Genomic DNA, 55405 nt, shown 5'->3' with positions numbered 1-55405 from the left:
GCCCTCAGCGACTCGGAGGGCGTGGCATGAGTACCCCCTCGGAACGCACGTTGCAGGCGCGGATTGCTGCACACGCGTCGTGGGCAAAGACCCCGGACCGCGCTGCTCGGACCAAGAAGGCCCGCGAGGCTCTGCTGACCAAGTTTGACCGGTTGGTGGACCCGGACGGTCTGCTCAGCCCTGAAGAGCGTGCATATCGCGCCAATCAGGCCCGCAAGGCGCACTTCACCCGACTGGCGCTGAATTCCGCGCAGTCTCGCCGTCGGCGTTGCCAGAACCAGCACAAGGGTGGGGCAGCGTAATGCGCGCCCGGACGTTCGGCCTGGCTGTCGGTGCGGTCGCGGTCGGATATCTAGTGCTCACTGCTCCCGAGGTTGTCGGGTTCACGGTGATGGTGCTGGGTGCGGTCGCGTTGTGGCGTGGTTCGCGTCGGCGGGGGTTTCGGCGATGAGCACGAATGAGCCGCCGCATGATCCGGCTGATCTGCTGGATGAGTTGGACGCGATCATCCGTGAGCAGGAGCTGTTGCAGGCGCGGACGACGGCGTTGCAGGCCCGCTACAAGTCGTTGGAGGCCCAGGCCGACCGTTACGACAAGGGCTACGAAGAGTTCGGCAGCGTCAATGTCAAATGGACGGCGAATAACGTCGGCGCCGCGGCCCGCGGGATGACCGCGCCGCTGACGTGGTCTCAAGCCGCGCGGGGGTTGGCGGAGAAGATCCGCGAGTACCCACAGCGCGAGCGCGAGCTGTCCGATCGGTCGCAGGTTGATCGGGGGCGGTCACGGTGAGCCGCGATTGGCGTGACGCCCCGCTGCCGAGCTACCCGGTTCCGCATGTCGACCGCAGCCGGACCAGTTCCACAGCGTTGCATTCGATGTCCGGCCCGGAGTTCACCGGTACCGGTGCGGTCTATTCCCCGCTGGGGCTGCTGCCCCCGGTACTGCGGATGGCTGCGTTCGTGGTGCTGCTCCTGATCGCGATGGGTGGATGCACCGCTGCGTGGATTGATCTTCAGGACTACACGCCGTCGCCGAACATCTGCCGATCCGCGAACTCCGGTGTGCCGCCGGAGAAGTCGGGGTCGTGTGTTCCTGCGTCGCAGGTTCCGGAGGTGCGGCGATGAGTGCACCGGACCGAAGCCAGGAGCGGGCACGTCTGGAGGCCGAGCTTGAACGCTTGGACCTTGCGCATGACGTGCTGTCCGACATCGTGCTCGCCGTTGCTGAGGTGTCGGAGGCGAAGGGGTGGCGCGACAACGAGTTCGAAATGTCGAGGAACCAGCACGTCAAAGACACCAGCGAGGAAGTCCACGCGGAGCGGATGGTGGTGTTCGACCGCCTGCGGGATATCGCCGCCGCCGAGCGGGATCGTGACCTGCGGAGGAGTTCCCGCCAGATCGAGCGATCGCGATGAGCAAATACCTCGATCCAGACGGCGAACGGCACGGCATCCCGACATGGCCGTGGAGGTTGGCGCCGCAGCATCTGCGGACCTGGCGTCAGCTCAGGCGCGAGGGACAGCGGCCTGGGGGCGCGTACGAGGGCCAGGTGCTGCGTGGGAGCGGAACGACACGCAAGGCGTACCTGTACGACGCGGAATCGGCTGTGCCTATACGGGTTTCGACTGACGCGCAGTTGGAGGCGTTGCAGCTGGCGCGGTGGACGCGGTCGGCGCTCGCGGCTGAGCGCCGCGGAATCGATGCCAGCGATATGCGCGAGGTGATCGAGCAGGCCCGCGCCGACATCACCGCCCGCCGCGCCCAGTCGCGCGATCAGGGAAGGGAGCGAAGCCGATGAACCGCAATACGAAGAAGCCGCTGAAGGGCCGCTACGAGGATCTGGAAGTCCAGTATCAAGACCAGATCATCATCGGTCTGCGTGGTAGCGGTGCGACCTATCGGGAGATCGCCCGAACGTTGGGGGTCACCGCGCGGACAGTTGAGAACTGTCTCGGTGAGATCAGCGCCTTGCACGGTGCGGGTCGCAGTCTGGATCAGATCAGTCGGATAGTAGGGCTGCCGCGCAGCACCGCGCACGAGATCATCGGCACCGCGCGCCCGCAGTCGACGGCGACGAAAACCGCTGTCTTGGCGGCGTTGTCGGACATGCACGGGATGCAGGTCGATGTCGTCGGTTGGTTCCTCGGGATGGAACGCAACCATGTCTACAGCCTGCTCCGGGATCTGGTCGACGCCAAGCATGTCTACGAGTTGCAGCAGGTGCAGCCCGGGGAGAAGTGGGCGGTACCGACCCGGGTTACCGCGGCGAAGTATTTGGGGTGGCGGCCGAAGGATTGGCAGCCGAAACCGATGTTCGCCGAGCATTACCGCGCGGTCGCGCAGTCGCGGGTGATGTTGGTCGGGTCTGACTCCGGGTTGTGGGTGTCAGAGCGCACGTTGCGGCACCGGATCGGGAAAACCGCCGGCGCCAAGCGCGGCAGCGAGGTCGAGGTATCGACCGGTCGGGAGCCGATGCCGGGTCGCCCTCACGCACACGACGGCCGGTTCCTCGGCGTGGTGAGGGGCCGCCACGGCTGGTGGGCGCTGGAAGTCGAGTTGTCGGAGAAAAACCCCGACTACATGGACATCGCGTTGAAAGGCGCGATCCGCACCGCCCGCGACAGCACCGACGAACCGATGGTCGGAGTGCTGTATCTGTGCCGCACCGCCGGGGTCGCCGACAACGTCGATGCCGCGTCGAAAAGGTTGCCGGACAAAGAGTTCGGTGACGCGTTGGAGCTGGAGTTGGTGATCCGCGACTTCGACGCCGAATGGGCGAAGTTCCTCACCCGCTACGCCGCGCTGCGTGAAGCCAAGAAGGCCGCGAGCTCGAATCGCCGCCGTCGCACGCTCATTCATCTCTCCCAGGAAGCGTCATGACCAACCAGAACTGCCAACCCATCCTCACCGCCTCCGACTGCGATCCGCTCGGCACCGCCACCATGCCAACATCTCCGGTCGACCCGGCGGCGCCGACAACCGCGCCGGAACCGTCGGGAGCGCTGTTCCCGGAAGCACCGCCGATCAAGCACCTGGACGGCATCGACTTGCCGGACTTGTCGGTCGTCACCCACGGCGTCGGTACCGCGACGGTGATCGGGGTGGTTGTGGTGGCGATGCTGGTCATGATCGTGGCTGTTGCTTACCGGTGGCCGTTGGCGCCGCATCGGTTGCGTAACTTCGCGATCGCGTCGCTGTTGATGCCCGCCACCTCAGCACTGGCCGGTGGTTCATGGTCGGTGCCCGCGGCGCTGCTGTGGAGCGGAGCAGCGCGCGTTGTCGATGGTGATCTGTCCGGGTTGCGCGCGATGCTCGCGCTCGGGGTGCCTTTCGCGGCGTTGACCGCGACGTATCTGTGGGCGAAGTTCGTGCACAAGACCCACACCGTCGGGTTGAAGTCGCTCGGTCGCACCGAACGGGTCAAGGACGCGATGCTGGTCCGCAAGTTCGCTCGCGCCGCGGACGCCGCGAAACATGGTGCGCCCTACAGCGTCGGCGACAGCATCGTGCTCGGTCCGCTCGCCGACCGCACCACAGCCAAACCGGCCGGGTTGTGGCGGGAGCTGACCTCGCATCATCAGCAGTGGGTGGCGATCCCGCACAAGCAAGCCAAACGGCACCTGGCGGTGGTCGGGACCACTGGTTCGGGCAAGACCGAGCTGATCAAACGCTACTTCGTCGGGCTGCTCGACTACGAGTGGCGGGCGTGGCAGCAGTGGAAAGACGTGCCCGCGATGCGCCGCAAGCATCCCCGCCCGCTGACGGTGCTCATCTCCTGCAAGGGCGGCCAAGACGACAAAGACCTCGGCATCGAGGTCCGTGACTACGCCGTCCGGAAGGGGATCGAACCGTCCCGGATCGCGATGGTGATGCCGGGTGTCGATCGGCTGAACCTGTGGGACAGCATGCCCGCCCGCGACCAGCGTGCGGTGGTCGGGGACATGCTCAACGCGGGCGGCGCCGCTACCAGTGAAGGCCAGCATTTCGACGAGATGCGCCGTCGCATCGTGTCTTTGGTGATCGACGCTCCGGTCGGGCCGCCGCGTTCCTCGGCGGAGTTCCTGGCGCGGCTGGATGCGAAGACGTTGCTCGACATCTGGGGCGAGGACCCGCAGGTGAAGCGCATGGTGACCGCGTTGCAGGCGGAGAAGGTCCCGCAGATCGACGACATGTTGATCAAGGCCAGCAACCTGTTCGACCTGTTGCAGGACCACGACGGCCGGTTCGTGTTCGACGGCGGTAAAGACCTCGATGACATCGACGTCCTGTACGTGACGGTGCCCGGGATGGACAAGGACGCCGCCCGCGCCCAGGTCTCAGCCATCTTGCGGATGGTGATGCTGCGCGCCGGACGCACCGCCAAGGACCAGCGCCGCAGCGTCAGCGTGATCATCGACGAGGCATCCGCGACCACCACCCGGCAAGGCGCCATCGACCTGACCGACGTGTGCGAACGCGGCCGGTCCCAAGGTGTCGCCCTGCTGTTCGCCGCCCAATCCCAAGAAGGTCTCGCCGCGGATGCGTGGTCGTTGAATCGGCTGCTCAAGGCGTGCGCGGGTGGGGTGTTGCTCGGCTACAACGAGAACGCCGGAGACCTCTGCAAACACGTCGGGTCGTTGCGCGAAATGCTGCCGTCGCGGCACCTGATCAAAGGCCAGCGCCACGGCGACGAGGGCCAGGTCTCGGTTGGGGAGAAGTGGCTTGTCGACCCGGATGTGTTGCGGCAGCTCGACACCGGTGACTTCGTCTACGCCCGCGGCCGACGCGCCCAATGGGGCCGCGTAGTGCCCGTCGATCCCACCGGCCTGCACCCAATGCCGGGCACACCAGCCGCCGAAGCCGAAAAGGCCGCCGCGAAGACCAAGACCGCCGGCGCCGGCGCCGCCGCGTGACCAACCCCCGATTTCACCGATCCGATTGTGAGGCAACACCTATGCGCATCATCCGCGACAACCACGACCACAACGACGAGAACGAACCCGACGAAGGCCGCGTGCCGACCGAGCCGAAAGCGATCGGCGACATCCTCGGCGACGAGTTCGAGGACTACCTCAAAGACGTCATCGCAGCAGCCGACAACCCGCCGCCCGACCACTGGCCGCCGCCAGCGGAAACCGGACAACCGCAACGGCCCGCGCTGCGCCTGGTCAAGACCGACACCGACGTGACCGATCCCGTCCTCACCGCAACCGACAGCGAGGCCCGCGGCCGGACGATCCGTCGCAGCGCTGGAGCTTCCTCTTTTGTGGTTGCTCTCGCCGTGACCGCGGGGTGGGGTGAGCCGTTTCTTGTCGCTGGCCCGATCGGAGCTTATGGCGCGGGCTGGCTGGCCTACCTGTGGTGGAACGCCGCGCTGCGCCCGAGCATCCCGCAGGTTCTCACGACTGTCACCAGCGGTATCGGGCACGCCGTCGCCGCTATCGCGACCGCGATCGTCGCGGTGTTCCGCGCCCTGCTTACCGGCATCGACACCGCCCGCACCCGGCACGAAACCAACCGCACCGCACAGGCTTCCCCGTCCCTGTAACCACGAAAGGAATCGAATCATCATGAACCGCAAAGACATTCGACACGCCGCTATCGGCATGGCTGCCGGTGTGAGCGTGTTCGCGGCGCTGTACGCACTCGTTGAGTTCGACCCTTTGGACGATATCGCCGAGAGCGGCGCCCGACGCAGGCTCACCTCCGAGGAACGCGCCGAGCTGGACCGTATCGCCGCCGAGCAGGCGGTACTGCGCGAGAAGTGCCACGCGCAGTATGAGCAGCGGCGCCAGGAGCGCGACGCCGAGGCCGCCCGGTACGCCGCTGGGTTCTGTCCGGAGTGGCTGAGCACACCCGGTGCGGTGAGCAGCCCGCAGGAGCTGGCCTTGCCGGACCTGGTGTGCGAGATCGAGCCCGCCGAGAAGTCCTACCGGTGCGGAGGCCCCAATATGCATGGCTGGTATCGGCATCGCGAAGCCCTGTTCATGGACTTCAGGGAGCGTCGCAACAACTGGGAGGCGCGCTACAAGGTCTCGCGGCCGGACCGGATGCGACTCGATATCGCGGCCAAACGCATCGACGAGGCCCGTTCGCGGCCGTTCGCGGTCAATCCGCCGCCGTTGATGGCACCGGATTTCGGCGACTTCCCCCCGTACCCGGACTTCACCAGCTCCGATGCCGCCGACCAGACCGCCAGCGCGACCACCACCGAGGAGTGACTACCCCATGTCCGACAACACGAACGAGCCGATCCTGCCAATCCCATCGGACCTGTACCGGGAGATGGCGGGCGTCTACGACCGGATCAATCAGGTGCGTGACGCGCTGATACGCCTTCGCGAGCCCTACTTCGATCTGGAGGCGACCCCCCAGTCGCTGGCCGTGGACAACCTCGGCGAACCGACAACACCCACCAAAGCGACCGCTGTCGTTCTCGGCGAACTCCTCATCGCGAGCGCCTACCTGGATCGGGTCGAGGCAGCGATCGACCGGGCACGCCAGCCCGCGAACCGGTTGAAGCTCACCGACCAAGCCGACCAACACCGCGAACGACAACTCGCCGAGCAGCGCCCGCGGACCGAACGCACCCGATAACCCCTAACCCTGAAAGGAACACTTGTCATGTCCGAAATGGACGAGATCGGCCGCGACACCGGCCGCACCTTCCGCGAAATCATCAACGTCGCCCGCGGCTGGATCCACCAGCACCGCACCACCCACCGCACCGACGCAGTCCGCAAACTCACCCGCAAAGAGCGCCGTGACCTTGCTGAAGCCGTGCGCGTGCAGGTCGGCGAGGAGCGGATCGCTGCGGCGTGGTTCACCAAGCGCGTCAACGACTACCAGCGTGAAGCCGCCACCAGCCAGGAACGTTTGACCCCTGACAGCAGTGTGGACGAGTGGATGCGAAGCTCCGAGCGACTCAACGGGATTCGCTACTCGATCGAATCCACCCTGCATTCCACAGCGCTGTCGCTGGAGCATCGCGGGCAAGTAGTCCAGGCGCTCGATGCGGTCGAAGCCGACCCAGGCACGCGAGTGGAGAAGGTGTTCCCGCAGTTGGACGCCGAGACCGCGATCGAAGCGCGCGCGACGGCGGTGCACTCCGAACAGTGGGTGGCCCGCGAGCAGGCACGCAACGAACGCATCCTCGCCGAGCAGCGCGCCGCGGCCGAGCGGCGAGCCAACCCGATTCCGCACCTCACCGCCGAGAACGCTGAACTGCGCAGGCGCATCAGCGAACTTGAGCAGCAGAGCAGCTCTCCGCAGCCGACACAGCGCAGGACTGATGGGGGTAAGCAGTTCGTAGTGCTCGTGGGCCCGTCCAGCGTGGTCCCGCTGGAGGGCCATGAATCGGCGGCCGTCCCGCATGCCGACCGGCCGCGGGTACAGGATTTCGCCACTCGTGAGGAGGCGTATGCGTGGACGTTGAACCAGCTCGACACCTACCGCGACACCAGCAGCCGCCGGGCGGAGGACTTCACCGCGAACATCCGCGACCGCAACGTCAGTGACGGCGGTCAGAGAGTGGATGGGCCGATCGGCATGGTTACCGACGAGGTCCGGGAGCTGTATCAGGATCACCGCCACCGGAACCGAAGTGAACAACCACAGCCACAGGAGGACCGTACGCGTCCCGCCGCCGCGCAGGAGGCGCCGGTTGATGCGCGGATCGCCGAGATCGAGAAGCAGCTGCGGGAGATGTCGGAGGACCGTGACCGGTTCGCGAGCCGGGTTGGGGTGTTGCAGCGCGGTCTGGACGCGGTCACCGCCGACCGGGACGGGATGAAGACGAAACTTGAAGCCGCGACCGGGCAGATCGAGGAATTGAAGGTCCGCAATGTTCGTCTCGCCGCCGAGATCGGGCAAGTAGCCGACCGCCCAGGCATGGAAGCGGTTGCCGCGGAACGGGATCGCTACAAGCGCGAACGCGACGAAGCTGTCGCGAAGCTCGCTCAGGCCACCCCTGAACACGAGCGGTATGGCAGCCGCACCCGCAACCCCTCACGTGATGGTCACCGCGGCGGCCCTGATGTCGACGGAGCCCGCGCGGTGCGGGAGGCGCATGAGCGGATCGCTAACACGGCAGCCGCTCAGCGCGGGAAGTCATCCGACCCCATCACCGACCGGTTGGTCGCCAAGAACTTGGCCGACGCCGGGTTCGACGCCGACCCCGAGGTTATTGCGCGCCAGGTGCGTGCCCTCGCCGAGGGCGGGTCACCCGAGAAGGTGCGTGAGGCCGAGCAGTTTGTTGATTGGTGGGGCCGCGGCGGCGCTGATGCGTATCGCGCCGAGATGGATAAGCGGCGCCAGGCTGAGCGGCAGGGCGATACCCAGGCGTGGTCTCGGGAGGACCGCGACGACGCCCGCGGTTACGAGCGCAACGGAAACGGTCAGCCGCGCAACGGGATCGAACGGAGCCGGTGACATGGAGAAAGAGCACGAAGAAGCCATGCGCACCGACTACACCACGTATGTCGAGCTGGGCCGGCAGATGTACCAGCCTTCGACCAGCGACGCTGAGATCCAGCTCATCGACCTGCAACAGCAGATCTTGGCAGACCGGTGGGAGGCCGGTCCACACGCCGAGCACTGGAACTACCTCGACGACGCCCACGAGGACTGGCGGCGGGCGCCGGACACGATGCGCCGGTTCATGGACAACATCGACCACAACGACGGATACGGGGTCAGCGAGGTGGAGCGTCGCAGCCAGCAGCAAGCTCGCACGCTGACCGATCACGACCGGCCGCGACCAGGGATCGAGCGGGGGCGATGACGATGCACATCGAGCACGAAGAAGCGATGCGCGAGGCATACACCGAACTAGACCGCTTGAAGGACATGGTGTTTCGGCCCGAGGCGACGGAGGCCGACATTCACCGCCTCTACACCGACGGCGCCGCGATCGACCAGGGCTGGCACTACGGCCCACACAGTGAGCACTGGAACTTCCTCAAAGAAGCACACGCACGGTGGGCCAGCGAGCCGGAGGTGATGCGCCGGGCGTTGACCGACTCCTACCAGAGCGGCGGACTCGACAGTGTGGCGCGGCGCAGCGTCATTCAGGCGGGTTTGCTGTCGGGTGCTCACCCGTGCCGACCCGCGATCGAGCGGGAGCGTGAGCGGTGATGGAGCCTCAACCACCGCAAGGCCGTTCGTGGGAGATCGTCACCTCGGCGTTGGATCGTGCGATGGGTCCGGGCAAGGGTTCGCCGTCGGGATGGGTGCGGTATCTGTGCCCGGTGCACGAGGGCGACGGGCGCCACCACAACCCGTCGCTGGGGGTGCGATACGACTCGAAGCAGGCCAAAACGATCGTGCGGTGCTTCGCCGCCAACGGTTGCGATGACGAGGAGGTATTGGCGCGGGTCGGGTTACGGGTCCGCGACATGTTCGACCGGCTACCTGAACGCGCCCGCATCACCAATGGTTCTGCTCGCCGGTCCTTCGGGGCCGGCGGGCGGCCCGCCCGCCCCCAGCAGGAGCCGCAGATCGTGTCGCCGGTCGAGAAAGCGATCCTGGCCGCACGGTTCCCGATCCTGAACAAACCCGACCTCGGCGTGGCGATCGGCCGCCCGGAAACCGTGGATTCCTACATCTACCGGTGGCCCAACGGGCGGATCGAGGGCGCGGTGCACCGCGTGCACACCCCGCACGAACACGGGCACGCCAAATCGTTCTGGCAGGCCCATTGGACCGGGAACCGGTGGGAGCGTACGGGTTTCGCGCCGATCCCGTGGAAGCTCGCCGACATCCGGGAAGCCCTCGACACCGGCCGGGAAATCCTGGTGTGCGAGGGCGAGAAGGACGTGCAACGCGCGAACCAGGCCGGGTTGATCGCGACCTGCAACGCGATGGGCGCCGGGTCCTGGACATCCGAACATGCGCGTTGGCTGGCCGGAGCGGCCCGGGTGATCGTGGTCGCCGACCGCGACCGGCCCGGCTACCGGCATGCGGCGAAGGTCGCCGAAACCCTCGCAGGGCGGGTCGGTGAGGTCCGAGTCTTGCAGGCCCGCAACGGCAAGGACCTGTCCGACCACTTCGACGCCGGATACCAGCTCGAAGACCTCGCACCGGTCCACTACCTCGATCGACCACAACCACAGCAACAGCAACAGCAACAGCGGTTTCGACCGTCAGTGAGCCGAACCCGAAGCCGCTGAACAGACCACAACGAAGGGACACACCCCGTGAACACCCCGACCCCCGACCCTCGCGCAATCCGCGACCGCGCCCAGCAACTCAAGCGTGAGGTGTTCAACGCCACCGCCGCGGCGAACAACCCTGACATGGCCTACCCCGACTGGCCCGACGACGTGCCCTTGCCCGACCTCGCTCACCGCGAGGACACCAGCGAGGCCGCCTACTACCAGTACCTCGCCGAGCATCGCGAGTACCTAGAACGCGACACCGAATTCCGAAACGGCTACGAGCTCCTGGACTGGCTCACCGCGGAGGGCGCCGACCTGCGCGACTACCAGACCTGGAGCTGCGACCCGGAAGAGCCGCTGCGCCGCAGCGACCGCCACCGCAGCCGCTGAGTCGTCCCTCCACCGATCGCACTCCGAAAGGAACACCCAAATCATGGTCGAGAACGTGATCGGTGCGCAGCCGGTGCACAGCAATGACGCTGCGCACCGCAGCGCACCAGACGATGCACCGACCGGTGCGCGGACACCCGAAGAGGTATCGGCGATCCGGTTCTTCTGGGGCGAATTGTTGTTGGTCGCAGCGATGTCGATCGGCGGGAACATCGTGCACGCCTGGATGAACGCACCGGAGGACAAGAAGCTGGTAGCGGCATTCGTGGCCAGCTTCCCGCCGATCGCGTTGCTCGCAGCAACCCACGGCGTCGGCTTGCTCGTGCGAGCTCAACGCAAGGCACGGATCGCCTACTGGGCTGTTGTCGCACTTACAGCGGCGATCGCAGGGATCGCGTTCCGGCTTTCATTCGACGCGCTGAAAGAGTTGTCCATCCAGGTCGGGATGAGCGAAGAACTGGCATGGCTGTTCCCGCTGATCGTCGACGGCGCGATCGGACAGGCCACCGTCGCCCTACTGGTCCTGGCACGCACCGACCGCACCGCACCCGAACCGGTGGTGCGCACCGAACCGCAACCGGTGCACGCGCCCGAACCGGTACGCACCGTCTCGGTGCGCGAGGTCCACACCGAGACCCTGTCGACCACCAGCGAACTCACCGCCCACCGCAGCCAGGCGGAGCTGGAAGGCGGTCCGCCGATCCAGATCAACGCCGCTGCGCACCAGCTACGCACCGACTCGGTGCACACCATCGACCAGTGGACCGCGGTCGCCGAGCAGGTGTGCAGCACTGACCCGGCGGGGCGCCGCGATCCCGACACCGTTGCTGCGATCTTGCGGTTGCGACATGAGGAAGGCTGGTCGCACGCGCAGATCGCCGATCGGTTTGAGGTCAGCAAGTCGTCGGTGACTCGAACGCTGGCGGCAGCTCAAGAACATGCCAATTCGATTGGGACGGGGGAGCGGTGTTGAGGAAGGAGTCACACGACGAAACGTGTGGGGCTACGAATACGAACGGTGTCGACGTAGTGTCAACAAGATTCGGGAGGAGGTGTCATGTCGGACAAGTCAGCCATCGAATGGACTGAGGCGACGTGGAACCCGGTCACGGGCTGCGACCGAGTATCGGCTGGCTGCGACCATTGCTACGCGATGGTCCTGGCGAAACGCTTGAAATCCATGGGGGCGGAGAAGTATCAGCGTGATGGTGACCCTCGCACCTCTGGTCCAGGGTTCGGGGTGACGATTCACCCGCAGGCGTTGGATGTGCCGCGGAAATGGCGGGCGCCGCGGGTGGTGTTCGTCAACTCGATGTCGGACCTGTTTCATGCCAAGGTCCCGGTTGGTTTCGTCCGTGATGTGTTCGACGTTATGCGCGAGACGCCCCAGCACACCTATCAGGTGTTGACGAAGCGTTCACTGCGGTTGAAGAGGCTCGCCGGTTCGCTGGAGTGGCCGGCCAACGTGTGGATGGGGGTGTCGGTGGAAAGTACCGAGTACCTCGACCGCGTCGACCATTTGCGGGAAGTGCCTGCCGCGGTGCGGTTTCTATCGTGTGAGCCGTTGCTCGGTCCACTGGACGGGCTGAAGCTCGACCGGATCGGATGGGTCATCGCTGGCGGAGAATCTGGTGTCGGTCACCGGCCGATGGACCCGGAATGGGTTCGCGATATTCGAGATACCTGTCAGGGCTCTAACGTGCCGTTCTTCTTCAAACAATGGGGCGGCCGGACACCCAAGACCCTGGGGCGAGAGCTGGATGGCCGGTTGTGGGATGAGATGCCACACCCCCCGGATCGGTTGCCGATTCCGGTCTAACTCATTGCAGGGCCCGGACGTTGCTGGTGAAACCCAGCCGTTCGGGCCCGATCGTTTCGATAGCGCCCCGCTCGATCAGCGCGTTCAGAGCCGGGACGACCTGGCTTTCCTTGAAAACCGTGCGGTACAGCGCAAACCTGCGCAGCTGCATCACAGAGGCGCCCTCGGCGCCCTTCTTCCGAAGCTCGTCCAAGAGCAGCCGCTTGAGTGGCTCAGTGTTCGGTTCGAAGACGAACTCCAGCGTCTGCTGGTCGGGGTCGCGAGGATCGCGGTATCCGATACCGGCGACATCATCCACTTCCCACATCGCCTCCTTCATCTTCTGTAGCCCTCGCTGATGGTCGGTTCCGAACACTAAGTACAGGGCTTGTCCGCGGTTGTCGATGAGTTCGAAGTCCAAGACGTAGCCGAAGCCGGTTTCGCGGATGACATCCCGATAGTGTTCGATCACCCACCGAGCCTTCTGGCTGGACGATAGCTCGCTCACTTTGCGCCATGTGGTGCCGCCGAACACCTCATCGCCATGTTCTATCGAGTTGACCTCGGCGAACCGTGCGAAGTACTGCGGTTGGATCGTGATCAGCACTTCGCTGTGCGGGTTCGTAGCGATCCGGCGGACAAGGTCAAGTGGCACTCCGCCGCCCCATGTGTCGAGCACGACCAGCATCGGCCGACCCCACGCGTTGTACTCGGTCAGCAACTGTTCGAGCGTTGGAACGCATGAACCTTTGCGGATGTCGAGGTCGATGCCGTACCTGGCCAGGTTTGTGAGCTGGACCGGCTGTGACGCGAGTTCCAGTTGTTTCGGCAGGAGGGTGACACAGCGTTCGTCATGGTCAACGAACAGCAAGCGCATCTTGTTGTAGCGCGTCCGATTTTGCTCGTCGGCGATGAGTGTTTCAAGCGCTATCACTGGTGAGCCTGGTTCGCCGTTGGTGTAGACACCGGGACCAGAGAATCCTTCGGCATAAGTGACGTTGCCACCCCAACCTTTGGCCATGATCGGAAACCACTTGCTGAAGTACTGCCGGTAGAGAGCGTGTTTGGTGATCGTGTGGGGCTCAATCGGCCATGGAACCGGATTCGTACTCATCGAGCCTCCCCTTCAACCACCTCGCCATGGTGCGAGGCAGCCGTCCTGTCAAACCCCTGCTGCCCCAATAGTTTACTGGGCACGACCCACGAAGCTGGGTGGTTTGGATCCCACGCGCGATCTGAGCGCCCGTCCCGCCCATCCAGTGTTGGCCGGTCCACGACTGTGTCGCGAGGGATGCTTGTCCGGGAAAGATCCGGGATCTATCCGGGCCATGTCCGGGGAATGTCCGGGACTTACTGAGTCCCGGACATTCCCCGGACGGCTCGTCCGAAAAACCCTCTGAACAGCGGTGTTTCGCGCCGTCTCCTGTCTGCCCCGGTCCCTACTCTCTATGGCTTCGCTGTTCATAGAGAGTAGGGACCGGGGCAGACAGGAGACAACACAAAACACAAAGAACAAAGACAAGAGAGGAAGAGAAAAAGAAACCACAAGTAGAAGGGAGACCACAAAAGGGGGTTGGGAGCGGGGTTGCGTCAGGTGGGGAAGTCACGTCTAGAGCAGCACCACCTTCGGTGGCGTGTGAGCGCGTCAGGACGCGCTCAGTGCGGGGAAGCAAGTCAGGTGCGCGGGCGGAGGTTTCAGGCCGCGAGGAGCGCATAGGGGACCGCGGTGGAACGCGAGCGGCGGTCGGTGCCAGGGGCGGTAGGGACCACAACAGAGGAGTCTGCCGGGCGGTTGATAGACGGTCATCGATATAACGAAACATGGTTCTTCGACTGCAAGCATGACAAGCGGGGGTGTCCTCCGGACGCACTTCACGGCTCATTTACGTGAGAGATCGTCGCCGTCTCGGAATGGCCTGTCCAGGACTATGGCCAGGACATGGGCACGAACTTCTGGTCGACCCACGACGAATTTGATCTGCGAGCAAACAGTGGGCGTGTCGTGCTGATGCCTGCATCTCAACCCTGTTGATATGTACGCGTCGATGAGCGGTGATCCACAATCACGTGATGCCCTCTGAATTTGAGCATCTCTGCATAGCAAGTATGAAAGGATCTAACGATGGCCGAAGACAAGACGGGCAGCTCGCTCGGCGAGGAGGTCGAGGATGATCTCGCCCTCGTCGATGGTGCCCCAGACTCACGACCGACCATACAACATCTATCTGTTGTGAAACTGTTCGGTCGGTATACTTATGATCTAACTGTTCCGAAAGTTGATGGCGATATCAGTCGGCTAGTCCTGCTGCATGGAGATAACGGCTCGGGTAAGACCACTGTGCTCAATATGCTCTGGCACACACTAAGCACCGCCGAGGACCGCGGCCATAAGTCTGAATTAGCGAAGACGCCATTTAGAAGGTTTATAGTTGACTTTTCTGATGGTAGCCATGTATCTGTCGAGAAACGTGATGGACTAGTTGGCGATTACGATCTGACGGTTTTTGGGCCAGGAATGTCCGAGCCGGTCATTGCTGAATTCAGAGTAGACGCCGAGATGGATGTGGGTCACACAGAAGGCTATGGATCTTCGGTAGTTCACAACCTCGTCAAATTTGGCTTTGATCGCGACGGTGGGTTCGCTGGAGATCGTCCAGAGTCGCCTGTTCGCGCAGCGATGAAATTTCTGAAGAATCTGAATCGAAAGTCACCTGTGCTTCTTGGTGACGATCGTGGTCTGCACTCGGATAATCGGCCCACTGCGCGCATGCGGCGGCGTCGTCAGAGTATTGAAAATATGCCGTCCCCCGGAGAGCAAATTGCGATAGAACTCGATGATGCACTTGCCCGCCTGAATGATCGAATGCTTTCGCTCACAGCGAAGGCGCAACGCTCGGGTTTGAACGAAGAAGCAACAATTTATATGGACGTATTGCGGCGGCTTGGAGAGTACGAGAAGCATGAGCCGGACTTCACCGCACAAGGTGAGAGAATGTCTCAGTTGCTCACGAAGCTCGGTAAAGAAGTTCCGAGATTTTCAGAGTATGGTCTGATCTCCGGTTTTGAAGCGGGCGAAATTCAACGCCTAATCGATCGGGTTCCGGGTTTAAATCGCCAAGCTGCATATAGCATTGTTTTTCCATACTTGGATAGCGTGCAAGCGCGTCTCGCCGCATTGAATGAGGCTGAAAGCTTGATTCGGCGATTTGTGACTCACGCGAACTCTTATCTTACTGACAAGTATCTCACGTTCGGTCTCGGGTCGGGATTTCGGGTTCTGGCCGATGTGGAGCCGTATCGCAATCTGCGTGCGACCAGCTTGTCGTCGGGTGAAAAGCAGATGTTGCTACTACTTTGTAGCGCGGTGCTCTCCAGGTGGGATAGCCGTCTTTTTTTGATTGACGAGCCAGAATTGAGCTTGGGCGTTCTGTGGCAGCGTCAGATACTGAAAAGCTTGTTGGAGATAACCGAGGATACAAGTATTCAATTCATTGTCGCGACACACAGCATCGAGATGGTGAATGCCAATGCCCCGGCGCTCGTGAGATTGGTTAATTCAGTTGAATCAGGTTCCTGACTCCAGTATTCATCGCACGCCAGATGAATTGCGGACGATCTATCTGTTATATCCCCAGGTGCGAGATGTCGTTACTGAAGGGCGTGGTGATCTGCGCTTCGTTCAGAACTTCTTGTCGAACTATCCAGACATCAGTTCGAAGAATGTCAACGTATATGCCGTGTGCGACCGAATCAATCTCCCTGACAGTGATGTGATCGATGCAGGCTTTGAGTCGGGCCAGCGGGGAAGGGTGCTGACGCTTGCCATGCATGCGTCTGCATGGTCCGATCAGGAGAGGGCGGGTCTCACGTGCATAGCAGACGCTGACCGGGCGCACTTGGCGCGCGACTTCCAAGAGTCGGACGTCCTGCTGGTAACTGACTACGCAAGTATTGAGGGGTACGCGTTTTCAGAGCGTGTCATTTCGAAGTTCCTTCTTATCGTTCTGTCCGTTGACGCGCCTACCGGCTCGGAATTGATGAGTAAAGCGTATCCGATACTGAGCAGTCTATTTGTAGCACGCGCAGCGCTACATTGGTCGGGGACCGGCGAGAGTGTTCCCGATAAGTTCATCAAAAGAAGCTCGATGAATCATGCAGGTTTGGCTAATCGGTTGTTTGAGCAAATATTTCCCGGCAACGCAAACTTGTCATTGCGTGAGAAGCTGCTGGCTAGGGTTGATGAATTGAATTCCCTTATCTCCCCGAATGACCGAAGGTTCGTTCGAGGTCATGATATCGCCGAAGTGATGATCGTTGTCCTCGATCCTGGAAGGAAGTGGTCTGATCCGGAGGTTGTCGAAGGAGCACTTATGGGGTGTATTGAATGCGCAGATATTGAGTCTGAGCCGCTGTTTACTGAGCTTTTGCGTAGGCTTCGGTCATAGGGGAGCGCTCGGCTAATCAAGGCAGGTCAGCCAGTAGTGTTGCTGAATCCGGTATCGACCTTGCCGATATGCACCACCGCATCTGGGTTGGTTCTTGAAGGGTTTTGTCGCTGTCGCGAGTTCGTCGAGCCGCACTTGGATGTCGCGACGGACCGCAGTGACCGCCGTTCAGGGAACCGCGCGGCGAAGTATCCGATGGATGTGAAGGTCAATGGCGACGCGGACATCTATGACAAGCCCGGCAAGTGCGTCGATTCGGGGATCGCCTGTGCGCCGGTCGTTCATGGTTGCTTCTCCATCTCGGAGTCACTGAGGTAGCGGTAGAGGGTGGAGCGGCTGACACCAAACGCGGCCGCGACAGCGTCGGGTTTCTGCTCGGCGGCGATCGCGGCGCGGGCGGCGGCGAGCTGGTCGGCGGTGAGCTTGCGCGGCCGCCCTGCCCGCACACCACGCACCGCGGCGACCTCACGGGCGTGAGCGGCTCGCTCAAGCATGAACACCCGCTCCATGTGCGCGAACAACGCCAGCAGGGCGACAGCGATTTCGGCCATGGGCGAGGCATCGCCGGTGTCGATCGGGATCGGGTCCTTGAGAGTCTTGATCCCTACGCCCTGCTCGCGCAGTTCGTGGACGATGTTGAGGCACTCGCGCAGGTTGCGACCGTACCGGTCGAGGTTGGTCGCCACGATCCGATCGCCCTCACGCAGCATCTCCCGCAGGCGACCCCATCCGGGGCGGTCCATGGTGGCACCGGTTTTACGGTCGGTGTAGATCCGCTCCTCGGGGATGCCGTACTCACGCAGCGCGACGAGCTGGCGTTCGAGGTCTTGGTGGTTGGTCGATACTCGCGCGTAGCCGAACTCCATCACCGCACCTCTGCCAGCACATGCGCCGGTGCCCGGTACAGACCGAGCCGTCCGGAGCCGGGTATCGGTGTGGGCAGGGCCTGCGGATTGGTGAGCACCCAGTGGTAAGTGCCGTCATCCTGAAAACCCCACGGGCCGCAGCAGCCCGCGGCGGGATGCACGTCGACCAGGCGGACCACGCCGACGTAGCCGCCTGCGCACAGGCCCGGATCTCCGAACCCGTCGATCCCTTGCACAGCAGCAAGTGCGGCTCCGGCTGGAACCCACGCGCGCCCAGCGTGGATCAGCATCCGTCCGCGATGACTTGATGTCCACGAACGGTTCTCGATGGATTTGTGCCCGGCGACGATGAGATTCGCCCACGGACGGCGCACGCTCAACGCTCGGCACTCATCCGATGGTGCCGTCATCGTCTCGATCCCGGCCAGTTCCGCCGTCATGGGCATTACCTTCTCTCCCGTCAGTGTCCCATAATTTTACCTCGTAGCGTAATTTTGCGACGTAATTTCGAGACAAGGTTTCGAGACTTTGCGAGCTGGGAGTCCGTCGGAGACAAGACCGCAGCCTGCCTGTGTCTCGAAACCAAGGTTTCAAGACAGGAATGTTCGGTGTCGGGGATGGCACGGATGATGGGACGGTGAGTGAATCTCAAGCTCTCGCCGAGGAACTGTTCGAATCGCTTCGTCGGCATGTGTTGATGGCACGGCTGTCTCCGGCCGGAGGCGCGCTGTTCGCGTTGACGAAGATCCGGCAGTCGTATTCAGTGAGCCGCTACCGACCGCCAGGGTTTTGCCAGGTCAGGACATCGCCCGGAGTGTTTGATCTCATAATCCATTGGCGGCTCAGCGTATTGCCAAGACTCGCCACCTGATTCGCCCCAGTTGATGCGAACGCTCTCCGCTTGACGTTCGCATCATCGATCACCCCATAGATCTCCACGGCGTCGTGCTCGACTACGCGGCAGTGACTCGAAAACTGTTGTAGGACAGGCATGCTCATTGCGCTACGTGTGAGCCGAGCGCGCCCTGTACCGTATCTCCGTGGCGAACAAGGGGATATCGGCTGATGATTCAGGTAAGGCGGGACGCTTCGCCAGTCTTCATAGACCTGGTCGACCTCCTGGACCTAGCCGGTTCCCGTGGTTCGGTGCAGGCACCGTTGTTGGCGGACTGGTGGGGTTCGGCGGCGCCGTATTGCTAGAACATTCTGCTCAGCTCACCCAGCCTATAGCGACTGTCTTGGCCAGCATGGGAGTGCTCGCCGCCGGAGTCCTGGCCTACGTAACCGGGCAACGGGGTCGAAACCTGGCTGAAGCTCACCACCAGGCCGATATGGACAGGGAGCGTGAGCGTTACAGAGAAGACACACGCCGTGAGCAGGAGTCCGATCTACGTGACCGCTATACGGCTATCGCGGCGCAGATAGGGCACACTTCCGCAGCAGTCCGGCAAGCGGGTATCCATGCGTTGACCACGCTTGCTGATAACTGGTTTGCGTTCGGCGAGATCGAGGAGCGTCAGGTTTGCATCAGCCTCTTGCAATGGTATCTGCGAGTCCCGTTTCCCCAGCCCAGCGATTCGGTCGAGCCGGACCTACCTGAACGCGAAATACGCCAAACCATCGTTGCGATCATCGCTGAGCGCCGACAACGTAAGCAAGATGATCCGAAGTCCTGGGCTTCCAACGTCACTGAGCTGAAACAAGTTTCGCTGCCGAACTGCCACCTTAGCGAGATCAACCTCTCCGGAATTGACCTGTACAAGTCGAACCTGCGCGGCGCGAACTTGTTCGCCGCAGAACTCGGCAATGCGGCACTGATGCGCGCGGACCTGCGCAGCACAGACATGACTGCCGCGCAGATGAAGGAAGCGGTCCTGTCCAAAGCAGAGCTGACGGACGCGGACCTGACCGGAGCGGATCTGCGGCGCGCGAACCTTAGCTATGCAAATCTGAACCGCGCGCACTTGCCCCGTGCCCTCCTGCTTCACGCGCACCTGGGCAACGCGGACCTGCGTAGCGCGAACCTACGGGATGCGCATCTGTATGGTGCGATCGTGACCTACGCAGACCTGCGCGACGCGGATTTGACCGCTGCGGATCTGAGTGACGCAGACCTGCTCAGTGCGCTGTTAATCGGTGCGGATCTGAGCCTCTCCAAGCTGGTGAACGCGAACCTGACCGGTGCGGATTTGACCGGCGCGAAGCTAGTCCGCGCCGACATACGCGGCGCGAACCTGACTCGCGCAAACCTGATCGACGCGGACTTGACCGGCGCGCGCACCGATGAATCGACCAAGTGGCCAGCGGGATTCGCTCCGGAGCAACTGGCGCTGGAGACCACCTCCATGGAACCAAGGTCCTGAGACAGAACATCTAGTGTGGGCTCACGATATGTGCGGCGATGATGCGTGACGGCGTCGAGGAGCCGGATTCGTACACCAATAGATTATGGCGAAATGCTCTCTGACATGCAGGTTCTTCGCAGGCACGCACACCGCTGACAGTGATTGATCTCATAATCCATTGGTCGTGGGTTCGAGCCCCACCCGCCCCACAAAACCCCTGTTGAGCAGGGTAGATGGGTGCTGGAGACCTGGCCTGGAACGGCCAGGTCTCCACTTACTCTCCGTTTTCTTCTGGGAGCCGAAACGCGTCGAAGGGCGACGCCGGATTGGCCACCGTCCTCGTCCTCCGACAACTGTGCTCCCACGGTTTTGCGTGCAGCGTGGGGGGTGTCGGTGGCACCGATGCGGTTCAGTGTGCGAAGCAGCTGCTTGCGCACGTTGCGCGGCAAGTGCGTGTTGCGGCACAGTGACAGTAATGGGCGGCGATCTGGACGCAGTGTGGCGGTCTGTGCGCGATGTGCTCGGCACGGCAGCCAAGGACTACAGCGCCGCGGTCGCAGCGGGGCCCACGCAAGCCGCCCGCGGCGTCACCGAGGCCGTTGCCAGGACCGTGGAGGGCGATGCGGCAATGTACCGGCTCCGGCGGCCGTATTCTCCGACCTTTCCGGCGGGATCGCCACCACCGCAACGTCTTCCACCTACGTACGCGGTCGCGATCTGATCGACGAGGTGGACTACAGCGCACTGCGGCGGGCAGGGGGAACCAGGTCCTTGGGGACCTCCCCGACGTTCGAAAAGATCCAACGACTGCAAGGATTCGACGGCTCTGTCACCATCGCCACACCGCACGAGGTCGACGCGGCGGTCGCGGCGGGCGGGCAAGAGCTGTTTCGTGGGTTCGAGGAGGATCGCTACGTCGACGCCTTCCTCGCCGGCCCGGTGCGACCTGGCGGCGGTACCACCGGATCCGGGACGTATGCCTCGCCGCTGGAGCATGTCGCACTTCACTACACCGATCCCGCCCGCACACAGGACCTCGCCACCCGGCAGGCCCGGGTGGTGCGGATGGCGCTACGCCTCGATGCCAAGAAAATCACTCTCCGCGCACTCGAGTCCGAACGTCACCGCACCCGGATGCAAGTCGACCGTGAACTACGGGCCGTGCGCAATATAGCGAACCCTACGGCCGAGGACACGGCTCGCTACGCCGCGCTACTGGACAAGGAGCTGACGATAGCCGACATCGGCCAATACGGTGCCTTGCGCGGCTGGGACGCCATCGACGGATCCGACACCTGGTCGAATAGGGAGTGGGCCGTACTCAACCCGACCGCCCTGTTGATCCAACGCTGAGCACCCACCGCCGGGCGCGCCCCGTGTGCTCAGCCAGCGCGCTCAGGACCTCCGGCAGTTTCCGGGGTTCCGGTAGTAATCGCCGAAAATCCGATGAAGTTCGGTGTTGGTCCTGGTAGTGGGTGAGGTGTCGGTTTGGGCTGCGGGCCTGAGTCTTTGGTGGCAGGCTTGTCTGCCGGTGAGGTTTGTCGGCGTGCTGGAGGTTGGGGTTCGTGGCGACGCAGGTGTTCGCGGACGAGGAGTTGGCGCGTCTGCGGGAGTTCCCGGAGATCAGTCGCGAGGAGTTGTCCCTGGTCGCGCGAACCGCCGCTGTATCGCACGATTCGCAGGTCTGAGCCCATTTCGGAGCCCGCGCACCTATCGTGAAGGCATCCGGAAAGGGGTTGCCATGACCGCAGCGGAGAAGGTCCTCATCGTCGGTGGGGTGCTGACGCTCGGATACGGGACACTGCTGGGCTTTCCGATGACCGCGCTACGCATGCGCGAGGGACACCCGCCCACGCCCAGGTATCTCACGGTGGTGCATGTCGGCGCGGTTATGCAGGGTGTGATCCTGCTCGGTCTGGTGTGGGCGGTGCGCATGTCGGAGCTGTCGGACGGCTGGGAAACCGTCGCTGCTTGGCTGCTGGTCGTGTCCGGGGTGTGCATCGCCGCCAAGGACACCATCAACTGGCTCACGGGCGTGAACGACGAGTTCGCCGACAAGGCCCGCACCGGGCCACTGGGGCTCCTCGGCGCGCTGACCATCGTTCTCGGCCTCGGCATCCTCACCGTGGGAGTGCTAGCCGCGCTGTAGGTTTCGCGCCCACCATGATCCAGTGGTGCTGGGGCAGAGCGGGCATCGAGTTGCCTCGATGCCCGCCGTTCTGTCAGCGTTCGCCGCCGCCGGAGTGGAAGAACCCGGCGAGCCCATTACGCAGTCGGCCGTGGAAGCTGCTGACCATCTTGTTGGGCACGATGCACATGAGGATGCCCGAGACGAGCACGATCGTCAGAGCGATGGCCAGCCGTGGATCGACCCCTTGAACGATCATCATCAGTGCGGCGAATCCAAAGCTCATCGCGACAAGTCCCAGAGCCAGGCGCGCGGCCTGGGGCGTCCAGGGTGAGTGGATGGAGGTTTCATCGAGTGGTCCCGCAAGTTGCGTACGGGTCCCAACCTCCGGATTCGCCTGTGTCGCATCCTGACTGGCCGATGGTTCATTGGATGGTCGGACAGGATCCCTGTGCTCACTCGCCATGTGGGTCCTCCGGACCAGTGACAGTACGGAGGCTTCGGGGCGTGCATTCACGTGCGACTGAGCTCGCAAGTGCTCGATTCAACGCCCATGTTCGATTGAATGAACTGGTAGCAACCGATAAGGTAGTCAATGACAGCTCCATGTATTGGCGGTTTTCGGACACGTTGTGGCGGCTGTCGGGACCCGCGTTCCGCCCTCGCTGGCACGGGGGCGGAGCGCGCATCGCTTGCGGATCTTTTGTAGAAGTGGCCCCTCCGAGGCCGCTGCAACGCTTAATCCAAACTCTAGCCGGGCGTCTCATATCGATCACAGGGCCGATCGCGCCGCGCCGATCGCGCAACATTTGCTACAGAATTACCCATGCACTTCCTATGCGCAGGTTGAAGCCTTGAGGTCAGGTTCTGTCGGGTGTATAACCAAGATCATTTCTTGCTCGAAAATGTGAGGAATGACACATTTTGCCTCGCTTGATGATCGCTGGATCTGGCGGCCAGTGCGTCACATCAGGGCGACACGCTGGTGGTATACGTAGAGTTCAAGTAAAGATCTCCTTGACAGAGTTTGCTGTGCCAGGCAATCCTTGACGTGTGGAGAATCGGCGGTCCAGGGATGTGGACGAGCTCGTGCGGATGCCCAATGACCAGGAAGTTGCCCTGGCGGCGGAGGAACTTGGTTTGGCCATGGTCGACAAATGCGATGAACTGGCAAAGAAACTGTTTGGTCAGTTTACAAATGATGCTGATTCGGCATCGCAGGAAATTGCAAAAAATGCCGACCGGTCTCGTCGTGAATTGCATCTCGAGCTGACCAAACTTCGTATCAGGCGCGCAGCGAACATGGATCTGGGCGGTGCAGTAATTGCGGCGCGTACAGCGGGAGCAACATGGGAGCAAGTGGGCGCTGCATGTAGATCGTCGAGGCAGGCCGCCTACGAGCGATGGCACAAGGTTGTTCGGAAGTTCGAGGACGCACGACGGAAGGCTGAACAGCTTCCAATGAGTGTTCGCGACCAAGGCGACCCCGGAAGCAAGCCGCCAATCGACGCGCTGTACGAACTTCGCCACGCTGATCCTGGAGACGGTGGTTGAGGTGGTGCGGACGCGCGTTGGATGCATGCCGGAACGGTCTGGGGCTGTTCCTGCCACCTGCTGGAGATTCGGTTGGTGGGGCGAGCGTTTCGCGGGCCGATATAGGCGCTGGGGTGGGTACTGTCCGAACGATGGCGACTATCGCGAACATCCTGGTCGGCTTGGTGGCCGTGTTGCACGCGTACTTCTTGGTGCTCGAGATGTTTTTGTGGGAGGGCAAGCCGGGGCGGGGGTTGTCCGGGTTCGATGCCGAGATGGCGAGGGCGACTGCGCCGTTGGCTGCTAATCAGGGGCTGTACAACGGGTTTCTGGCGGCCGGGTTGGTGTGGGGGTTGATTGCGGCGGACCCGACGGGGTTCCGGGTCCAAGTCTTCTTTTTGGCGTGCGTGGTGATCGCTGGGGTGTATGGCGCGGTGACGGCGAATCGTCGCATTTTGTTCGCCCAGGCGGTGCCAGGTGCGCTTGCGCTCAGCGCGGTTCTGATCGCGGGATGACAACTTCACGGGTCATGGCCGCGGTTGCGGCATTGTTCGTCGCGTCCGGTCTGGTCGGGGGAGTGGGGCCGGCGCAGGCTGCGCCAACCGCGTGCGCGGTGGGAAATCCCTTGCGGCCCACCGCGGAATTGTTCGCCACCGACAACACCGCAACGATCACCGATCCGGATGATCAACGGCTACGGACGCGGCTGGAGGGTTTCGAACTCGCGGTGGGCGGGATTGCCCTCCAGAGCATCGGCCTTCCGGTGGGGTCCACGCTGGTCAGCGGGGTCTTCTGGTCCGAAGAGCAACAGCAGGCGACTTACGAGCGGTCCCGCGAGTTCCACCTGGCCTGCGTCGACGCATCCGATCTGCGCCACATCGCCGACCAGGTGCGCACCCGTTTCCAGCAGGAATCGGTGCTGACCTTCGAACACTTGGCGCCGAACGCACCGGGAATCGACGCGTTCACCGTCGAAGTCCCCGGTATCGACGTGCGCAAATTCCGCGACGCCCTGGTCGCCGATCCGACCGCTCGCGACCACCTGGTCGGTGGCTCCGTCACCGAGGCAGGCGCCCTGATCCTGGTAGCCGACCGCACCGACCTTGCGTTGACCCAGCAGTTCGTCACCAGCATCGGCGGCGCGTGGAACGCCGACGCCATCCAATACGGAGACCGCGAATTCGTCGGCTGACACAGCATCATCCGTCGAACGGGACATGGCTGAGGCTGACGTCAGGAAGCCCACACAGTCATGCCCGTTCGCGGCCCCGCGGCCCTTGCTGTTGACATCCGGGGTGAGAGCTGTTGGCATGTGGGCGAAGGGACTTGGTCGGGGAGTCGGAGTTCGGTTGGTTCGAGCTTGTCGTTGGGTGACGTGGGGCGGTTCGGTTGGCGTCGTTCGTCGCGATGAGGCGTTGTCGAAAGGCTTTGCAGCACATGGTTTTCAGGCGTCATGAATGGGTTGGTCCGGTGCGGGCGGGGATTGTGGGGGTTGCACTGGCCGGCGCGTTGACGATGGCGGCGGCACCGGTGGGCGCGGCTCCCGGCAGTGGCTCGGCCGCGCCGGCCGTGCCAGCCGGGACCGTGATCGAACCGGCGATCGACTGCCTGCCGAGTAGCGCCCGACCGAATCCGGTGATCGTGCTGCCGGGGGCGGACGGCGGCACAGCGGATACCGCGGCGCAATGGGGTCCGATGGTTTCGGCGTTGCGTCAGGCGGGTGCCTGCACCCTGCTGTTCCAGGGCGGAGTCGTCGACGGAAAGCGTTGGGCGGGTGACATGCCGAGCGCGGCTCGACAGCTGGCGCAGTTCGTCGCGAAGGTCAAGACGACCACCGGAGCCGCCAAGGTCGATATCGTCGCGCATTCGGCGGGCACGTTCGTCGCGAACTATTTCGTCAAAGTGCTCGGCGGCGCCGCGGATGTGCCGAACATGGTGCTGCTGACGCCGGAGGCGCGCGGTTGTGACGGCGTCGGTTTCCTTGCCCAGTACGGGCTGAAGGACTTGCCGATTACGCCGGTCCAACTGGTGCAGGCGCTGCCGTTCCTGGTGCCGGTGCTGTCGACGCTGATGCCGAGTATGGCCAACGCGCTGCAACTGACTCCGGCATCCGATGTCTACCAGGCCGTCATGGACGGACCGCTGGTGCAGCCCGGCGTCCGCTATTCGGTGATGGCGACGAAGAACGATGCGATCGCGACACCGGCGGGAGTGTGCTCGTTCATCACCGAGCCGGGTGTCACCAACGTCTTCTACGAGGACCTGTTCCCAGGTAGTCCCGCGGTCGATCATTCGACCCTCCGTTCGAGCGCGGACACCACGAAATGGGTTGTCGAGCAGCTGTACTCGTAGCTGTACGCGGCTGATTGTTCCGATGGGTGGTGATCAGTCTGTTGTCCGGCGTTTGCTGACGTAGGCTGACGCGCGTCGGGGGCGGTCATTACGGCAGGAGTCTCGGTGGGCACGGCACTCGTCAAGGGACAGAACGGGCCGCTCGCGGCGGCGACGGCGGTGGTGTCGGTTCGGGTTGATGCGGCGGCCGATGTCTCCGCGCTGCTGGTGACCGAGTCCGGCAAGGTGCGGTCCGACGCCGACTTCGTGTTTTTCAATCAGCCGAGTGCGCCGGGTATCGAGTTGCGGCCCGGAACGCCTGCGTCGCTCGCGGTTTCCCTCGCGGATGTGCCCGTGGCGATCAGGCAGATTCGGGCGGTGATCACGCTGGACGATCCGGCTGCCACCTTCGGTCAATGCGCGCCACCGGTCGCTGTTGTCGGCGACGGTGCAGGAAACGTGTTGTACGAGTATGTGATCGACGGTCTGGGCACCGAGTCTGTCGTCATCGCGCTCGAGCTCTACCGCCGCAATACCGAATGGAAGGTGCGGGCGGTGGGGCAGGGCTACGCAGGCGGATTCGCGGCGTTGGTCATCGACCACGGAGTAAGCGTGGACGACGAACCGCCCGGTGCGCCTACAGCGGCCACCGAACCGGGTGGGCTCGCAGTGCGGACCGTGCCCGGCGAGGCGAAGCTGTCGTTCGAGAAGCGCGGACAGTTGGACCTTCGCAAACGGGAAGTCGCGAAGGTGCTGATCAACAAGGAGGCCTTCGGGGTTCGTGCGCGGGTGGTGCTGGTCATCGACAAGACCGGCAGCATGATTCGGCAGTATCGCCAGCAGGTTGTGCATCGGGTAGTGCAGCGGATGATTCCGGTGGCGACCCAGCTCGACGATGACGGCACGCTGGAGGCGTATCTCTATGCGCTGTCTTTTGCGAAGCTGCCGGATATTACGGTCGAGCACGGCGAGCAGTGGGCGCAGAAGTTCCTGCATCTGTCCGGCACGCATGCCGGTATCAACTACGACACGATGGGCGGCCGCAACGACGAGCTGCCGATCATGCGCGACATCATCTCCTCGCTGCGACCGGGGGATCGGCCGACACTGGTGCTGTTCTTCACCGACGGCGGATTCGCCAAGAAGCGCGAGATCGCCGAGCTCATGCGGGAAGCCTCACGCCTGCCTGCCTTTTGGCAGTTCGTCGGCCTCGGCAAAGCCAACTACGGTCTGCTGCGCTCGCTCGATGAGATGGCGGACCGGCTTGTCGACAATGCCGGTTTCTTCGCACTGGACGATATCGACAAGGTCGACGACGCCCAGCTGTACGGTCGTCTGCTCGGCGAGTTCCCGGACTGGATTCGCGCGGCTCGGCTCGCTGGCATCCTGCACTGACTCGTCGGGCGCAGCGCCGATCCGATTGCGGCGCGGCCGCGTGTCAGCCGATGACCGCGTTCATGATCGTGCCCGCACTGGTAGCGACGACACCGCCGATCATGGCTCCGGCCACCATCTTCGGTGATTCCAGGCCGCCGCCGGACCACTTCTCCCAGGCGAAACGACCGCCCGCGTAGATGATGGCGCAGACACCGGCCAACAGTACGAACCAGGTCATGTACCGGACGAGCTGAAGAATTTTGTCCGAGATGGGCGGGGCTTCTGGGGTCGGATTGCCGATCTGTGCCCAGGTGTCGTAAACGGCGGCCAGGATCATCAGGTGCTCATTCTGGGTGTGGGACAGGGATTCGCTCCCACGGATGGTATCGGTTAATCCGGAGTGGCGCAGGCACGCCGAAGCAACAGTGCGGCGAGCGACACCCTTGCGGGAGCCGATGACGGTGGGATGATGGGAAGAGCGTGTGGTCGAGCAGCGGCCGCCGCGAGCCGGTGATCCCGTCGAAGGGCGTGGTGCTGCCACTTGGGGGCTGGTCTATAGGCGAGACGAATTCGCCGGTGTCCGAACAACTGTCGACCGGAAGAGTAGACGGTGAGCACCATCCTGATGTCGGTTGCAGACACCTTCACCACGCTGGCGCAGATCGGCGACCCGACCCCTGAAGCGCCGCCCCTCTCGGACAAAATTCTGCAGCTGGTGCGGTATCTGACCTGGTTCGCGATGCTGTCCGGGATCATCAGCATCATCTATGCCGGTGGCCACTTCGCCTGGGAGAAGTGGACCGGTGGGGGATTGCAGTCGCCGAAGATGGTGGCGGGCGCCATGATCGGCGGTGTCGTCGCGACCAGCGCGGGCACCATCATGAACGCCGTCATCGGCGCCTGAGGTAGGCATCCGATCAGCAACCGGAGTTGGTTCGGCTGAACGCTCCGGTCAGCCGGTGCCCCTCAGTGTTGTCGGTGATGAGCGTGGTGGAGTCGAATCGCGGCTATGGCGGCCGGTCGGTGTCGCAGCGGCGCGTACAGCGCCGCGCGCGGTTCGCGGACGCGGCGTTGTCGGTCTTCGCCGAAAATTGGGGCCAGTGGCTGGCCGACCTGGCCCGCGCCGCCGCGGTGGCGCAGGTGCCGCTGGGTGGATGGCGGAGGGCGACGACGGTCTTCATCGGCGCGGTCGATGCCACTGTTCATCAATGGAGCCTGGACGATCCACGTCCGTCGATTGCCGATCCGGTCGACGTTCTGACGACCATCCTGCGTGCGCTGATGGCGCGCACACCAGGTGCATCCCGATAAAACCGCAGGTCTGGCAAATATGTGGCTATACTTCCGCCTGGATCTCTCGAAGGTGTCCGGCTCGATCGGAGAGTAGGGAGAAAGACCATGGGCGTCGAGCGTTCACTCGCACAGCTCTCGCGCCGGACGATGTTCGGGGTGGCGGCTGCGACCATGGCGGGTACGACCGTGGTGGCGTGCGGTACGTCGGACAAGAGCTCCTCGACCAGCGTGACCCTCACGCCGGAGGACCCGAAGGCGATTGCCACGGACGCCTATGTCTTCGGCTATCCGCTGGTCCTGATGGATGCGACTCGGGTCGCGGCGGAAAAGATCACGCCCGCCAACACCTTCCAGCACGCTGCCGCGCTGCCGACGCCCGGCCAGCGTGACATCGTTCGAATCAATCTGGACACCCTGTACTCCGCCGCCTGGCTCGATGTGTCCACCGAACCCATCGTGCTGCAGGTGCCCGCTGTCGAGCCGGGCCGATATTGGCTGATGCAGCTGATGGATGCCTGGACCAATACCGTGCACAACCCGAGTAGCGTTCGACCGCAGGTGAAGCCGGATGCGCCCGCGCCGCCTTACACCTATGTCGTCACCGGACCGCAGTGGACCGGGAGCCTGCCCGATGGCGTGACGCAACTGTCCATGCCGACGCCCACGGTGTGGCTGCTCGGCCGGATTCAGGTCAACGGCACCGATGACATCCCCGCCGTGCAGGCCATCCAGCGGCAACTGAAGCTTGTCCCGCTCAAAGCGTGGGTCGAGGGCAAAGGCGCGCCCGCGTCCGCTACGACGCCGGCAGCGGGCTCAGGCACGTCCCCGTCGAAACAGGTCGTCGAGATGGACGCGGCCACCTTCTTCGAACGGCTGTGCGCGGTGATGAAGGTGAATCCGCCGCGCGCCGAGGATCTGCCCGCGATGAATCGTTTCGCTGCCATCGGGATTCGGCCCGGCGGCAGCGTCACCGGCATCTCCGCCGACGATCTGACCGCGGCGGCGGACAAGGCGAAGAAGCAGATCCCCGTGTATGCCGACCCGAACGCGGTGAACGAGAACGGGTGGGCATTCGACCCCAACATCGGCGCCTACGGGACCGACTACTGGTTGCGTGCCAGCACCGCCTGGCAGGGCGTGGGCGCCAACCTGCCGGAGGACGCGATATACCCGACCCTCTTCGGCAGTGCCGACCTCAACGGCGTGCCCACGAATTTCCGGCTGCATTTCCCACCGGGCCAGCTGCCGCCGGTCGATGCGTTCTGGTCGCTGACCGCCTACGGCGCGGACAACTTCCTGATACCCAACCCGGCGAACATCTTTGCGATCGGCCATCAGGTTCCCGTGGTCCTCAACGCCGACGGCTCACTGGATCTCGCGATCCAGCACACCGACCCCGGCGCGCGTGTGCCCACCGGCAATTGGCTGCCGATCCCGGAGTTGGGAAGGTTCTCGCTCACCATGCGCCTGTATGCGCCGAGAGCTGTTGCGCTCGATGGACAGTGGAAGCCGCCCGTGCTGAACGTCGCGCCGTAGGGATCGGCGATGGACTGCCGGGTTGTCGTGTTCTCGGTCCTCACCGCGGGGGCGCTGCTTGTGCTCGCCGCACCCGACGCCGCAGCCGATGTCCCCGGTGCGGAGTCGCGCAGCGCCGCCAGTGATTCGTCCGGCGCTCCGGCGAGTGCGGCCGTTGCCGAATCAGGTGGCCCCGCAGCTGATTTGCCGAGAATCGCGCTGGAGTACGCCGCCCCGGGCGCGGTCCCGCCGCGCACCGCGATCTCGTTCCGGTCGGCAATTCCCGGTATCCAGTGGGGTACGGCCAACGAGCACGAGACGCGTACCGGGCTGTCGATGGTGAAGCTCTATATGGTCGATTACGCGCTGCGGCACGGTGACGGATCGCCGTCGGATCGGACGCTCGCCGAGCGCATGATCCGTGATTCGGACGACGGCGCCGCCGAGCTGATGGGGGCCAAGTATCCGCAGGCGATCGACGCCATCGCCGCGGAATACCGGCTCACCGCGACCACAGCGGGCGCCAGCTGGGGCATGTCCTACACGAGCACCGCGGACGTGGCCACCTTCCTGGAAACCAAGCAGCGCAGCGACCCCGAGTCGCCGATCTTCGACTGGATGGCGGCGGCCGATGCCATGGCATCCGATGGCACTCTTCAGGATTGGGGCACGGCCAGGTTGCCCGGCGTCTTGGGCACCAAGTGGGGATGGTCGGATTTCGGGCAGCAGGAGGTGGCCTCGGCCTCGTTCGGGCACGGCTTCGCGGTGGCCGCCCATACGCGTGGCACCCCGGATGAGCAGACCGCCGATGTCACCGACGCGCTGGCTCAGATGATGGTCGATCTGATTGCCCGGCGCATCGCGCCGGGCTAGCAGGTCAGTCGTCGCCGTCCCATGTCCACCGCGGTACCTCGCGGATCGGGTGTAGCTCCTCGTCTGTCTTTGCGTGTGAGTTCTGTTGTGCTACTTCCGAACCGAACTCGGCGTGGGAGCGAACGGCGGCACGGAAGGCGTCGTTGTCCATCAGTCCCGCCTCTTCGAAGGCTTCGACGTACAGCTCCACGAACCGTCGGCGCTGCTCATCGGTGATCGCCAGATTGCGATGCACCGCGATGATGTGGTCGAAACCCAATTGCTTGGTGAAACGATCTGGGCCACCGAAGGATTCGGCGGTGAACCAGGTGAGATGGTCGACGTGATCCGGGAGCCGTTCGGCGAACTGGGTTTTCAGCACTGGATCGGCGAGGACCTTATCGTAGAACGCCTCTTCGACGCGGTGCAGCACCTCTTCGCCACCGGCGTGCTCATACAGACTGGTCATGGTGGGAGCCTCCGAAAGGAGAATCGAGCGAGAATCTGTCACCCCCATTACAAGCCCGGTCACGGTCATCGCGCATCTTTTCGCGGGAACTGTCAGGGTTTCCTGAGAGCGAACAAAGAAAAGTAAACAGGTTTTACTAAACACTGTTCACGTGATGGGGTTCTGTGGTTCTATCTTCTCTGGAACGTGTTCCACACAATGTTGTGAGGTCTGCAGCCCAGACCGGTAGGAGATAGCCGTGACCACGCCCTCGATTCCCGCAGGATTCGACTTCACCGACCCCGACCTGCTCGCCAGCCGTCTGCCCATCCAAGAATTCGCCGAGCTGCGCCGCACCGCGCCGGTGTGGTGGTGCGCCCAGACCGATCGGGCAAGCGGCTTCGACGACGGCGGCTACTGGGTCGTCTCCAAGCTCGACCACATCAAGGAGATCTCGAAGCGATCGGATGTGTTCTCCTCGCACGAGAACACCGCCATCATCCGGTTCAACGAAGAGACCACCCGCGAGCAGATCGACATGCTCGGCAACATGCTGATGCTGAATCTCGATCCGCCGCAGCACACCAAGACCCGCCGCATCATCTCCAAGGGTTTCACTCCACGCGCGGTCGAAAGCCTGCGCGCCGCACTCACCGAGCGGGCGGCCAAGATCGTGCACGAGGCCAAGAAGTCCGGGCGTGGTGACTTCGTCGAGCAGATTGCGTGCGAGCTGCCGCTGCAGGCCATCGCCGAGCTCATCGGCGTCCCGCAGGACGACCGCAAGAAGCTCTTCGACTGGACCAACCAGATGATCTCCTACGACGATCCGGAGTTCGACGGCAACCATCACACCGCCACTGCCGAGGTCATGGGCTACGCCTGGAACATGGCCGAAGAGCGGCGCAAGTGCCCGGCCGACGATATTGTCACCCAGCTGATCAGTGCCGATATCAACGGCGAGAACCTGGGCTCCGACGAGTTCGCGTTCTTCGTCATCCTGCTTTCGGTGGCGGGTAACGAGACCACTCGCAACTCGATCACCCACGGCATGAAGGCCTTTGTCGACAATCCCGACCAGTGGGAGCTCTACAAGCAGCAGCGGCCGCGGACCGCACCCGACGAGATCGTGCGCTGGGCCACCCCGGTGACGGCATTCCAACGCACCGCGACGCAGGACACCGAGATCGGCGGCCAGGAGATCAAGAAGGGGCAGCGGGTCGGATTGTTCTACAGCTCGGCCAATTTCGACGAGGAGGGTTTCGAGGATCCGTTCACCTTCGACGTGCTGCGCAACCCGAACCCGCATGTCGGCTTCGGCGGCACCGGCACCCACTACTGTGTCGGCGCCAACCTGGCCCGGCTCCAGATCGACCTGATGTTCAACGCCATCGCCGATGTGATGCCGAACCTGCGCCAGGTCTCCGACCCGGTGCGGCTGCGCTCGGGCTGGCTCAACGGCATCAAGCGCTGGGAAGTCGAATACGCTTGAATCTCGGTATGAGTAAACCGCGCGGCCGCGCGCCGGTGGTCACCGACGGCGACATCCGACGGGTGGCCCGCGCACTGCTGGTCGAGCAGGGGCCAGAGGCGGTCACGTTGCGGGCGATCGCACGGGAACTCGGGATCACCGCGCCCGCGCTCTACCGGTATTACCGGTCGCTGGACGACCTACTGGAGAGCCTGCGCTTGGAGTTCTGCGCGGATCTCGCGGCCGAGCTGTCCGCCGAGATCGAGACCCTGCCCGACGATGGTGTGGTGCAGTTTTTCGCCATCTGCAAGGGTTTCCGGCGCTGGGCGCTGGCGCACACCAGGGAGTTCACCCTGGTGTTCGCCTCGCCCGGGGTGGGCCGCTCCGGAGTGATGCGGCGCTTCGACGAACCGTTCGGCCGCATCTTCCTTGCCGCCGCGGGCCGCCTGCTCGCGACCTACGACATCGTCACGCTGCCGACCGATGTGATTCCGGCGGGCCTGCGCGAGGATCTCATCGGGTTCCAAACCGAGCTGCTCGCCGCGGTTTCGGAGGCGGGCCAGAAGTTCCCCGCCGAGAAACTGGACCTCGGCGTGACCTATCTGATGATCCAGATCTGGGCCCGTCTCTACGGCCACGTCACCCTCGAAGTCTTCGGCAACTACCCGATCCCGCTGTCGAACCCGGAGATCCTGTTCGACACGATGCTGGCGGAGCTGGGTCGGACCGCCGGATTGATCAGCGACTAGCGAATCGCCGGGCGGACGCAGCCCACGCGATGCCGGTCAGATACGGGCGCCCTTGGTGCGGTTGCAAGCGCGGCAGAGGATTTGCAGGTTCGACGCGCTGGTCGCACCACCGCGGCTGAGCGGGATGATGTGGTCGAATTCGAGGTAGTGGCCGTCGCCGCATTCGACGCATTTGCCGCCGTCGCGTTGCCACACTTCGGCTTTGACCTCCTGTGGGATGCTGCGGGTGTCGCGCTGCCCGGGGGTGAGGATCAGTCGTTTGGCCACCCGTAGCGCGCCTTCCAGGGCCGCTGCGACGTAATCGGGGTCGGTGACCTCGAAGGTCGCGCCGCCGCGCGCCGAGGTCGCGGCGAGTACGACCGTGTTCTGTTCGCGGTGCACGGAAACGACTCGCGACCACGGCAGTTCGATACCGGTGTCGGCGCCGACGAAGCGCAGCTTCTTGTTGCTGCCGATCAGTCTGCCATCGGTGAGCTTCGGGCCCTTGGCCAACTGTCGGACGTGGATCGCGGGCAGATCGAGGTGCACCTTTTCCTCGGGATCCAGGTGTAGTCCGGGAGTTCGGATCATCGGCAGATCGCCTCCGCGCAGCCGAGACAGCGTGCGGCCGCGGTGCATTCGCCTGCGAAGATCTTCGATCAGTGGGCCGCTCAGCGCCAGCTCGGCGATGGCGTACTCGAACGCCTCGAACTCGGCGAGCTCCACCTCACCGTCGGCGAAGGCGAAGGTGACCAGCCGCTCCACATAGCTGAGTGCGGCGTCGCGCAGAGCCTCCCGGCCTGCGCTCTCGTCGATTCGCTGGTACCGCAGCGACGCCCACAATGCGGCCCAGTCGTCGCCGCGCGGTCCGGACGCGGTGAGCACCCGCCAGGCTTGGGTGTGCCAGTGGGTGAGGAATTCTTCGATCTCGATCTCGCAGCCCTGGCACGGCGCGAGGCCGCCGAACAGCTTGCGGCGCCGCGGGTTTGCGCAGCGCGCGCAGTCCCGAGGACCGGGTTGCCTGCGCGGGTAGGTAGCGCCTGTCCATTCGCTACCGTCCCACCAGCGCATCCGCGACGGGTCCTCCGAGTCCGAATGCCATTCGGCGCGTTCTGGGTTCGGGGGCGGGGGTGGTGCTTGTTCGACCGAGTTACGGTGGCGTTCGAGGTCGACCGGCCGTGCTGTTCGGCTTGGGGAGCGCTCCGGAGTCCGGGAGATGTTCGCCGTCGATACCGTGCGTCGATCGGTAGCCTCGGAATTGGTCGCCGCGGGTGATCGCGGCTGATCGAACGGTTCGGTCGACTGCGACGCGGTCGCCGCTGATGTCTGTTGCCGATCGACCGGTACGGCCGGCGGGTACGCGGTCGCCGCTGTTACTCGATTGCCGTCGAACGGGTCGCCCGAGGTGGCCGCGCTCGCGGCCGGCCCGGGATCGTCGAACGAGTCGGCGCGCGCGGGCATTCGGGTGCCGGTGGATCGGGACCCACGCTCCGCAGTGCGAGTTCTGTCGAAAGAATCCATGGATCGGGGAACGGTCGTCGCCGACCGGTTCCCGTCGGAGGCACCCACGGTCCGGGGTGTCGTTGGAGGGTGCGTCCTGCCGAACGGGTTCGCGGCTCGGGAGGCAGGGACGCGCGTGGGCGTTCGCTCGGCCGGACCATCGACGCTGACGCCGAACTCGGTGACGAGCCCGGCCAACCCGCTCGACCAACCCTGACCGATCGCGCGGAATCGCCACTGCCCGTCCCTGCGGTAGAACTCGCCGAACATCATCGCCGCCACCGAGTCCGTGTCGGTGATGTCGAACTGCGTCACCGGCCCGTCGGCGGCGTGCACGGTGAGCGTCAACCCGGTGATATCGCTGAGCGTGCCGTCTTCGATCGAGCCCGCGATGACGATCCGCTGCACGTCCGCCTCGGTGCGTGGCAGCGAGACGCTCAGCCGTGCCGTTCGCGGTGCGGGTTCTTGGTCGAGAGTCACTGCTTGCGACATGTGCCGGGGTGCGTTGTAGAACACGAGGTCGCGATCGGTCCGAACTATGCCCGAGTCATTCAGCAACAGCGCATGCGCATCCACGGCATGATCCGACTGCCATGAAACAACCACGGCTAGAAGGGATGTCGGTACCGGTGCGTTGGCGCCTTTGCTGAGTTTCATCGTCCTCGAACTATGCCACGCGGGTCCGACACGCCGAATTCCACGAGGTCGATGCTCGGCGATGCGTGTGACTCGGCACAGACTGACCGGTACGGCTTCCTTACGATCGACTGTCCGGTACGGCAGAGTGGTGTCATGACCAACCCGAAGGGGCCAGGCCGGAAAGCGACGCCTTCGAAAGCGCCGGGCCCGCGTGTACCGAGTGCGGGCGACATCCTGGCCGCCGCGCAGTCCGCGGCCGCGGCGGCGCAGTCGGCGGCGGGCGCGGCGTTGGACGCGGCGCAGCTGACGGCAGGGCAGGCATTCGACGCCGCGGTGCGGCTCCCGCCGGCGTCGGCCCAGTTGGCCGCTCAATTGCCTGATCTGATCGAGAACCTCTCGACCGCCATCGATCGCCTCAACTCCACGATCGACCGCCTCGATCGCACGCTGGCCCTCGCCGACCCGGCGTTCGCGGCCTACGATCGGCTGCTGCCGCGGCTGGAGGCGATGATCGCGCTGGGTGAAGACGTCCTCGGCCGCTTGTCGAAGCTGCCCGGAGTCTCGCTGCTCGGCAAGCTGACCGGGATGGGCGCGCAGGAGCGACCCGCCGAGGAACCGCCTGCCAAACCCTCGAAGCGCCGTCGGTAGCTTTCGGTCAGAACTGCCTCCGTGAGCAATTAGGAAGCGGCCTGTCCTAATCGACCCGTAGCGTATTTATTGTGCAGAATCTGATGAAACTCACTACACCACAAACACTTTCGCCGGCGACCGTGGCTGATTACCGCAATCGGGGTTTCGTGCATGTGCCGGGGGTGCTCAGTGACGATGAGGTGCGGGAATTCCTGGCCGACGCCCGAGGTCAGCTCGAACAGCACACGAAGGTCTCCTGGGACGAGGAAGGTCGCGGCAATGTGATGGATTGGGTCGTCGAGCCGGAGGCCAAGAGCGCGGTCATGCGGCGCCTCGCTCTGCACCCCGGCATCACCGGTATCGCGGAACGGCTGGCCGGGCAGCCGCTGCGAATGTTCAAGAGCGAGTTGCTACGCAAGGGAACCACCGGCAGTACCCGCACACCACTGCACATCGACGATCCGGCGTTTCCGATCGCCGGTACTCCCGTGACACTGACCGCATGGGTCGCGCTGGTCGACGTACCGGTGGAGCGCGGATGTATGACCTTCATCCCGGGCTCGCACGAGTGGCCCGACGACACCGAGCCACAATTCGCCGAACCGTTCGATGCCCGCCCGGAACTGGTCTGGTGGCCGCGAACCTCGGTGCCGCTGCGCGCCGGGGACTGTACGTTCCATCATTCCCAGGTCGTGCATATGGCCGGGGCCAACGAGACCGACGTAGCTCGAATCTCCTTGGCCACTGTCTATATGGACGCCGACGCTACGTATCAGCCCGGGCTCGAAGTTGCCTATCAGGACGAAGTGATCGGTGTCGAGCCCGGGCACCCGCTCGACACGGTCCGGTATCCGCGGGTCGGTTCGTTAGGAATAATCCTGTCCTAAGTTCGCCATAATGTCGTGGTCATGACAAAGACATCGCGAGACATTCGCTCCGGGCGCGCGCGGCGAACGGGTCCGGACGTGCTGAGCTTGCGGGTGCTCAACCGGACGCTGCTCGAGCGGCAGTTGCTGCTGCGCCGGTCGGAACTGTCTGTGGTCACGGCTGTGGAACGGGTGCTCGGATTGAACGCGCAGGATGCGAACCTGCCCTACCTCGCGCTGTGGAGCAGGCTCGAAAAGTTCGCGATCGAGGATCTGACCGCGGCGATCGAAGACCGGACATTGGTGCGCTCGACGATGATGCGTGCCACCCAGCACCTGATGTCGGTGCCGGACTTTCGGCTCGTCCGGCCGGTGCTCGCGCCTTTGCTGCGTCGGGTGCAGCGCAACGCATTCGGGCGCCGGACATCGGGTGTCGACCTCGAGGCGTTGCTGGTCGACGCCCGGGAACTGCTGGCCGATGGGCGCGTACTGACCAGGCCCGAGCTGGGTCGGCTGCTGGCGCGGCAACGGCCGGGCGCGGACTCGACCGCGCTCGGATGGACGGTGCAGTACCTGGCGCCGTTCGTGCACCCGGCGCCGAGCGGCACCTGGAACACCCGCGGTGCGACTCCGTTCGCCGATGCCGATTGGATCGGCATGCGACCAGAGGCGACCGCCGAGGACTGCGGGCAGGTGGTCCGGCGGTATCTGGCGGCATTCGGGCCCGCCACTGTGTCCGATGCCCGAGCGTGGTCGGGTGTGGGCGGATTGCGTGAGGTGTTCGAGCAGTTACGTCCCGAACTGCGGGTGTATGCCGATGAACTCGGCCGAGAACTGTTCGATATCGCGGACGCACCGATACCGTCGGCGGACGTGCCCGCACCGGTGCGGTTCCTGCCGGACTTCGACGCCACGCTGCTCGCGCACGCCGACCGGACGCGGATCATGACCAAGGAGGTTCGCGCCGAAGTCTGCGTCGGTGCCGCCGTCGCGGCAACCGTTCTCGTCGATGGCGCTGTCACCGCGACGTGGACGCAATCGCGGGTCGACGACGGGACAGTGTTGACGGTGCGTCCGCTGCGCCCGGTGTCCACCGCGGAGCGTGGTGCGATCGAAGCCGAGGCCGTTCGATTGCTCGGCTTCAGCACGCCGGCGGACGCGCGGTGGGATGTCCGGGTGTTGTGACGAACCGGTCCGAGTCGGTGGGTACCCCGCAGGATGGCATGGGGTCAGCGGCGAGCCGCGCGGTAGGTGGCGGCGCCCTTCAGGACTGTTTCGTGGTACTCGTCCTCGGGGTCCGAGTCGAGGACGATGGCGCCGCCCGCCCCGATGCGCCAGTGGCCATTGTGGCGCACCGCGGTGCGGATGACGATGTTGAGGTCGGCGGTGCCGGCAAGGCCGAGGAAGCCGATGGTGCCCGAGTAGATGCCGCGCGCTTCGGTTTCCAGTTCGTCGATGATCTCCATGGTGCGCTTCTTGGGGGCGCCGGTCATCGAGCCGCCGGGGAAGCAGGCGTGTAGGCAGTCGATGGCGTCGACGTTCGGGCGCAGGGTGCCGCGGACGGTCGAAACCAATTGGTGCATGGTCGAATACGTCTCGGTGGCCATCAGCTTCGGAACGTGCACGCTGCCGATCTGGCACACCCGGCCGAGGTCGTTGCGCAGCAAGTCGACGATCATCAGGTTCTCGGCGCGGGTTTTCGGGCTGTCGGCCAGTTCGCGGCGCAGCCGCTCGTCCTCGGCGGGCGTGCTCCCGCGGGGTGCGGTGCCCTTGATCGGCTTGCTCTCCACGGTGCGGGCGCGATCGACCTTGAGGAAGCGTTCCGGTGAGGAGCAGGCGATTTCGAGGTCGTCGAAGCGCAGATAGGCCGCGTACGGCGCGGGATTGCAGCGGCGCAGTCGGCGGTAGAAGTCGAGGCCGTCGTCCTCGGCGGCGGGGAAGGTCGCGTTGTCGGTAATGCAGATTTCGTAGGACTCGCCCGCGTGCAGCTTCTCCTGGCAGACGGCGATGTCGGCCAGGTAGCGATCGCGGCCCCTGGTGAACAGCGGCGCGACGGCGGCAGTATCGGAGAACGCCTCCAGCGTCGGCGGATTCGCCCATGTCGGCAGGGACTCCAGTATCTCGCGGGTGTCGCGCAACCAGTCCGCGCCCGCCCGCAGCGCATCCGGTGCGGGATCGGTGAGCGCCAGCAGATGGGTGTGCCCACCCACATGGTCGACCACGACGATTCGATCGGCGAATATCCACTGTGCGTCCGGCGTCGGCGCGCGATGCGCCGCGTCGGCGCCGCAATCGGCCTTCACCTCGTAGCCGAGGTATCCGACATAGCCGCCGGCGAAATCGAAAGGCAGGTCGGGAAGTTCGACATACCGCCGACGCAACTCCGCGGTCAGATACTCCAGGATGGTGCCGGGGACGCTGCACCGACCACCATCGGAGGATTCGACGGTGACCGCGCCCTCGCCGACCCGATAGCGAACCACCTCAGCCAGCGGCCCGCCCGCGTCGCCGAGGAAGGAAAACCGGTCGAGGCCGGGTTCGACGTGCTCGCTGTCGAGCCAGAATGCGGTGGAGGAGTCGGCATACAGCCGAACGAAGGCGGCCTCGGAATCGATGGCGCGTTCGATGACGCTGTGCTGGATCTGCCGAGGGCGCGGGGCTTCGCCGTAGCCGAGCCGGGCTCCCCGGTCGTCGATCGCGGGCGCGAACCGCTCGGCGGCTCGGATGAATCCTTTTGTACCGGAAGCCAATTGCTCGCGGGCCCTGGTGATGGATCCGGACTGTCCGACGATCGATGGCCGACCGGCCCCGGATCTGCCCGCGGGGAACCGGTGCACATGTGGCGCAACCGGGTGGGCCGCGGTCAGTTTCGCGAAGTTCCGCAGTAGCGCCGCACCGTATTCACTGGCTATGGATTCGGGATGAAACTGCACGCCCCACTGCGGTCTGCCGCGGTGGCGCACGCCCATGATCACCCCGTCGGCGGCGACCGCCGTGATTTCGAGGCTGTCGGGCAGCGGGCGCTGTGCGCACAGCGAGTGATATCGCACGGCGGTGAAGCTCTGCGGGAGTCCGGCGAACAGGTCGCTGCCGTCGTGCTCGACATGGTCGAGGTAGCCGTGCCGAGCCGCGGGCGCGGTCCCGACTACGCCGCCCGCCGCGACGACGATCCCCTGGTGCCCAAGGCACACGCCGAGCAACGGCAGGTCGGATTCGCGGATCACGGCGGCGGAAATGCCGACATCGCGGGCGATGTCGGGGCGCCCCGGTCCGGGGGAGATGACGATGTTGTCGAAGCGGCCGAGATCCAGCTGGGCAAGATCGTCGACCTCGTCATTGCGCACCACCGTCGGCTCGACGCCGTTCACCTCGCTGATCAGCTGATACAGGTTGTAGGTGAAGGAGTCGTAATTGTCGATCAACAACGTGTGCATGGTGCCTGAAACCCTACGCCCAGGGCGGAATGGCTAACTGTTGTCGACTGCCTTCAGTTAGCTGGTATCGATGAGGCACAATGTCGAGCATGTCTGTTGCGCAGCCGGTCGACGTGGATCGTGACGTTGTCGACTTCACCGTGGTCGGGAAGTGGATGGATGAGCAGGGTCTCCCTGGTGGCGAGTTCGAGGGGGTGACTCCGCTCGGCGGTGGGACGCAGAACATCATGTTGCGCTTCAGCAGGGGTGGCCGCGACTATGTGCTGCGGCGCGGCCCGAAGCACCTGCGCGCCAAGAGCAATGACGTCATCCGGCGCGAGGCGCGGCTACTCGGCGCGCTCGACGGCGCAGGGGTGCGGGCGCCACGGGTGATCGCGGCATGCCCGGACGAGACGGTCCTCGGCGCTGTCTTCTATTTGATGGAGCCGATCACCGGGTTCAACCCCCAGAACGAACTGCCCGAACTGCACGCTTCCGACCCGGAGATCCGGCGCCAGATGGGCCTGTCCGCGGTGGAGGCGATCGCGCGGCTCGGCGCGCTCGACTACCAGGCGCTCGGCCTCGCGGATTACGGCAAGCCGGAGGGCTTCCTGGAACGCCAGGTGCCGCGCTGGCTCGGTGAGCTCGAGTCCTACTCGGCGAACAAGGGGTACCCGGGTCCGGAGATCCCGGGTGTTCAGCAGGTCGGAGAGTGGCTGGACCGTAACCGGCCCGCGCAGTGGACCCCGGGCATCCTGCACGGCGATTGCCACCTGGCGAACATGATGTTCGCCTTCGACGGCCCCGAGGTGGCGGCGATGGTGGACTGGGAGATGTCCACCATCGGCGATCCGTTGCTCGACCTCGGCTGGCAGATCGCGACCCGCCCGGAGCCGGGTACCACCGGCGCCGCGCTGGTCGGCAAGCTCGGCGCGGTCGGCGGCCTGCCGACGCCGGAAGAGATGATCGCCCATTACGGCAAGTTCTCCGACCGCGATCTCAGCGTGGTCCCCTGGTACACGGTGCTGGCCTGCTTCAAGCTCGGCATCGTGCTGGAGGGCACGCACGCTCGCGCCTTCGCGGGCAAGGCGCCCAAGCCGGTCGGCGACTTCCTGCATGCCATCACCTTGGAGCTCTTCGAGAAGGCGCATCGTCTGATGGAGTAGTCACGGTCGAGCTGGCCGCCGCTTGTGTGGTCGGCGGCCGCCGGTCGGTTCGGGGGAGTGCATGTCCCGCAAAGCGTGTCGGGATCTTGCGGACAGATGGCTGAATTTGGGTGGCTTATAATATTCGGCCAATCGTAGGGTGGGCGCATGACAATCGTGCCTGACGTGAAGAACTGGACCTGGGTCCTCGAGCGGTCCTGTCCGGAATGCGGATTCGACGCCGCGGCGACGCCATACGAGGCGGTGCCCGGGTTGGCCCGCGAATACGCGGGTCGGTTGTCGGCGGCGCTGAAGCGCGACGACGCGGTCACGCGCCCGGACGACCAAACGTGGTCGCCGCTCGAGTACGCCGCCCACGTGCGCGACGTGTGCCGAATCTTCGCCTACCGCACGGCTGTTGCGGCGCGTGCCGAGGCGGTCGCTCCTGCGGTCCCCGGCTTCGATGCCAAGGGGCTCGACGTCGGCGAGACCGAGGACGGTCTGCCGATGTTCTCGAACTGGGATCAAGACGAAACGGCGATCGCCGACCGATATGGCGAGCAGGATCCGGCAACGGTGGCTACCGAACTGACCGCGGCCGCCGAAGTGGTCGCGCGCGCGATCGAATCGGTGCCCGCCGTCGACCGTGACCTCCAGGTGCGGCGTAGCGATGGCTCGATCTTCACCGTGGAAACCCTGGCGGGATATTTCGTGCATGACGTGATTCATCATGTTCACGACGTGCGCGGCTGAAGTCGGGCAGGATCTGAAACGAGCCGGGTCGCCGCCGGAGGGGTTGGAACCCGTTCGGGGGTCCGGTCGATCCTTACCGACGAATTTTCGACCCGGTACTAGAACGCGTTTCAGTTTTCTCGTAGTGTGGGTGCAGTCACATAGAAGCCCGTGCATGCGAGAGGTCTACACGAATGAAGACGAAAGGCGCGATCCTGTGGGGGATCGACCAGCCATGGTCGGTGGAGGAGATCGAGGTCGGCGACCCGGTCGCCGGTGAGGTACAGATCCGGATGGAAACCGCCGGAATGTGCCACTCGGACCACCACATCGTGACCGGTGCGACACCGATGCCCGGCTACCCCGTGATGGGCGGCCACGAGGGCGCGGGCGTGATCACCAAGCTCGGGCCGAACTGCCCCGCCGACCTGGAGGTCGGTGACCATGTGATCCTGTCGTTCATCCCGGCATGTGGTCGCTGTCCGGCTTGCGTCAGCGGCAATATGGCGCTGTGCGACCTGGGTGCCGGTCTCCTGATGGGTCAGGCGATCAGCGACGGCACCTACCGGATCCAGGCGCGCGGCGAGAACGTCATCCCGATGTGCCTGCTCGGCACCTTCGCGCCGTACATGACGGTGCACCACACCTCGGTGGTGAAGATCGACCCGTCCATCCCGTTCGAGGTGGCCTGCCTCGTCGGCTGTGGTGTGCCGACCGGCTTCGGGTCATCTACCCACGTCGCCGAGGTCAAGCCGGGCGAGACCGTGGTGATCGCGGGCATCGGCGGTGTCGGCATGAGCGCGCTGCAGGGCGCGGTGCTCTCCGGCGCGTCCAAAGTTGTTGCGATCGACCCGAATCCGTGGAAGCGGGAGCAGGCGCAGAAGTTCGGCGCCACCCACACCTACGAGAGCATGGCCGCCGCGATCATGCCGCTCATCGAGGCCACCGAGGGGCGGATGGCCCAGAAGGTCATCCTCACCATGGGCGAAATGCACGGCGATTATGTCGAAGAGGGCCTGATCCTCACCGCCAAGGCGGGCACCCTGGTGATCACCTCGATGGGCCGAATGGACGCGGGCGACGTCAAGATGAACACCTTCCTGCTGTCCATGCTGCAGAAGACGGTGAAGGGCTGCATCTTCGGCGGCGGCAACGCCCGCCAGGACGCGCCGCACCTGCTGTCGCTGTACAAGTCGGGTCAGCTCAACCTGGACGACATGGTGACCCGCAGCTACTCCCTCGAGGAGATCAACCAGGGCTACCAGGACATGCTGGACGGCAAGAACATTCGCGGCATCATCAAGTACACCGAGGCCGACTGGTAGTAGTCGCCGAGGTTACCGCTCGGCGAGCATGGCGGCGATGTGTGCGACGAGGTCGCACGGAATCGGCTTGCCGAGCGGGAATTCCAACGTTCCCTCCCCCGCCCGATGCGGCTCGATCTCGCGCTCGAACGCGCGTCGCCGCTGATCGCCTCGGCCGCGTCGGGCAGCGCGCCTGTGATGGTGCGCTGGACGCGGCGAGCCGTCAGACGCTGCAGCGCAGCAGAGCCTCGCGCAGATTGCGGCTGCGCACATCGTCGAGCACCGCGAGACCGAGGCGGTTCATCGCGTAGCCGAAGCCGAGACCTGTTGCGGGGTCGGCGAATCCGAAGGAGCCGCCGAGTCCCGTTGTGCCGTAGGCGCGCTTGTCCGAGCCGAAGCGGAACGTGCCGCAGGACTTGCGGAAGCCCAGGTGATAGCGACTCTTGGTGTGCAGCACCAGATCATCGGCGGGCACGTCGTCGGCGGTATCCGCGACGGCGAGCCGGTCGAGCACGTCGTTGTCGATCGGGAGGGCTCCGGTGCGGCCCGCGGCGGCGCCGTAGGCCATGGCCAGCGACCTGGCGTTGCCGACACCGTTGGAGCCGGGCATCTCGACCTCGAGAAACTCGCGCCTGGCCGCCCTTGCCGGTGCGCCCACGCGCGGATTGTTCAGCGCCGCATAGGAAAACCCACGTTTGGCGAACAATTCGGCGCCGATCCGCATCGGGATATCGCGTTCGTAGCGCAGGATGTCCAGGCCCTCGGTGGCGGCGAGGGTCGCGATGCGATCCATGCTCTGCTCGGCGGGCAGGCCGATGAAGAAGTCGAGTCCGAGCGGTTTCGCGATCTCCTCGGCAAAGAAGCGGCCGAGCGAGCGGTGCGCGGGATCAACGCGGCGCACCAATTCGCCTTGGTAGAGGCCGAGGGTGATGGCGTGATAGCCGTGCCGGGTGCCGGGACGCCACGCGGGTTTCTGCGCGGCGAGAATGGTGGCCAGCCCGTCCAGATCGGCTACCTGTGGGAGTCGCACCACCGTGTCGAGGCCGGACAGACCGGCCTGATGGTCGATCAACTGGCGCACCGTGACCCCGCCCTTGTCTTCTGCGGCGAACTCCGGCCAGTACTTCGCGACCGGCTCCTCGTAGTCGAGCAGACCCCTCGAGACTGCCGTCGCGATCACGAATCCGGCCATGCCCTTCGTGGAGGAGAACACCGGGACGATCGTGTCCCGCTCCCACGGCAGCGTCCGGCGCCGGTCGCGATGACCCGCCCACAGATCCACGACCGGGCGATCGCCCGCGTACACGGCCACCGCGGCGCCGATCTCGCCGTGCTGGGCGAAGTTACGGCGGAATGCGTCGGCGACGGGTCCGAAACCGGACGCCACTTCGCCGTGGATGGTGGGCTGTGCGCTCATGGTGAGTTGATGGTACCGGCGGTACCAGAGTCTGTTCGGGGGTGTCCGGTCGGCCGGATAACTTCGGGCGTCCGGTCGCGGTTTCCGTCGCTGAATCGGTGAATGTGTCCGCCTACGCCGACCTGTGGGTGGTCTCGTACGCTCGCCTGGTGCGTTCACTCGAGCAGATCAGGGACTGGCCGGTTCGGCATGCGGCGGTAGGTGTTGTCACCAGGGACGGCGCGACGACCGCAGGCGATGTCGAGCGAGTGTTTCCGCTCGCGTCGGTGACCAAGCCGCTGGTTGCCTATGCGGTGCTGGTGGCGGTGGAGGAGGGCGCGGTCGAGCTCGACCAGCCCGCAGGCCCGCCCGGATCGACCGTGCGACATCTGCTGGCGCACACCTCCGGCTTCGCCTTCGACACGAACGAGGTGTTGGCCGTGCCGGGGGCTCGGCGGATCTACTCCAGTGCGGGCTTCGAGGTGTTGGCCGCGTTTGTCGCCGAGCAGTCCGGGATCGGGTTCCCCGAGTATCTGCACGACGCGGTCTTCGAACCGCTCGGCATGACCGCCTCGGTGCTGGCAGGGCCCGCCGGGCACGCGGGCCGCTCCACCCTCACCGACCTCGCGCGCTTCGCCGCGGAATTGCTGAATCCGCAGTTGATCTCCCAGCAGACCCACGCCGAGGCGACTTCGGTCCAGTTTCCTGGGCTCAACGGTGTGTTGCCCGGTTACGGTTCGCAGCGGCCGAACGACTGGGGGCTAGGGTTCGAGATTCGTGACGGCAAATCGCCGCACTGGACCGGCGGAGGTAATTCGCCTGGTACCTATGGCCATTTCGGGCAGTCGGGCACATTCCTGTGGGTCGATCCAAAAATAGGGGTGGCGAGTATCGCTCTGACCGACGAGAATTTCGGCGACTGGGCGCGGGAGGCTTGGCCCGTCTTCTCCGATGCGGTGATCGCGGAGTCGACGCTCGCACGAAATGGGGGACCGAAGTAACACCACAGAACATGCATCCGAAGTAACACGTGTAACTCCGGGCACTCCAGTACACTCAGGCAACGCCAGATTCGACGGGTCGTTGGGGAAGACGTTCCTCGTCGAAGCTGGAGGTTTTAGTGGTGCGCGCATCGAGTCAGTTCGCGGACGCGACGGCGGGTGTGGTCTACATCCACTCGTCGCCTGCCGCGTTGTGCCCACACATCGAATGGGCACTTACCTCTGCCCTGGCCGCTCCCGCGAAACTGCGCTGGACGGCGCAGCCCGCCGACGGCCAATTGCGCGCAACCAGCGATTGGTTCGGTCCGGTCGGCACCGCCGCCCGGATAGCCCAGGCCTTGCGGTCCTGGCCGGTACTTCGCTTCGAGGTCACCGAGGACCCGAGCGACGGCGTCGACGGTGAGCGCTACAGCTTCGTACCGAACCTCGGCCTGTGGCACGGTTCCACCAGCGCCAACGGCGACGTCGCGATCGGCGAAATGCGCCTGCGCGCTCTCCTCCAAGCCTCCCGCGAACTCGGTAAGTACAACGGTTACGACCTCGCCGCCGAAATCGACCGAGCTCTCGGCACGGCATGGGACGAGGACTTGGAGATGTACCGCTACGGTGTCGAATCCGGCGCCGAAGTCACCTGGCTTCGCCGCGATGTGGGGTAGTTCTTCGTACAGTCGGCGCGATGCGCCAGAAGAATCTGTTTTCGGGCATCACCAGTGGCCGCGCTGACGGTGACGGCGTCGGTGTTTCTCGCCGGAAGCCCCGCTTCGGCAGCGGCGACAACTCCCTTTCAGCTCAGCCCGCGCTATATCGGTGACATGCGAGAGGGGCGCAATTCGCGGCCACGGCCGGGGAACAACAGGGGACGCGGTTTCGACCGCGCTGCGACCGGTCAACAACGTGAATCCGCATGCGGCGACCATTAATTGGTTCAGCGTCGGCGAGTCGGGGGTCGTGGAGTTCGGGATCACCCAGCCGGGGTCACGAGGCGCGGATCGAACCGTCGCTCAGGTTTCGGATTCCGGCAGGTTCTCCGGGAAGACGGTGACGTGACGGATGGTGCCGGAAAGGCCGGGGAGTTCGCGGGGCGCGGTCCAGGTGCGGAAGCCGTCGTGGCTGTCGCTGTAGAAGTACTTGCCTTCGGTGTAGGCGTCGAAGTAGATACGCCAGCCACGATCGGGCAGTCGGACGAGCGACTGCCCTTCCCGCGGGGTGCCCCAGCCTGCCCATCGCTATCGACATTGCGGAAGATACTCGGATCACGCATTACTCCAGCCGGTGGCCGATAGGCACAACCGCGCAGCAAACGAAATGTCGTCGCATCGGTGGATTCGGACATACAAATCGGTTTCGCTGCTGTTGGTGAACGCGGTCATCGTGTATCGCACCGTCGACTCGCTTGCGGCCGCCCGCCCAACCGGCAGCGCAGACAGCGGCAAACCCGCCGCCAACGCCAGTACCGACCTGCGACAGAACTTCTCAGACGCCATCGCTCGAATTATTCAGGTCCGGTCGACCTCAGCCGCAGACACGCCGCCTCAATTCACTTGTGCGCGCAGACGGGATCGGACCGCTGCCCGGACGCGGTTGAAGGCGGGACAACCTGTCAGCCGCGAATACTCGAATCTACGGGCGGAGAACCGGCCCCATTGTGTTCAGGTATTACCCAGAGCACACTGAATATTGGTCGGCAGAACAGGAGTCCCACGGTGAATATGAATAGATATCTGCTCGTCGGTGCGATGTTGGCCGCTTTTGTCGCCGGATGTTCCTCTGACGACGAGACGACCTCGGCCCCGCAAGCCACCACAAACGCGCAAGCCGCCGGTCCCGAGCACCACAAGGTCTTTCAGCCCAGCGCAATCGAGTGGCAACAAGCGCCACCCGGGTTACCTCCAGGGGCGCAGGTCGCAGTACTGCAAGGTAATCCCAACGAAAGCGGATACTTCGTGATGCGAATAAAGGTTCCGGATGGCTATCGTGTCCCGCCGCATTTCCATCCCAACGCTGAAGGATTGACAGTCATATCCGGCGGATTCTTCGTCGGAACAGGAGAGGAATCGAACTGGGAATCCATGCAACCTGTTGAGGTGGGCAGCTACATCGCCGTTCCCGCAGCCAGTACCCACTACGTCCGTGCGCAGGGCGAAACGATCATCCAGAACGCGTCGATGGGGCCGTTCGGCATCACATATGTCAACCCCGACGACGACCCCCGGCCTAAGTGACCGGCTCGTCGCGTGGAGCGGGGCCCAGCCGCAGACCGGACGGAGCGGCCGTGCATCGTGATCAGTCCTGTCGGGGCGAGGATTCGGTGGCCCGGATCCAGGGCCAGGTCATCAAAGCCCAGACGGCTAGCAAGATGAGCATCACGGTGCCCAGATACCAAGGCCAGGGCCCCAGCACATCGAGCAGCGACGGAGTGTCGGGTTTCGCGTTGACGAACCCGTAGTTGGTGTCGGCGAGAGAGTTGAACGCGAAGGTTACCGCTGCCCATGCCGCGGTAACCACTACGGCAATCCGATAGCTGCGCCAGTCCGGGCGCATGCCGATTCCCCAGGTCAGGTAGATCGCAGCCCAGACAACGGCCAGGTGAATCGCCCAGAAGGCCAGGAACTCATAGTGCGGGAAATCCGGGCTCGCCAAGGCTGGTGACGCGAGTGCTTGTGTGCTCAAGGTGAGACACCAGTAGTAGGTCAGCGCGTATGCCCAGTGCTGGTTGGACCACAGTGCATACGCGGCGACAAGGCTCGCGAGATCGGTCAGACGTAACGGAACCGAGTGACCGACGCTCAGCGGGATCATCGCGTAGAGGTAGATCACCAAGTACAGCGCTAGGATCGCCGCGCCGAAGGCTTGGCCGAAATGGCGTGCGGCAGAAGCGCTCCGGTGTCGGCGTCCGATCCGGACGACGAGCACCGAGCCCACTGCGAAGACGGCGAGGACTATCCAGTGCGACAGCCCGTATGCGGAGAATTCCCGCAGCGCCGAAGGCGCGTCCACAGCTACCTACTGTAGATGTCGCACGGGGGTCTCGGCCCAGAACTCTGCGTACGCTGTCGAGCTAACGGCCCTGCAAGTGTTGATCTACCTACTACGTGGCATCAGCCGGTAGTTGTTGTCGATGACATATTCGGGCAGATCGCGACTCCCAGCGACCCTGAACGGCTTGCCGTGGTCATCGACAGTGGTCGTCCCACCCCGGCCATCGGCCACCCAGTCGAGCTCTATCCTGAATCTGCAGTGACGATCCCGATAATCCACGTTCTGAGCCCACCCAGTCTGCGACGGGCACGTCTTGGTGCGGGTGCATCAGGGAGCGCCTGGCCTTTGTCGCCGGATCGCTTTTCGTGCTGCATCGCGCACCCCGTTCCAAAGATCCTCTCGGACTTGATGGGCAAGCGTCCTAGAAAAAGATTGCGAGTCTCGAATTGTGGCTCCGAGCAGATCGATGACGAAGGTTTCCAGAATCGGGGTCACCTGGTGGATTACCTCAACAGAGGTGAACGCGAAGATTCACGTTGGCGGAAAACGGCTGGTCTCGGCGCAGCGAAATTTACGCCGAGAAGTGCAGCTGGAGAGTATTAGAAGTGGGGACGGGGATCCACGATGTGATCGAGGGCCTCCAGATCCCGTTGCAGAGCGTAGAAGGTGGCCAGGGCGACAGCGAAGGCGAGAAACCCACCGACACACAAGGCTACGATCGAGCCGATCACCGTATGCTGCTGGTGCGGAGTAAGGAACATCAGCCCTACCGGCACGCCGATCAGCGGAACCGAGGCCGCCACACCGAGGTACAGGCGGCTGCGCCGGATCAGCCGGCGTAGCCGGGTCGAGTCGTCGGGGTAGGTGTGCCCGGCGGCGACCAAACCCGGGTAGTACCAGCGCAAGACGAAGAATGTGGCTGGAAAGTACGTGTACACGACCGCCGCCGCGGCCGCGATGAGGCTCGAGGCGATGAGATTCGCCAGCAATCCGGCCGGCAGCGGGCCGAGCGTCAGCAGCTTCACCAGGAAGATGCCCATGGCCAGGATCCATCCGATGAATGCGACGGCAGCGATCCGATCACCGCAGGCGAGGGTGTCGGCGCGCGCCCGGGCGAGGGTGGCCTCGTCGAAGCGTTTGCCTCGGCGCAGGCCGTCGGGCACCAGGAAGACGTTGCGGCACCAGTACAGCAGCCCGGCGGTCGCGACCGGGAAGGAGATCGCGATCACCACATACCCCAGGTGGGTCAGCCGCCCGGCGGCCTCGGATCCAAGCTCGAGTTGGATCAGCCGGACGTTGTGCGCCGACAGGTACAGTCCGGCCACGACCTGGCCGAACATGCCCGCCGGAATCACCACCGGTACGGGCCGCATGTGCAGCCGTGCCCGCAGGCTGTGTGCCGGCGGGACGACCAGGTCGCGTGCGGCCCGATCCTGGCTCAATTCCAGCCGCCGGGCCAGTTCGGCGCCGCTGGAATAACGGTCGGCGGGGTCGGACGCAAGGCAGGTGAGCAGTGCATCGCGCAATACCGCAGGGCATTCGGGGGGCAGCTCGGCCTCCAGGTGCTCGTCCACGGGCCGGCGGCGTCGATCGATCATCGCCTGCAGCGATTGCTCCGATTCACCGGCCCCGGGTCCGTCGTCGAACGGTCGCCGTCCGGTGAGTAGCTCCCACAGGACCACCGCCAGCGCGTAGAGGTCGCTGCGGGTATCCAGATCCGCGGCAGTGGTGGCCAGGCTGGGGTGGCAGGCTTCGAGCTGTTCGGGCGACATGTAGGACAGCGAGCCACCGAAGTAGGCAACCGGATTCGCGCCGGGCAGATGCCGGCTGAAGCTGATGTTGAAGTCGGCCAGTTTGGGCTGACCGTCGGCGGTGAGCAGCACATTGGCGGGTTTGACGTCGCGGTGCAGCACACCGTGGCGGTTGGCGTAGTCCAGGGCGGTCGCGAGGCGGCTGCCGAGCCAGGCGACGGTCTCCGGCCAGGTGAGCCGTTCGAGTTCCGCACGCGCGGCGGAGGGCTGCGGCTCGACCACGCCGCCGCTGCTGGTGGCGGCGTCGATAGCCGCCAGCAGCAGCGTGCCGCTGCGTTCGGCCGGTGGGGTGCGGTGCAGCAGTCGCAGCACGCCCAGCAGGGTGCCGCCGGGAACGTACTGCATGTACATGAGTTTCAGATGCTGTTCAGTGATCTGACGCTGATCGAAGACCCGGACGATGTGGTCGTGGTCGAGCTGGGCCAGGGTCTGTGGTTCGGCGCCGCGGTCGTGGGAGATCTTCACCGCGACCAGCCGGCCCATCGATCGCTGCCGAGCCAGGAATACGCGCGCGAAGGCGCCGCGGCCCAGCGACAGCAGCAGGTCGAAGTCGTCGACGGTGGCGCCCGGAGCAATGGTATCGATGGCATCGAGCGCGGTGGGGTCGGCCAGCAGCGTGGTGCGCGGGCCGCTGAGGTCGAAACTCTCGGTGATGCACGCCATCTGGGTCGGGTAGTCGTGCTGGTACTCGGTCAGGTCGACGTCGTTGCGGCGGCTGCGGGCGCTGATCTCCTCGTAGATGAGATCCGGCGGCAGCGGAGCAGTGCCCAGTTCCGGGAACTGTTCGCGATAGTCGGCAAGGCGCAGCGCGTCGTCGCTGCGCTGCCAGCGTTCGTTCATATCCACCTTGATCAGCTCGATCAGCACGGTTCGCCGCAGCGCGGGCTCGACCGGCAGGTGAACCGACAGATTGGGTGGTTCGCTCGATGAGTGCCAGCGTTCGGCGAACTGGGCAACCAGGGTCGTCAACGCGGTCTGCGTTGCCGTCGCGCGGACGCCACCGAGGTTGGAGGTGCTCGCGCCGAGATTCTCACCCATCGTCGCTCGCTTCGAAGTTGATCCCGGCTCGCGCACCGTCGTGGATCGCTCAGACCGGGTAGTCGGCACTTCATCAACAGCTTTACGCCGATGCCGCCCGCTTGTCCATCCCCATCATGGGCCCGGTCATCAGAGACCAGCTGCCCACGTATGCCCCATGCCACTAATCAGATGAGCGTTCGTTGCCACACGGAAAGTGGGGTCCATCCGGTCCGAAAATGACCATCGGTTCTCGGGAGGCACGATCACCTGCGAACGACGTCGAAGACGAATCCCTCGATCGTGATTCCTGGCGCGAACGAGAACGCGACGCCCGTCGAGACCGGCTTGTTCGCCCCCGTCCGACCGGCGATCCGTTCGAGCACGAAGATCAGTGAGACGCTCGACATATTTCCGTACTCAGCAAGAACATCCCAGCTCGTCGACGCGGCTTCCGGCGGGAGGCCGAGCGATCGAGCGGATTCGAGCAAGATCTTCGGCCCGCCCGGGTGGATTGCCCACACATCGATGTCTGGCTGCCACAATTCATTGCGGCGCAGGACGTCTCCGACGACGGGAGCAACGCCGTTGTAGATGTACTGGGGTACGTTCTCGGACAGCTCGCACGTGATGCCGTCGTGGTTGACGCCGACCGCGATGCCGTCTCGGGTGCCCTCGAACAAGTGGGTGAAGTTGTCCCGGATGACGATCGTCCCGGCTTCGGCCTGCTTCGCCCCTCGGTTTGTCCCGATGACGACCGCGCCGCAGCCGTCTCCGAACAGGCTGTAGCTCACCGCGTCGTTGACGTCTTCGACGGGGACGACATGCACTGAGTTGAGCTCGATGCACAGGACCATCGCCTTCTTGTCCGGGTTGGCCCGGACGAAGTCCGAGGCGGTGCGAATTCCGTTCATCGCTGCCGCGCAGCCCATGAAGTTGACCACCAGGCGAGCGGCCGACCGGGGCAGTCCGAGGTCTTCGACGACCGCAACGTCAACGCCGGGCGCGATGACGCCGGTGCTCGTGGCGAACACGAGCAGTCCGACGTCGGCCGGGTCGACACCTTCGAGCGCGCGCCGCGCCACATCGACCGCCAGTGGAACGGCGTGGCGGTAGAACAGGTGCATGCGATCCCGGATCGTCGCTGGTTTGCCACCGGGCGTATGAGGTCGAGGATTCAGCGGGTCGACCGCGAATCGCCGGGTGTCGATCATGGTCTTGCGGAAGATACGTCTGATCCGGGTTTGCTGCTCCGGATCGGTGAATTGCCCAGCCATCCAGTCCGCTGCGACGGATTGGTCGAGGACCTGGCTAGGCGCACCGGTCGCGATTGCTTCGATGACAGCGACGGTCGGCGGCGGCGGCGTTGTGTGGTCGCGCGCTTGCGCAGCCGTGCGAGTGGGAAGTGCTTGGTCGAGAGCAATGGACATGGAGTTCGTTCTTCCTCGCTCGAGCGATTGGGGATGTGTTCTCCTATCGTCGAACAGCTAACGCTCCGCAAATACCCACCCAAGGTGTGTGGATCCCCCACCCCTGGCGTCGGTTGTTGCTCGGAGTGCGATGCCGATGCCCGCCGTCAGGCGCTCGCGGTCAAGCCCCGCCGATGCTGCGCGTTGCGGCAATGGTGAAAATGCCCGCACGCGTCGGAGGCCTTGTCGGCCAAGGTGATTCCGCGTCTGTCGGGGTCAGCTCGGCTGCCGCTCGGCCGAAGCCACGTGCAGACGGTCCAGGACATCCATAGCGAGGGTTTGCCCGATGCTGACCAGTCGAGCTACCGGTTCCTGTTGTGACTCCGCAGTGCTCTCCTCCATGTTTGCTCCACGGAAGCAGCGTGGAGCAATGGAGGCTTGGGGCAATCGCTTCCTACCTGAATGTCCGGGTCGACGAGGCGCAGCGCCGATGCCAGCCAATCAATCCTGCGGATTCGCCCGGCCATCGAACACACATCGGCCCCGGAACCAAGCCCTTATCCGGATCCGGGGGCCGTCCACGTTAAGGGTCCCGCCGGTCAGGAAGGCACCGCGCCGACCCGCTGCGCCAGCCGTCCGAGGTCACCGGTAGTCAGGTCGCGGCGCGCGGTGCGCATCATGTGACCGACGAGTTCGCGCACGGGCGACATGGTGCGGACGTGCTGGGGCGCGGCGTGTTCGGCGCGCAGGAGCGCGTACAGCGATTCGCGGTAGTTCTTCTGCATGGCGTGCGCCTTGCCGATCTCCACGAAGTACTGAGCGCGCCGCCCCTCGTTGGGTAGATCGTCTGGACGCAAACAGCTGCCAACGGAAGTAGTTGTGGCCCTGGATGATTGGGTTGCAACGGTCAGGGCTGGCTTCATCGCCTGCCCCTTACGGCCTGCTCTTCACGCGCGCAGAAGCTCACGGGTCGCAGTACCGCCGAGCCGGGCTTGGGGTACGCCGCTGATAGCGGTGCGTGTATCAGCCACGAAACCGCGTTCTACAGCGGAGTTTTACCACCTGACCGCGGTCGGGCAGGTTTGTCGGTGGGTGCGGTGATGATTCAGGTATGGAGCCTCGCCCATATGACCAGGGCGGCCCGTTGATCGCGCACCTGGTCACACTCGATGACGAATGGAACCCCGACTGCGGACACCACCTCACCGCGTGGTGTGACGGGTGCTCGACATGCACCGACTGCGCCGGAAACTGCCGCTGCGCCGCGGCGGAGGATGAGCCGCTGTTGTTCCCACGCGCCAGCTGACGGCGGAGATGCCGGTCGCACGCCGGCGTGTTTTTGTGCGGTCAGGTGGAGCAAGTGCTCGGGTGCTCACATTTGGCGGTGACCGGTGGCGTGTGAATGATGTATTCGCATTGGCGGCAGATGCGGAGTCGGTGCTCGCCGCCCGCGGGAAGGCATGCCAGCCATCCGCCCAGTGCGCGGTTCGGGCCTAGGCGGTGGTGGCGCGGACAGGCTATCGGTGCCGGTTCCTCCCAGATGCCGCTGGCCGCATCCGCGGAGCCGATATACCAACGGAAATTTCGATTCAAATACATATCCCCGGGGATAAAAGCTGACTACAATTCGAAATTCGGTATCCGAGTACCCCAGCGACATCGATCAATTCGACGGCGGATGATTATACCCATCCTGGGACCGTTCGTCGGGAATGTGAAGAGAATCGGCAGAGGTAGGAGGGTAAATGTTCATCAAAAAATTGATAGCAACCGCATTCATGGCCATCGCGGCGACGAGCATAGCCACCGCGACAGCACATGGAGAGGCGACGCTGGCGAATGTCGACGTCACCGGCGTGGACGGCCCGGTCGCCTACACGGCGAGTCTCGCGGGCGATCACTCGAGTGCCC

At 64.4% G+C, this 55405-nt stretch carries 60 protein-coding genes and 1 pseudogene (2 of these 61 running past the window's edge); 46 read left to right on the top strand and 15 right to left on the bottom strand.

What is annotated here, in order from left to right; all coding sequences use genetic code 11:
* The 18 genes from ACFQZZ_RS14965 to ACFQZZ_RS14880 form a co-directional block, all read left to right on the top strand.
* A protein-coding gene (locus ACFQZZ_RS14965) for a helix-turn-helix domain-containing protein (protein WP_378679858.1) crosses the window boundary here: on the top strand, window positions 1-30 show its final stretch. It extends 195 nt beyond the left edge of the window; only the last 30 of its 225 coding nucleotides appear in the window; the start codon falls outside the window, past its left edge; the stop codon is at window positions 28-30.
* Complete coding sequence (locus ACFQZZ_RS14960) at window positions 27-302, top strand: hypothetical protein (RefSeq protein WP_378679856.1); 276 nt, start codon at window positions 27-29, stop codon at window positions 300-302. The genes ACFQZZ_RS14965 and ACFQZZ_RS14960 overlap by 4 nt, the downstream gene beginning before the upstream one ends.
* 145 nt (window positions 303-447) lie before the next feature.
* Entirely contained in the window at window positions 448-789 is a 342-nt protein-coding gene (locus tag ACFQZZ_RS14955) for a hypothetical protein (protein ID WP_378679853.1), read from the top strand.
* A complete protein-coding gene (locus tag ACFQZZ_RS14950; RefSeq protein ID WP_378679850.1) occupies window positions 786-1124 on the top strand; it encodes a hypothetical protein in 339 nt (112 codons plus the stop codon). Before ACFQZZ_RS14955 ends, ACFQZZ_RS14950 begins: the two co-directional genes overlap by 4 nt.
* Window positions 1121-1414, top strand: a complete 294-nt coding sequence (locus ACFQZZ_RS14945; RefSeq protein ID WP_378679847.1) for a hypothetical protein — start codon at window positions 1121-1123, stop codon at window positions 1412-1414. Before ACFQZZ_RS14950 ends, ACFQZZ_RS14945 begins: the two co-directional genes overlap by 4 nt.
* The gene (locus ACFQZZ_RS14940) at window positions 1411-1797 is read left to right on the top strand and encodes a hypothetical protein (RefSeq protein WP_378679845.1); all 387 of its coding nucleotides are present in this window, start codon (window positions 1411-1413) and stop codon (window positions 1795-1797) included. Before ACFQZZ_RS14945 ends, ACFQZZ_RS14940 begins: the two co-directional genes overlap by 4 nt.
* Complete coding sequence (locus ACFQZZ_RS14935; protein WP_378679842.1) at window positions 1794-2879, top strand: hypothetical protein; 1086 nt, start codon at window positions 1794-1796, stop codon at window positions 2877-2879. The genes ACFQZZ_RS14940 and ACFQZZ_RS14935 overlap by 4 nt, the downstream gene beginning before the upstream one ends.
* Window positions 2876-4891: a hypothetical protein gene (locus ACFQZZ_RS14930; protein ID WP_378679839.1), complete on the top strand. Its 2016-nt coding sequence runs from the start codon at window positions 2876-2878 to the stop codon at window positions 4889-4891. The genes ACFQZZ_RS14935 and ACFQZZ_RS14930 overlap by 4 nt, the downstream gene beginning before the upstream one ends.
* 41 nt (window positions 4892-4932) lie before the next feature.
* Window positions 4933-5526 carry a hypothetical protein gene (locus ACFQZZ_RS14925; protein WP_378679836.1) on the top strand — a complete coding sequence of 198 codons (594 nt, stop codon included), beginning with the start codon at window positions 4933-4935 and terminating at the stop codon, window positions 5524-5526.
* Window positions 5527-5548: 22 nt separating this feature from the next.
* Window positions 5549-6199, top strand: a complete 651-nt coding sequence (locus ACFQZZ_RS14920; protein WP_378679833.1) for a hypothetical protein — start codon at window positions 5549-5551, stop codon at window positions 6197-6199.
* Window positions 6200-6206: 7 nt separating this feature from the next.
* Window positions 6207-6575 (top strand): hypothetical protein, encoded by a 369-nt coding sequence (locus ACFQZZ_RS14915; protein ID WP_378679830.1) that lies wholly within the window; start codon window positions 6207-6209, stop codon window positions 6573-6575.
* Between the two features lie 27 nt (window positions 6576-6602).
* The gene (locus tag ACFQZZ_RS14910; RefSeq protein ID WP_378679827.1) at window positions 6603-8408 is read left to right on the top strand and encodes a hypothetical protein; all 1806 of its coding nucleotides are present in this window, start codon (window positions 6603-6605) and stop codon (window positions 8406-8408) included.
* A 1-nt stretch (window position 8409) separates the two neighbouring features.
* Window positions 8410-8760, top strand: a complete 351-nt coding sequence (locus tag ACFQZZ_RS14905) for a hypothetical protein (RefSeq protein WP_378679824.1) — start codon at window positions 8410-8412, stop codon at window positions 8758-8760.
* The gene (locus tag ACFQZZ_RS14900; RefSeq protein ID WP_378679821.1) at window positions 8757-9113 is read left to right on the top strand and encodes a hypothetical protein; all 357 of its coding nucleotides are present in this window, start codon (window positions 8757-8759) and stop codon (window positions 9111-9113) included. Before ACFQZZ_RS14905 ends, ACFQZZ_RS14900 begins: the two co-directional genes overlap by 4 nt.
* Entirely contained in the window at window positions 9113-10147 is a 1035-nt protein-coding gene (locus ACFQZZ_RS14895; RefSeq protein WP_378679818.1) for a toprim domain-containing protein, read from the top strand. The genes ACFQZZ_RS14900 and ACFQZZ_RS14895 overlap by 1 nt, the downstream gene beginning before the upstream one ends.
* A 27-nt stretch (window positions 10148-10174) precedes the next feature.
* On the top strand, window positions 10175-10525 hold the full coding sequence (locus ACFQZZ_RS14890; protein WP_378679815.1) for a hypothetical protein: 351 nt from the start codon (window positions 10175-10177) through the stop codon (window positions 10523-10525).
* 43 nt (window positions 10526-10568) lie between these two features.
* Window positions 10569-11498 (top strand): DUF2637 domain-containing protein, encoded by a 930-nt coding sequence (locus tag ACFQZZ_RS14885; RefSeq protein WP_378679812.1) that lies wholly within the window; start codon window positions 10569-10571, stop codon window positions 11496-11498.
* A gap of 84 nt (window positions 11499-11582) precedes the next feature.
* A complete protein-coding gene (locus ACFQZZ_RS14880; RefSeq protein ID WP_378679809.1) occupies window positions 11583-12344 on the top strand; it encodes a DUF5131 family protein in 762 nt (253 codons plus the stop codon).
* A gap of 1 nt (window position 12345) precedes the next feature.
* Here the strand turns inward: ACFQZZ_RS14880 and ACFQZZ_RS14875 are convergent, their stop codons facing one another.
* The gene (locus ACFQZZ_RS14875; protein WP_378679806.1) at window positions 12346-13437 is read right to left on the bottom strand and encodes a three-Cys-motif partner protein TcmP; all 1092 of its coding nucleotides are present in this window, start codon (window positions 13435-13437) and stop codon (window positions 12346-12348) included.
* A gap of 1008 nt (window positions 13438-14445) precedes the next feature.
* On the opposite strand from ACFQZZ_RS14875, the gene ACFQZZ_RS14870 reads away from it, so the two are divergent.
* Both ACFQZZ_RS14870 and ACFQZZ_RS14865 read left to right on the top strand, forming a co-directional pair.
* Window positions 14446-15900: an AAA family ATPase gene (locus ACFQZZ_RS14870; RefSeq protein WP_378679803.1), complete on the top strand. Its 1455-nt coding sequence runs from the start codon at window positions 14446-14448 to the stop codon at window positions 15898-15900.
* Window positions 15884-16768: a hypothetical protein gene (locus ACFQZZ_RS14865; protein ID WP_378679800.1), complete on the top strand. Its 885-nt coding sequence runs from the start codon at window positions 15884-15886 to the stop codon at window positions 16766-16768. The genes ACFQZZ_RS14870 and ACFQZZ_RS14865 overlap by 17 nt, the downstream gene beginning before the upstream one ends.
* Before the next feature lie 281 nt (window positions 16769-17049).
* Here ACFQZZ_RS14865 and ACFQZZ_RS14860 read toward each other — a convergent pair whose 3' ends face one another.
* Both ACFQZZ_RS14860 and ACFQZZ_RS14855 read right to left on the bottom strand, forming a co-directional pair.
* A complete protein-coding gene (locus ACFQZZ_RS14860) occupies window positions 17050-17634 on the bottom strand; it encodes a recombinase family protein (protein ID WP_378679798.1) in 585 nt (194 codons plus the stop codon).
* Entirely contained in the window at window positions 17634-18074 is a 441-nt protein-coding gene (locus ACFQZZ_RS14855; RefSeq protein ID WP_378679795.1) for an ASCH domain-containing protein, read from the bottom strand. Before ACFQZZ_RS14855 ends, ACFQZZ_RS14860 begins: the two co-directional genes overlap by 1 nt.
* Before the next feature lie 807 nt (window positions 18075-18881).
* Between ACFQZZ_RS14855 and ACFQZZ_RS14850 the strand changes: the two genes are divergently transcribed.
* The 5 genes from ACFQZZ_RS14850 (at window position 18882) to ACFQZZ_RS14830 (ending at window position 22128) form a co-directional block, all read left to right on the top strand.
* Complete coding sequence (locus ACFQZZ_RS14850; protein WP_378680555.1) at window positions 18882-19997, top strand: pentapeptide repeat-containing protein; 1116 nt, start codon at window positions 18882-18884, stop codon at window positions 19995-19997.
* 457 nt (window positions 19998-20454) lie between these two features.
* Entirely contained in the window at window positions 20455-20700 is a 246-nt protein-coding gene (locus ACFQZZ_RS14845; protein WP_378679792.1) for a hypothetical protein, read from the top strand.
* Between the two features lie 8 nt (window positions 20701-20708).
* Window positions 20709-21332, top strand: coding sequence for a hypothetical protein (locus ACFQZZ_RS14840; RefSeq protein ID WP_378679790.1), 624 nt, complete (start codon window positions 20709-20711; stop codon window positions 21330-21332).
* A gap of 212 nt (window positions 21333-21544) precedes the next feature.
* Window positions 21545-21667 (top strand): hypothetical protein, encoded by a 123-nt coding sequence (locus ACFQZZ_RS14835; RefSeq protein WP_378680600.1) that lies wholly within the window; start codon window positions 21545-21547, stop codon window positions 21665-21667.
* Between the two features lie 53 nt (window positions 21668-21720).
* Window positions 21721-22128, top strand: a complete 408-nt coding sequence (locus ACFQZZ_RS14830) for a hypothetical protein (protein ID WP_378679787.1) — start codon at window positions 21721-21723, stop codon at window positions 22126-22128.
* Between the two features lie 73 nt (window positions 22129-22201).
* Here the strand turns inward: ACFQZZ_RS14830 and ACFQZZ_RS14825 are convergent, their stop codons facing one another.
* Entirely contained in the window at window positions 22202-22393 is a 192-nt protein-coding gene (locus ACFQZZ_RS14825; protein ID WP_378679785.1) for a hypothetical protein, read from the bottom strand.
* Window positions 22394-23184: 791 nt separating this feature from the next.
* Here ACFQZZ_RS14825 and ACFQZZ_RS14820 point away from each other — a divergent pair.
* From ACFQZZ_RS14820 to ACFQZZ_RS14800, 5 genes are all read left to right on the top strand, one after another.
* Entirely contained in the window at window positions 23185-23661 is a 477-nt protein-coding gene (locus ACFQZZ_RS14820; protein WP_378679782.1) for a hypothetical protein, read from the top strand.
* Between the two features lie 131 nt (window positions 23662-23792).
* Complete coding sequence (locus ACFQZZ_RS14815; protein ID WP_378679779.1) at window positions 23793-24155, top strand: DUF1304 domain-containing protein; 363 nt, start codon at window positions 23793-23795, stop codon at window positions 24153-24155.
* Window positions 24152-24832 (top strand): hypothetical protein, encoded by a 681-nt coding sequence (locus ACFQZZ_RS14810; protein ID WP_378679776.1) that lies wholly within the window; start codon window positions 24152-24154, stop codon window positions 24830-24832. The genes ACFQZZ_RS14815 and ACFQZZ_RS14810 overlap by 4 nt, the downstream gene beginning before the upstream one ends.
* Window positions 24833-25125: 293 nt before the next feature.
* The gene (locus tag ACFQZZ_RS14805) at window positions 25126-25992 is read left to right on the top strand and encodes an esterase/lipase family protein (protein WP_378679774.1); all 867 of its coding nucleotides are present in this window, start codon (window positions 25126-25128) and stop codon (window positions 25990-25992) included.
* 105 nt (window positions 25993-26097) lie between these two features.
* Window positions 26098-27366 (top strand): VWA domain-containing protein, encoded by a 1269-nt coding sequence (locus tag ACFQZZ_RS14800; RefSeq protein ID WP_378679771.1) that lies wholly within the window; start codon window positions 26098-26100, stop codon window positions 27364-27366.
* A gap of 43 nt (window positions 27367-27409) precedes the next feature.
* Here the strand turns inward: ACFQZZ_RS14800 and ACFQZZ_RS14795 are convergent, their stop codons facing one another.
* On the bottom strand, window positions 27410-27685 hold the full coding sequence (locus tag ACFQZZ_RS14795) for a hypothetical protein (protein ID WP_378679769.1): 276 nt from the start codon (window positions 27683-27685) through the stop codon (window positions 27410-27412).
* 273 nt (window positions 27686-27958) lie between these two features.
* Between ACFQZZ_RS14795 and ACFQZZ_RS14790 the strand changes: the two genes are divergently transcribed.
* From ACFQZZ_RS14790 to ACFQZZ_RS14775, 4 genes are all read left to right on the top strand, one after another.
* A complete protein-coding gene (locus tag ACFQZZ_RS14790) occupies window positions 27959-28252 on the top strand; it encodes a hypothetical protein (protein ID WP_378679767.1) in 294 nt (97 codons plus the stop codon).
* Between the two features lie 77 nt (window positions 28253-28329).
* On the top strand, window positions 28330-28659 hold the full coding sequence (locus tag ACFQZZ_RS14785; protein ID WP_378679764.1) for a hypothetical protein: 330 nt from the start codon (window positions 28330-28332) through the stop codon (window positions 28657-28659).
* Between the two features lie 87 nt (window positions 28660-28746).
* Entirely contained in the window at window positions 28747-30177 is a 1431-nt protein-coding gene (locus ACFQZZ_RS14780) for a DUF1254 domain-containing protein (RefSeq protein ID WP_378679761.1), read from the top strand.
* A gap of 9 nt (window positions 30178-30186) precedes the next feature.
* Complete coding sequence (locus ACFQZZ_RS14775; RefSeq protein WP_378679758.1) at window positions 30187-31029, top strand: hypothetical protein; 843 nt, start codon at window positions 30187-30189, stop codon at window positions 31027-31029.
* A 4-nt stretch (window positions 31030-31033) separates the two neighbouring features.
* Here ACFQZZ_RS14775 and ACFQZZ_RS14770 read toward each other — a convergent pair whose 3' ends face one another.
* A complete protein-coding gene (locus tag ACFQZZ_RS14770) occupies window positions 31034-31477 on the bottom strand; it encodes a group II truncated hemoglobin (RefSeq protein ID WP_378679755.1) in 444 nt (147 codons plus the stop codon).
* 238 nt (window positions 31478-31715) lie between these two features.
* On the opposite strand from ACFQZZ_RS14770, the gene ACFQZZ_RS14765 reads away from it, so the two are divergent.
* On the top strand, window positions 31716-32945 hold the full coding sequence (locus tag ACFQZZ_RS14765) for a cytochrome P450 (protein WP_378679752.1): 1230 nt from the start codon (window positions 31716-31718) through the stop codon (window positions 32943-32945).
* A gap of 8 nt (window positions 32946-32953) precedes the next feature.
* On the top strand, window positions 32954-33673 hold the full coding sequence (locus tag ACFQZZ_RS14760) for a TetR/AcrR family transcriptional regulator (RefSeq protein ID WP_378679749.1): 720 nt from the start codon (window positions 32954-32956) through the stop codon (window positions 33671-33673).
* 36 nt (window positions 33674-33709) lie between these two features.
* On the opposite strand, the gene ACFQZZ_RS14755 is transcribed toward ACFQZZ_RS14760, so the two are convergent.
* Window positions 33710-35809 (bottom strand): TerD family protein, encoded by a 2100-nt coding sequence (locus ACFQZZ_RS14755; protein ID WP_378679746.1) that lies wholly within the window; start codon window positions 35807-35809, stop codon window positions 33710-33712.
* Between the two features lie 135 nt (window positions 35810-35944).
* Here ACFQZZ_RS14755 and ACFQZZ_RS14750 point away from each other — a divergent pair, with 135 nt between their 5' ends.
* The 3 genes from ACFQZZ_RS14750 (at window position 35945) to ACFQZZ_RS14740 (ending at window position 38472) form a co-directional block, all read left to right on the top strand.
* Entirely contained in the window at window positions 35945-36439 is a 495-nt protein-coding gene (locus ACFQZZ_RS14750; protein ID WP_378679743.1) for a hypothetical protein, read from the top strand.
* A 122-nt stretch (window positions 36440-36561) separates the two neighbouring features.
* Window positions 36562-37308 (top strand): phytanoyl-CoA dioxygenase family protein, encoded by a 747-nt coding sequence (locus tag ACFQZZ_RS14745; RefSeq protein WP_378679740.1) that lies wholly within the window; start codon window positions 36562-36564, stop codon window positions 37306-37308.
* A gap of 21 nt (window positions 37309-37329) precedes the next feature.
* A complete protein-coding gene (locus ACFQZZ_RS14740) occupies window positions 37330-38472 on the top strand; it encodes a winged helix DNA-binding domain-containing protein (protein ID WP_378679737.1) in 1143 nt (380 codons plus the stop codon).
* 44 nt (window positions 38473-38516) lie between these two features.
* Here ACFQZZ_RS14740 and pabB read toward each other — a convergent pair whose 3' ends face one another.
* Complete coding sequence (gene pabB / locus ACFQZZ_RS14735) at window positions 38517-40721, bottom strand: aminodeoxychorismate synthase component I (protein WP_378679734.1); 2205 nt, start codon at window positions 40719-40721, stop codon at window positions 38517-38519.
* Between the two features lie 89 nt (window positions 40722-40810).
* Here pabB and ACFQZZ_RS14730 point away from each other — a divergent pair, with 89 nt between their 5' ends.
* From ACFQZZ_RS14730 to ACFQZZ_RS14720, 3 genes are all read left to right on the top strand, one after another.
* Window positions 40811-41866 carry a phosphotransferase family protein gene (locus ACFQZZ_RS14730; protein ID WP_378679731.1) on the top strand — a complete coding sequence of 352 codons (1056 nt, stop codon included), beginning with the start codon at window positions 40811-40813 and terminating at the stop codon, window positions 41864-41866.
* Between the two features lie 147 nt (window positions 41867-42013).
* Entirely contained in the window at window positions 42014-42598 is a 585-nt protein-coding gene (locus tag ACFQZZ_RS14725; RefSeq protein ID WP_378679728.1) for a DinB family protein, read from the top strand.
* A gap of 173 nt (window positions 42599-42771) precedes the next feature.
* Window positions 42772-43902 carry an NDMA-dependent alcohol dehydrogenase gene (locus ACFQZZ_RS14720; protein WP_378679725.1) on the top strand — a complete coding sequence of 377 codons (1131 nt, stop codon included), beginning with the start codon at window positions 42772-42774 and terminating at the stop codon, window positions 43900-43902.
* Window positions 43903-44104: 202 nt separating this feature from the next.
* Here ACFQZZ_RS14720 and ACFQZZ_RS14715 read toward each other — a convergent pair whose 3' ends face one another.
* The gene (locus ACFQZZ_RS14715) at window positions 44105-45298 is read right to left on the bottom strand and encodes a serine hydrolase domain-containing protein (RefSeq protein ID WP_378679722.1); all 1194 of its coding nucleotides are present in this window, start codon (window positions 45296-45298) and stop codon (window positions 44105-44107) included.
* A 149-nt stretch (window positions 45299-45447) separates the two neighbouring features.
* Between ACFQZZ_RS14715 and ACFQZZ_RS14710 the strand changes: the two genes are divergently transcribed.
* Entirely contained in the window at window positions 45448-46278 is an 831-nt protein-coding gene (locus ACFQZZ_RS14710; protein WP_378679719.1) for a serine hydrolase domain-containing protein, read from the top strand.
* A 122-nt stretch (window positions 46279-46400) separates the two neighbouring features.
* On the top strand, window positions 46401-46934 hold the full coding sequence (locus ACFQZZ_RS14705; RefSeq protein WP_378679716.1) for a DUF3145 domain-containing protein: 534 nt from the start codon (window positions 46401-46403) through the stop codon (window positions 46932-46934).
* A 345-nt stretch (window positions 46935-47279) separates the two neighbouring features.
* On the opposite strand, the pseudogene ACFQZZ_RS14700 reads toward ACFQZZ_RS14705, so the two are convergent.
* Window positions 47280-47492, bottom strand: a pseudogene (locus tag ACFQZZ_RS14700) (glycoside hydrolase); the annotation flags it as partial.
* A 495-nt stretch (window positions 47493-47987) separates the two neighbouring features.
* Between ACFQZZ_RS14700 and ACFQZZ_RS14695 the strand changes: the two are divergent.
* Window positions 47988-48500, top strand: coding sequence for a cupin domain-containing protein (locus ACFQZZ_RS14695; RefSeq protein WP_378679713.1), 513 nt, complete (start codon window positions 47988-47990; stop codon window positions 48498-48500).
* Window positions 48501-48561: 61 nt separating this feature from the next.
* On the opposite strand, the gene ACFQZZ_RS14690 is transcribed toward ACFQZZ_RS14695, so the two are convergent.
* The 5 genes from ACFQZZ_RS14690 to ACFQZZ_RS14670 all read right to left on the bottom strand — a co-directional run bounded on the left by ACFQZZ_RS14690 (window position 48562) and on the right by ACFQZZ_RS14670 (window position 54351).
* The gene (locus tag ACFQZZ_RS14690) at window positions 48562-49275 is read right to left on the bottom strand and encodes a TIGR02206 family membrane protein (protein ID WP_378679710.1); all 714 of its coding nucleotides are present in this window, start codon (window positions 49273-49275) and stop codon (window positions 48562-48564) included.
* A 581-nt stretch (window positions 49276-49856) separates the two neighbouring features.
* Window positions 49857-52106: a serine/threonine-protein kinase gene (locus ACFQZZ_RS14685; protein WP_378679707.1), complete on the bottom strand. Its 2250-nt coding sequence runs from the start codon at window positions 52104-52106 to the stop codon at window positions 49857-49859.
* Window positions 52107-52351: 245 nt separating this feature from the next.
* Entirely contained in the window at window positions 52352-53515 is a 1164-nt protein-coding gene (locus ACFQZZ_RS14680) for a type III polyketide synthase (RefSeq protein ID WP_378679704.1), read from the bottom strand.
* Between the two features lie 255 nt (window positions 53516-53770).
* Window positions 53771-53896, bottom strand: a complete 126-nt coding sequence (locus ACFQZZ_RS14675; RefSeq protein ID WP_378679701.1) for a hypothetical protein — start codon at window positions 53894-53896, stop codon at window positions 53771-53773.
* Window positions 53897-54093: 197 nt separating this feature from the next.
* Window positions 54094-54351, bottom strand: coding sequence for a hypothetical protein (locus ACFQZZ_RS14670; RefSeq protein WP_378679699.1), 258 nt, complete (start codon window positions 54349-54351; stop codon window positions 54094-54096).
* A gap of 888 nt (window positions 54352-55239) precedes the next feature.
* On the opposite strand from ACFQZZ_RS14670, the gene ACFQZZ_RS14665 reads away from it, so the two are divergent.
* On the top strand, window positions 55240-55405 hold the start of the coding sequence (locus tag ACFQZZ_RS14665) for a hypothetical protein (protein WP_378679696.1). The gene runs 386 nt beyond the window's last position; 166 of the gene's 552 nt are visible here — the first part of the coding sequence; it begins with the start codon at window positions 55240-55242; the stop codon falls past the right edge of the window.

The sequence above is a fragment of the Nocardia sp. GCM10030253 genome, assembly GCF_042675075.1.
Classification (GTDB): domain Bacteria; phylum Actinomycetota; class Actinomycetes; order Mycobacteriales; family Mycobacteriaceae; genus Nocardia.
Note: the sequence above shows the minus strand (reverse complement) of the source record. Positions and strands in the feature narration are given on the sequence as shown.

Coding starts and splice junctions, on each gene's coding strand:
- ACFQZZ_RS14960 (WP_378679856.1), top strand. CDS start 27: ATGAGTACCCCCTCGGAACGCACGTTGCAGGCGCGGATTGCTGCACAC.
- ACFQZZ_RS14955 (WP_378679853.1), top strand. CDS start 448: ATGAGCACGAATGAGCCGCCGCATGATCCGGCTGATCTGCTGGATGAG.
- ACFQZZ_RS14945 (WP_378679847.1), top strand. CDS start 1,121: ATGAGTGCACCGGACCGAAGCCAGGAGCGGGCACGTCTGGAGGCCGAG.
- ACFQZZ_RS14940 (WP_378679845.1), top strand. CDS start 1,411: ATGAGCAAATACCTCGATCCAGACGGCGAACGGCACGGCATCCCGACA.
- ACFQZZ_RS14935 (WP_378679842.1), top strand. CDS start 1,794: ATGAACCGCAATACGAAGAAGCCGCTGAAGGGCCGCTACGAGGATCTG.
- ACFQZZ_RS14930 (WP_378679839.1), top strand. CDS start 2,876: ATGACCAACCAGAACTGCCAACCCATCCTCACCGCCTCCGACTGCGAT.
- ACFQZZ_RS14925 (WP_378679836.1), top strand. CDS start 4,933: ATGCGCATCATCCGCGACAACCACGACCACAACGACGAGAACGAACCC.
- ACFQZZ_RS14920 (WP_378679833.1), top strand. CDS start 5,549: ATGAACCGCAAAGACATTCGACACGCCGCTATCGGCATGGCTGCCGGT.
- ACFQZZ_RS14915 (WP_378679830.1), top strand. CDS start 6,207: ATGTCCGACAACACGAACGAGCCGATCCTGCCAATCCCATCGGACCTG.
- ACFQZZ_RS14910 (WP_378679827.1), top strand. CDS start 6,603: ATGTCCGAAATGGACGAGATCGGCCGCGACACCGGCCGCACCTTCCGC.
- ACFQZZ_RS14905 (WP_378679824.1), top strand. CDS start 8,410: ATGGAGAAAGAGCACGAAGAAGCCATGCGCACCGACTACACCACGTAT.
- ACFQZZ_RS14900 (WP_378679821.1), top strand. CDS start 8,757: ATGACGATGCACATCGAGCACGAAGAAGCGATGCGCGAGGCATACACC.
- ACFQZZ_RS14895 (WP_378679818.1), top strand. CDS start 9,113: ATGGAGCCTCAACCACCGCAAGGCCGTTCGTGGGAGATCGTCACCTCG.
- ACFQZZ_RS14885 (WP_378679812.1), top strand. CDS start 10,569: ATGGTCGAGAACGTGATCGGTGCGCAGCCGGTGCACAGCAATGACGCT.
- ACFQZZ_RS14880 (WP_378679809.1), top strand. CDS start 11,583: ATGTCGGACAAGTCAGCCATCGAATGGACTGAGGCGACGTGGAACCCG.
- ACFQZZ_RS14875 (WP_378679806.1), bottom strand. CDS start 13,437: ATGAGTACGAATCCGGTTCCATGGCCGATTGAGCCCCACACGATCACC.
- ACFQZZ_RS14870 (WP_378679803.1), top strand. CDS start 14,446: ATGGCCGAAGACAAGACGGGCAGCTCGCTCGGCGAGGAGGTCGAGGAT.
- ACFQZZ_RS14860 (WP_378679798.1), bottom strand. CDS start 17,634: ATGGAGTTCGGCTACGCGCGAGTATCGACCAACCACCAAGACCTCGAA.
- ACFQZZ_RS14855 (WP_378679795.1), bottom strand. CDS start 18,074: ATGACGGCGGAACTGGCCGGGATCGAGACGATGACGGCACCATCGGAT.
- ACFQZZ_RS14850 (WP_378680555.1), top strand. CDS start 18,882: ATGGGAGTGCTCGCCGCCGGAGTCCTGGCCTACGTAACCGGGCAACGG.
- ACFQZZ_RS14845 (WP_378679792.1), top strand. CDS start 20,455: ATGGGCGGCGATCTGGACGCAGTGTGGCGGTCTGTGCGCGATGTGCTC.
- ACFQZZ_RS14830 (WP_378679787.1), top strand. CDS start 21,721: ATGACCGCAGCGGAGAAGGTCCTCATCGTCGGTGGGGTGCTGACGCTC.
- ACFQZZ_RS14825 (WP_378679785.1), bottom strand. CDS start 22,393: ATGAGCTTTGGATTCGCCGCACTGATGATGATCGTTCAAGGGGTCGAT.
- ACFQZZ_RS14815 (WP_378679779.1), top strand. CDS start 23,793: ATGGCGACTATCGCGAACATCCTGGTCGGCTTGGTGGCCGTGTTGCAC.
- ACFQZZ_RS14810 (WP_378679776.1), top strand. CDS start 24,152: ATGACAACTTCACGGGTCATGGCCGCGGTTGCGGCATTGTTCGTCGCG.
- ACFQZZ_RS14795 (WP_378679769.1), bottom strand. CDS start 27,685: ATGATCCTGGCCGCCGTTTACGACACCTGGGCACAGATCGGCAATCCG.
- ACFQZZ_RS14785 (WP_378679764.1), top strand. CDS start 28,330: ATGAGCGTGGTGGAGTCGAATCGCGGCTATGGCGGCCGGTCGGTGTCG.
- ACFQZZ_RS14780 (WP_378679761.1), top strand. CDS start 28,747: ATGGGCGTCGAGCGTTCACTCGCACAGCTCTCGCGCCGGACGATGTTC.
- ACFQZZ_RS14775 (WP_378679758.1), top strand. CDS start 30,187: ATGGACTGCCGGGTTGTCGTGTTCTCGGTCCTCACCGCGGGGGCGCTG.
- ACFQZZ_RS14770 (WP_378679755.1), bottom strand. CDS start 31,477: ATGACCAGTCTGTATGAGCACGCCGGTGGCGAAGAGGTGCTGCACCGC.
- ACFQZZ_RS14760 (WP_378679749.1), top strand. CDS start 32,954: ATGAGTAAACCGCGCGGCCGCGCGCCGGTGGTCACCGACGGCGACATC.
- ACFQZZ_RS14755 (WP_378679746.1), bottom strand. CDS start 35,809: ATGAAACTCAGCAAAGGCGCCAACGCACCGGTACCGACATCCCTTCTA.
- ACFQZZ_RS14750 (WP_378679743.1), top strand. CDS start 35,945: ATGACCAACCCGAAGGGGCCAGGCCGGAAAGCGACGCCTTCGAAAGCG.
- ACFQZZ_RS14740 (WP_378679737.1), top strand. CDS start 37,330: ATGACAAAGACATCGCGAGACATTCGCTCCGGGCGCGCGCGGCGAACG.
- pabB (WP_378679734.1), bottom strand. CDS start 40,721: ATGCACACGTTGTTGATCGACAATTACGACTCCTTCACCTACAACCTG.
- ACFQZZ_RS14730 (WP_378679731.1), top strand. CDS start 40,811: ATGTCTGTTGCGCAGCCGGTCGACGTGGATCGTGACGTTGTCGACTTC.
- ACFQZZ_RS14725 (WP_378679728.1), top strand. CDS start 42,014: ATGACAATCGTGCCTGACGTGAAGAACTGGACCTGGGTCCTCGAGCGG.
- ACFQZZ_RS14720 (WP_378679725.1), top strand. CDS start 42,772: ATGAAGACGAAAGGCGCGATCCTGTGGGGGATCGACCAGCCATGGTCG.
- ACFQZZ_RS14715 (WP_378679722.1), bottom strand. CDS start 45,298: ATGAGCGCACAGCCCACCATCCACGGCGAAGTGGCGTCCGGTTTCGGA.
- ACFQZZ_RS14695 (WP_378679713.1), top strand. CDS start 47,988: ATGAATAGATATCTGCTCGTCGGTGCGATGTTGGCCGCTTTTGTCGCC.
- ACFQZZ_RS14685 (WP_378679707.1), bottom strand. CDS start 52,106: ATGGGTGAGAATCTCGGCGCGAGCACCTCCAACCTCGGTGGCGTCCGC.
- ACFQZZ_RS14680 (WP_378679704.1), bottom strand. CDS start 53,515: ATGTCCATTGCTCTCGACCAAGCACTTCCCACTCGCACGGCTGCGCAA.
- ACFQZZ_RS14675 (WP_378679701.1), bottom strand. CDS start 53,896: ATGGAGGAGAGCACTGCGGAGTCACAACAGGAACCGGTAGCTCGACTG.